This is a genomic window from Streptomyces sp. NPDC088252, from assembly GCF_044740965.1.
Taxonomy (GTDB): Bacteria; Actinomycetota; Actinomycetes; order Streptomycetales; family Streptomycetaceae; genus Streptomyces.
Map to the genome: position 1 here is coordinate 169619 of NZ_JBIURS010000011.1, position 54562 is coordinate 224180.

The 54562-nt window shown below is 71.6% G+C and carries 52 protein-coding genes (1 of these 52 only partly in view); 25 read left to right on the forward strand and 27 right to left on the reverse strand.

Going from position 1 to position 54562, the window contains the following annotated elements; all coding sequences use genetic code 11:
* Window positions 1–244: 244 nt before the first annotated feature.
* Window positions 245–952: a uridine kinase gene (locus ACIOHC_RS23580; protein WP_351082086.1), complete on the reverse strand. Its 708-nt coding sequence runs from the start codon at window positions 950–952 to the stop codon at window positions 245–247.
* Between the two features lie 63 nt (window positions 953–1015).
* On the opposite strand from ACIOHC_RS23580, the gene ACIOHC_RS23585 reads away from it, so the two are divergent.
* Complete coding sequence (locus tag ACIOHC_RS23585; protein ID WP_389638453.1) at window positions 1016–1420, forward strand: hypothetical protein; 405 nt, start codon at window positions 1016–1018, stop codon at window positions 1418–1420.
* Window positions 1421–1489: 69 nt separating this feature from the next.
* On the opposite strand, the gene ACIOHC_RS23590 is transcribed toward ACIOHC_RS23585, so the two are convergent.
* Genes ACIOHC_RS23590 through deoC form a run of 3 tightly spaced genes read right to left on the reverse strand, consistent with a single transcriptional unit; the run spans window position 1490 to window position 4809 of the window.
* On the reverse strand, window positions 1490–2395 hold the full coding sequence (locus tag ACIOHC_RS23590; protein ID WP_351082091.1) for an aldehyde dehydrogenase family protein: 906 nt from the start codon (window positions 2393–2395) through the stop codon (window positions 1490–1492).
* Window positions 2385–3833: an aldehyde dehydrogenase family protein gene (locus ACIOHC_RS23595; RefSeq protein ID WP_401843920.1), complete on the reverse strand. Its 1449-nt coding sequence runs from the start codon at window positions 3831–3833 to the stop codon at window positions 2385–2387. The genes ACIOHC_RS23590 and ACIOHC_RS23595 overlap by 11 nt, the downstream gene beginning before the upstream one ends.
* Window positions 3834–3846: 13 nt before the next feature.
* Window positions 3847–4809 (reverse strand): deoxyribose-phosphate aldolase, encoded by a 963-nt coding sequence (gene deoC, locus ACIOHC_RS23600; RefSeq protein WP_351082176.1) that lies wholly within the window; start codon window positions 4807–4809, stop codon window positions 3847–3849.
* Between the two features lie 124 nt (window positions 4810–4933).
* On the opposite strand from deoC, the gene ACIOHC_RS23605 reads away from it, so the two are divergent.
* Window positions 4934–5605 (forward strand): PH domain-containing protein, encoded by a 672-nt coding sequence (locus ACIOHC_RS23605; RefSeq protein WP_351082093.1) that lies wholly within the window; start codon window positions 4934–4936, stop codon window positions 5603–5605.
* A gap of 41 nt (window positions 5606–5646) precedes the next feature.
* On the opposite strand, the gene ACIOHC_RS23610 is transcribed toward ACIOHC_RS23605, so the two are convergent.
* The 6 genes from ACIOHC_RS23610 to ACIOHC_RS23635 all read right to left on the reverse strand — a co-directional run bounded on the left by ACIOHC_RS23610 (window position 5647) and on the right by ACIOHC_RS23635 (window position 11326).
* Window positions 5647–6684, reverse strand: coding sequence for a DMT family transporter (locus ACIOHC_RS23610; RefSeq protein WP_351082095.1), 1038 nt, complete (start codon window positions 6682–6684; stop codon window positions 5647–5649).
* Window positions 6681–7292: a TetR/AcrR family transcriptional regulator gene (locus ACIOHC_RS23615; protein ID WP_365694119.1), complete on the reverse strand. Its 612-nt coding sequence runs from the start codon at window positions 7290–7292 to the stop codon at window positions 6681–6683. The genes ACIOHC_RS23610 and ACIOHC_RS23615 overlap by 4 nt, the downstream gene beginning before the upstream one ends.
* 173 nt (window positions 7293–7465) lie before the next feature.
* Complete coding sequence (locus ACIOHC_RS23620) at window positions 7466–8128, reverse strand: hypothetical protein (RefSeq protein ID WP_351082100.1); 663 nt, start codon at window positions 8126–8128, stop codon at window positions 7466–7468.
* Between the two features lie 503 nt (window positions 8129–8631).
* Window positions 8632–9126 (reverse strand): hypothetical protein, encoded by a 495-nt coding sequence (locus ACIOHC_RS23625; protein ID WP_351082102.1) that lies wholly within the window; start codon window positions 9124–9126, stop codon window positions 8632–8634.
* The gene (locus tag ACIOHC_RS23630) at window positions 9123–10634 is read right to left on the reverse strand and encodes an ATP-binding protein (protein WP_401843836.1); all 1512 of its coding nucleotides are present in this window, start codon (window positions 10632–10634) and stop codon (window positions 9123–9125) included. Before ACIOHC_RS23630 ends, ACIOHC_RS23625 begins: the two co-directional genes overlap by 4 nt.
* Window positions 10631–11326, reverse strand: coding sequence for a response regulator transcription factor (locus tag ACIOHC_RS23635; RefSeq protein ID WP_365694115.1), 696 nt, complete (start codon window positions 11324–11326; stop codon window positions 10631–10633). Before ACIOHC_RS23635 ends, ACIOHC_RS23630 begins: the two co-directional genes overlap by 4 nt.
* Before the next feature lie 135 nt (window positions 11327–11461).
* On the opposite strand from ACIOHC_RS23635, the gene ACIOHC_RS23640 reads away from it, so the two are divergent.
* The 5 genes from ACIOHC_RS23640 to ACIOHC_RS23660 all read left to right on the forward strand — a co-directional run bounded on the left by ACIOHC_RS23640 (window position 11462) and on the right by ACIOHC_RS23660 (window position 16498).
* Complete coding sequence (locus ACIOHC_RS23640; RefSeq protein ID WP_365694113.1) at window positions 11462–12115, forward strand: hypothetical protein; 654 nt, start codon at window positions 11462–11464, stop codon at window positions 12113–12115.
* The gene (locus tag ACIOHC_RS23645) at window positions 12112–13191 is read left to right on the forward strand and encodes a peptidoglycan-binding domain-containing protein (protein WP_351082110.1); all 1080 of its coding nucleotides are present in this window, start codon (window positions 12112–12114) and stop codon (window positions 13189–13191) included. The genes ACIOHC_RS23640 and ACIOHC_RS23645 overlap by 4 nt, the downstream gene beginning before the upstream one ends.
* Window positions 13188–13907, forward strand: a complete 720-nt coding sequence (locus tag ACIOHC_RS23650) for an ABC transporter ATP-binding protein (protein ID WP_351082112.1) — start codon at window positions 13188–13190, stop codon at window positions 13905–13907. The genes ACIOHC_RS23645 and ACIOHC_RS23650 overlap by 4 nt, the downstream gene beginning before the upstream one ends.
* A complete protein-coding gene (locus ACIOHC_RS23655) occupies window positions 13904–15097 on the forward strand; it encodes an ABC transporter permease (RefSeq protein ID WP_351082114.1) in 1194 nt (397 codons plus the stop codon). The genes ACIOHC_RS23650 and ACIOHC_RS23655 overlap by 4 nt, the downstream gene beginning before the upstream one ends.
* A gap of 192 nt (window positions 15098–15289) precedes the next feature.
* Window positions 15290–16498, forward strand: a complete 1209-nt coding sequence (locus ACIOHC_RS23660; RefSeq protein WP_351082116.1) for a cation diffusion facilitator family transporter — start codon at window positions 15290–15292, stop codon at window positions 16496–16498.
* On the opposite strand, the gene ACIOHC_RS23665 is transcribed toward ACIOHC_RS23660, so the two are convergent.
* From ACIOHC_RS23665 to ACIOHC_RS23680, 4 genes are all read right to left on the reverse strand, one after another.
* Window positions 16488–18287: a hypothetical protein gene (locus ACIOHC_RS23665; RefSeq protein ID WP_401843840.1), complete on the reverse strand. Its 1800-nt coding sequence runs from the start codon at window positions 18285–18287 to the stop codon at window positions 16488–16490. The genes ACIOHC_RS23660 and ACIOHC_RS23665 overlap by 11 nt on opposite strands.
* Before the next feature lie 171 nt (window positions 18288–18458).
* Window positions 18459–20099, reverse strand: a complete 1641-nt coding sequence (locus tag ACIOHC_RS23670; protein WP_351082120.1) for a phospho-sugar mutase — start codon at window positions 20097–20099, stop codon at window positions 18459–18461.
* Window positions 20100–20276: 177 nt separating this feature from the next.
* Window positions 20277–21101 (reverse strand): purine-nucleoside phosphorylase, encoded by an 825-nt coding sequence (locus tag ACIOHC_RS23675; protein WP_351082123.1) that lies wholly within the window; start codon window positions 21099–21101, stop codon window positions 20277–20279.
* A 111-nt stretch (window positions 21102–21212) separates the two neighbouring features.
* Complete coding sequence (locus ACIOHC_RS23680) at window positions 21213–21650, reverse strand: gamma-glutamylcyclotransferase (protein WP_351082125.1); 438 nt, start codon at window positions 21648–21650, stop codon at window positions 21213–21215.
* A 248-nt stretch (window positions 21651–21898) separates the two neighbouring features.
* Here ACIOHC_RS23680 and ACIOHC_RS23685 point away from each other — a divergent pair, with 248 nt between their 5' ends.
* Both ACIOHC_RS23685 and ACIOHC_RS23690 read left to right on the forward strand, forming a co-directional pair.
* On the forward strand, window positions 21899–23338 hold the full coding sequence (locus ACIOHC_RS23685; protein WP_351082178.1) for an NAD(P)H-quinone dehydrogenase: 1440 nt from the start codon (window positions 21899–21901) through the stop codon (window positions 23336–23338).
* A gap of 195 nt (window positions 23339–23533) precedes the next feature.
* On the forward strand, window positions 23534–24499 hold the full coding sequence (locus ACIOHC_RS23690; RefSeq protein ID WP_351082126.1) for a DeoR/GlpR family DNA-binding transcription regulator: 966 nt from the start codon (window positions 23534–23536) through the stop codon (window positions 24497–24499).
* Between the two features lie 195 nt (window positions 24500–24694).
* Here the strand turns inward: ACIOHC_RS23690 and ACIOHC_RS23695 are convergent, their stop codons facing one another.
* Both ACIOHC_RS23695 and ACIOHC_RS23700 read right to left on the reverse strand, forming a co-directional pair.
* Complete coding sequence (locus ACIOHC_RS23695; RefSeq protein ID WP_351082128.1) at window positions 24695–25294, reverse strand: helix-turn-helix domain-containing protein; 600 nt, start codon at window positions 25292–25294, stop codon at window positions 24695–24697.
* A 282-nt stretch (window positions 25295–25576) separates the two neighbouring features.
* On the reverse strand, window positions 25577–27331 hold the full coding sequence (locus ACIOHC_RS23700; RefSeq protein ID WP_351082130.1) for a biotin carboxylase N-terminal domain-containing protein: 1755 nt from the start codon (window positions 27329–27331) through the stop codon (window positions 25577–25579).
* A 410-nt stretch (window positions 27332–27741) separates the two neighbouring features.
* Between ACIOHC_RS23700 and ACIOHC_RS23705 the strand changes: the two genes are divergently transcribed.
* On the forward strand, window positions 27742–28197 hold the full coding sequence (locus ACIOHC_RS23705; protein ID WP_351082132.1) for a hypothetical protein: 456 nt from the start codon (window positions 27742–27744) through the stop codon (window positions 28195–28197).
* A 131-nt stretch (window positions 28198–28328) separates the two neighbouring features.
* On the opposite strand, the gene ACIOHC_RS23710 is transcribed toward ACIOHC_RS23705, so the two are convergent.
* From ACIOHC_RS23710 to ACIOHC_RS23725, 4 genes are all read right to left on the reverse strand, one after another.
* Window positions 28329–28946 carry a nucleoside triphosphate pyrophosphatase gene (locus tag ACIOHC_RS23710; RefSeq protein ID WP_351082134.1) on the reverse strand — a complete coding sequence of 206 codons (618 nt, stop codon included), beginning with the start codon at window positions 28944–28946 and terminating at the stop codon, window positions 28329–28331.
* A 12-nt stretch (window positions 28947–28958) separates the two neighbouring features.
* The gene (gene mmpB / locus ACIOHC_RS23715) at window positions 28959–29087 is read right to left on the reverse strand and encodes a morphogenic membrane protein MmpB (RefSeq protein WP_093900106.1); all 129 of its coding nucleotides are present in this window, start codon (window positions 29085–29087) and stop codon (window positions 28959–28961) included.
* 190 nt (window positions 29088–29277) lie between these two features.
* Entirely contained in the window at window positions 29278–29487 is a 210-nt protein-coding gene (locus tag ACIOHC_RS23720; protein WP_351082136.1) for an acyl-CoA carboxylase epsilon subunit, read from the reverse strand.
* Between the two features lie 14 nt (window positions 29488–29501).
* Window positions 29502–31094 carry an acyl-CoA carboxylase subunit beta gene (locus ACIOHC_RS23725; RefSeq protein WP_351082138.1) on the reverse strand — a complete coding sequence of 531 codons (1593 nt, stop codon included), beginning with the start codon at window positions 31092–31094 and terminating at the stop codon, window positions 29502–29504.
* 134 nt (window positions 31095–31228) lie between these two features.
* On the opposite strand from ACIOHC_RS23725, the gene ACIOHC_RS23730 reads away from it, so the two are divergent.
* The 5 genes from ACIOHC_RS23730 (at window position 31229) to hutH (ending at window position 37641) form a co-directional block, all read left to right on the forward strand.
* Entirely contained in the window at window positions 31229–32134 is a 906-nt protein-coding gene (locus ACIOHC_RS23730) for a biotin--[acetyl-CoA-carboxylase] ligase (RefSeq protein WP_351082140.1), read from the forward strand.
* Between the two features lie 286 nt (window positions 32135–32420).
* Window positions 32421–33590, forward strand: a complete 1170-nt coding sequence (locus ACIOHC_RS23735) for an adenylate/guanylate cyclase domain-containing protein (RefSeq protein ID WP_351082142.1) — start codon at window positions 32421–32423, stop codon at window positions 33588–33590.
* 361 nt (window positions 33591–33951) lie between these two features.
* Entirely contained in the window at window positions 33952–34764 is an 813-nt protein-coding gene (locus ACIOHC_RS23740; RefSeq protein WP_365689411.1) for an enoyl-CoA hydratase-related protein, read from the forward strand.
* Between the two features lie 84 nt (window positions 34765–34848).
* On the forward strand, window positions 34849–36012 hold the full coding sequence (locus ACIOHC_RS23745; protein WP_365689410.1) for a GGDEF domain-containing protein: 1164 nt from the start codon (window positions 34849–34851) through the stop codon (window positions 36010–36012).
* A gap of 78 nt (window positions 36013–36090) precedes the next feature.
* Window positions 36091–37641 carry a histidine ammonia-lyase gene (gene hutH, locus ACIOHC_RS23750; RefSeq protein ID WP_351082148.1) on the forward strand — a complete coding sequence of 517 codons (1551 nt, stop codon included), beginning with the start codon at window positions 36091–36093 and terminating at the stop codon, window positions 37639–37641.
* Window positions 37642–37687: 46 nt separating this feature from the next.
* Here hutH and ACIOHC_RS23755 read toward each other — a convergent pair whose 3' ends face one another.
* Window positions 37688–37975 carry a hypothetical protein gene (locus tag ACIOHC_RS23755; protein ID WP_351082149.1) on the reverse strand — a complete coding sequence of 96 codons (288 nt, stop codon included), beginning with the start codon at window positions 37973–37975 and terminating at the stop codon, window positions 37688–37690.
* A gap of 108 nt (window positions 37976–38083) precedes the next feature.
* Between ACIOHC_RS23755 and ACIOHC_RS23760 the strand changes: the two genes are divergently transcribed.
* The 4 genes from ACIOHC_RS23760 (at window position 38084) to ACIOHC_RS23775 (ending at window position 42395) form a co-directional block, all read left to right on the forward strand.
* Window positions 38084–38479, forward strand: coding sequence for a hypothetical protein (locus tag ACIOHC_RS23760; RefSeq protein ID WP_351082151.1), 396 nt, complete (start codon window positions 38084–38086; stop codon window positions 38477–38479).
* A gap of 291 nt (window positions 38480–38770) precedes the next feature.
* Window positions 38771–40036, forward strand: a complete 1266-nt coding sequence (locus ACIOHC_RS23765) for an Ig-like domain-containing protein (RefSeq protein WP_351082153.1) — start codon at window positions 38771–38773, stop codon at window positions 40034–40036.
* 165 nt (window positions 40037–40201) lie between these two features.
* Window positions 40202–41668 (forward strand): ABC transporter permease, encoded by a 1467-nt coding sequence (locus ACIOHC_RS23770; protein WP_401843850.1) that lies wholly within the window; start codon window positions 40202–40204, stop codon window positions 41666–41668.
* Window positions 41669–41711: 43 nt separating this feature from the next.
* A complete protein-coding gene (locus ACIOHC_RS23775) occupies window positions 41712–42395 on the forward strand; it encodes an ABC transporter ATP-binding protein (protein ID WP_351082158.1) in 684 nt (227 codons plus the stop codon).
* Between the two features lie 144 nt (window positions 42396–42539).
* Here the strand turns inward: ACIOHC_RS23775 and ACIOHC_RS23780 are convergent, their stop codons facing one another.
* Window positions 42540–42983 carry an RDD family protein gene (locus ACIOHC_RS23780; protein ID WP_351082160.1) on the reverse strand — a complete coding sequence of 148 codons (444 nt, stop codon included), beginning with the start codon at window positions 42981–42983 and terminating at the stop codon, window positions 42540–42542.
* Window positions 42984–43455: 472 nt separating this feature from the next.
* Between ACIOHC_RS23780 and ACIOHC_RS23785 the strand changes: the two genes are divergently transcribed.
* The 3 genes from ACIOHC_RS23785 to gdhA all read left to right on the forward strand — a co-directional run bounded on the left by ACIOHC_RS23785 (window position 43456) and on the right by gdhA (window position 47069).
* Window positions 43456–45048 (forward strand): hypothetical protein, encoded by a 1593-nt coding sequence (locus ACIOHC_RS23785; protein WP_401843922.1) that lies wholly within the window; start codon window positions 43456–43458, stop codon window positions 45046–45048.
* Between the two features lie 252 nt (window positions 45049–45300).
* Complete coding sequence (locus ACIOHC_RS23790) at window positions 45301–45471, forward strand: hypothetical protein (RefSeq protein ID WP_351082162.1); 171 nt, start codon at window positions 45301–45303, stop codon at window positions 45469–45471.
* Between the two features lie 218 nt (window positions 45472–45689).
* On the forward strand, window positions 45690–47069 hold the full coding sequence (gdhA, locus tag ACIOHC_RS23795) for an NADP-specific glutamate dehydrogenase (protein ID WP_401843854.1): 1380 nt from the start codon (window positions 45690–45692) through the stop codon (window positions 47067–47069).
* Between the two features lie 59 nt (window positions 47070–47128).
* Here gdhA and ACIOHC_RS23800 read toward each other — a convergent pair whose 3' ends face one another.
* Window positions 47129–47536: a YrdB family protein gene (locus tag ACIOHC_RS23800; RefSeq protein ID WP_351082165.1), complete on the reverse strand. Its 408-nt coding sequence runs from the start codon at window positions 47534–47536 to the stop codon at window positions 47129–47131.
* A gap of 468 nt (window positions 47537–48004) precedes the next feature.
* Between ACIOHC_RS23800 and ACIOHC_RS23805 the strand changes: the two genes are divergently transcribed.
* Both ACIOHC_RS23805 and ACIOHC_RS23810 read left to right on the forward strand, forming a co-directional pair.
* Entirely contained in the window at window positions 48005–48415 is a 411-nt protein-coding gene (locus tag ACIOHC_RS23805) for a hypothetical protein (RefSeq protein ID WP_401843856.1), read from the forward strand.
* Window positions 48416–48802: 387 nt separating this feature from the next.
* A complete protein-coding gene (locus ACIOHC_RS23810) occupies window positions 48803–49090 on the forward strand; it encodes a hypothetical protein (protein ID WP_351082171.1) in 288 nt (95 codons plus the stop codon).
* Between the two features lie 301 nt (window positions 49091–49391).
* On the opposite strand, the gene msrA is transcribed toward ACIOHC_RS23810, so the two are convergent.
* The 4 genes from msrA to ACIOHC_RS23830 form a co-directional block, all read right to left on the reverse strand.
* Window positions 49392–50063 (reverse strand): peptide-methionine (S)-S-oxide reductase MsrA, encoded by a 672-nt coding sequence (msrA, locus tag ACIOHC_RS23815; RefSeq protein WP_351082173.1) that lies wholly within the window; start codon window positions 50061–50063, stop codon window positions 49392–49394.
* A 90-nt stretch (window positions 50064–50153) separates the two neighbouring features.
* Window positions 50154–51251, reverse strand: a complete 1098-nt coding sequence (locus tag ACIOHC_RS23820) for a hypothetical protein (RefSeq protein ID WP_351080394.1) — start codon at window positions 51249–51251, stop codon at window positions 50154–50156.
* Window positions 51252–51288: 37 nt separating this feature from the next.
* Window positions 51289–52878 (reverse strand): M48 family metalloprotease, encoded by a 1590-nt coding sequence (locus ACIOHC_RS23825; RefSeq protein ID WP_401843860.1) that lies wholly within the window; start codon window positions 52876–52878, stop codon window positions 51289–51291.
* Between the two features lie 190 nt (window positions 52879–53068).
* Window positions 53069–54172 carry a hypothetical protein gene (locus ACIOHC_RS23830; protein WP_365689405.1) on the reverse strand — a complete coding sequence of 368 codons (1104 nt, stop codon included), beginning with the start codon at window positions 54170–54172 and terminating at the stop codon, window positions 53069–53071.
* Window positions 54173–54240: 68 nt separating this feature from the next.
* Here ACIOHC_RS23830 and ACIOHC_RS23835 point away from each other — a divergent pair, with 68 nt between their 5' ends.
* Window positions 54241–54562, forward strand: partial view of a cystathionine gamma-synthase gene (locus ACIOHC_RS23835; RefSeq protein WP_351080388.1) — the 5' portion only. 824 nt of this gene lie beyond the right edge of the window; 322 of the gene's 1146 nt are visible here — the first part of the coding sequence; its start codon is at window positions 54241–54243; the stop codon falls past the right edge of the window.

The window sequence follows — 54562 nt, forward strand, 5'->3', positions numbered from 1 at the left end:
GGGCGGGGGGGGGGGGGGGGGGGGGGGGGCGGGGGGGGGGGCCCCCCCCCCCCCGGTCGTCCGCCCCCCGGCCGGCGGGGGGCAGGACGACGGGGTCCGTGGTCACGGCACTAAAGGTTGTCCCGTAATCCGTGGCGGATCAGTGCGCGGCGTCGGATGCGGTGCATCGCAAGGCGGAGGGACGACAACGCGGCGAGGTGCCGCATCTGTCGTCGCGCGCCCGCCAGGGATTGCGGGACAGCCCTCAGACCGTCCCCTGTGCCGCGGACGCCCGTCGGCACCGGCCCGCCGCGGCGGCGGCCAGCCGCCCCAGCGCCTCCTCCTTGCCGCACGGATACGCGCCCAGCGCCGTCTGCCGCGCCACGATCCGCCGCTCCGCCCGCATCAGCCGCCACCCCCGCCGCAGCAGGAACGGCACCGACTTGCGCCCCTCGCGCAGATCCCGCAGCAGCCGTCGGCGGAATGTCGTCGTGGGACGGCCACGCAGGCACAGCGCGTCCGCGAGGACGCCCAGCTCCTGGCACCGTTCGACTATGTCCGCCGCGAAGATCCCCTCGGCCACGAACAGCGGGGTGCGCTGGATGTGGAAGGCCTCCCGGTCGACACGTGAGCTCGTGGCGATGTCGTACACCGGGACCTCGGTGCGTCCCGTGCGGCACAGCTCCGTGATCGCGGCCACCGCCGCATCGGCGTCCCAGGACCGTGCGGAGTCCCAGTCGATGTCCGTGCTGCCGGGAACGAGCGGCAGGGTGGGGTCGTCGCCCTCCTTGTAGAAGTCGTCCAGACGCAGCACCGGCAGGTCGGTGCGGGCGGCCAGGGAGGACTTGCCGGAGCCGGAAGGGCCCGCGAGCAGCACGACGCGGGTCGGGGGAGGTTGGGAATTCACAGGACACGAGTGTGAGGCATTGACCCGCGCAGGGGATCCCCCGGAGGGCGGGTTGGTATCGAGCATCACACCTCAACTACTCTACGTGTCCAGATGGTTACTCGATCTCCTCGATCAGGTGGGAAATCCATGGCACGTCACGCACTTTCCAAGTCCCGGCGCCACGCCCTGCTGCGGGCAGGTCTGGCCGTCACCGCGGTGGGTGCCGCAATCGGCGCAGGGGGTGCGGCGGCCCAGGCGGCGCCGCTGCCCCTCGCTCCGGCCGCGGGCACCGACAGCAGCCTCGGTGGGGTCTCGGAGGCGGCCGGAGGCGCGGTGACCGGGGCGGTCGGGCAGTCGCTCAGGAGCGGCGTCGCACCGGTCACGCACCTCCGGCTCGACCCGCTGGCCGGTACGGGCACGGACCCGCTGGACAACACGGTGGGGACGCAGATCGCCGACTTCGAGCCGCTCTCCACGGCCGCCGTCACCGACCCGGTGACCAGCGGCGGCGCGCTGAAGGACCTCCCGGTGGCAGGAGCGCTGCGCGGCTGAGAAGCGCGTGCACGCGGGCGCGGCCCGCTCCTCCGGGGATTTCGGGGGAGCGGGCCGCGGTCGTACGGCTCAGTACGAGGACCCGGAGACGCCCAGCGCACCCGTGGGGTGCCAGACCGTCTTCGTCTCCAGGAAGGCCGTCAGGCGGTGGGTGCCGGGATCGGCCGACCAGTCGGAGGCGCTGTCCTCGTCCGTGGCCTGCGCGCGGAGCACCCGCTTCAGGTTGTCCGCCGCCGCGATCTCCAGCTCCTTCGCCAGCGCGGCGTCCGCGCCCGTGAGGTCGATGGCGTTCACGTCCTGGTGGGACGCCAGCGGTGTCGCGATCTCAGCCGTCCCCCCGGACAGGATGTTCACCACACCGCCCGGCAGGTCGGAGGTGGCCAGCACCTCGCCCAGGGACAGGGCCGGGAGGGGGGAGTCCGCCGAGGCGATGACGACCGCCGTGTTGCCGGTCGCGATCACCGGGGCGATCACCGAGACCAGCCCCAGGAACGACGACTTCTGGGGCGCCAGGACCGCGACCACTCCGGTCGGCTCGGGTGTGGACAGGTTGAAGAACGGGCCCGCTACCGGGTTGGCCCCGCCCACGACCTGGCCGATCTTGTCGGTCCACCCCGCGTACCAGACCCAGCGGTCGATCGCCGCGTCCACGACGGCCGCTGCCTTGGACTTCGACAGGCCCTCCGCGTCCGCCACTTCGCGTACGAACTGCTCCTTGCGGCCCTCCAGCATCTCCGCGACGCGGTAGAGGATCTGGCCGCGGTTGTACGCCGTCGCGCCCGACCAGCCGCCGAACGCCTTGCGGGCGGCCACGACCGCGTCCCGCGCGTCCTTGCGGGAGGACCGGGGGGCGTTCGCCAGCCACTTGCCCTTGGAGTCCGTCACCTCGTACACCCGGCCGCTCTCGGAGCGGGGGAACTTGCCCCCGACGTACAGCTTGTAGGTCTTGAAGACGCTCAGACGGTTATCGGACATCGAGGTACGCCTCCAGGCCGTGACGGCCGCCTTCACGGCCGAAGCCCGACTCCTTGTAGCCGCCGAAGGGCGAGGTCGGGTCGAACTTGTTGAACGTGTTGGCCCAGACGACACCCGCCCGGAGCTTGTTCGCCACCGCGAGGATGCGGGAGCCCTTCTCCGTCCAGATGCCGGCCGAGAGGCCGTACTGGCTGTTGTTGGCCTTGGCGACGGCCTCGTCGGGCGTGCGGAACGACAGCACGGACAGCACCGGGCCGAAGATCTCGTCGCGGGCGATGGTGTGCGCCTGGGTGACGTTCGTGAACAGCGTCGGGGCGAACCAGTAGCCGGAGGAGGGGAGTTCGCAGGGGGCGGACCAGCGTTCGGCGCCTTCCGCCTCACCCGTCCCGACGAGCGCGGTGATCCGGGCGAGCTGCTCCGCGGAGTTGATCGCGCCGATGTCGGTGTTCTTGTCCAGCGGGTCGCCGAGCCGGAGCGTCGACAGTCGGCGCTTGAGCGCGTCCAGCAGCTCGTCCTGGACCGACTCCTGCACGAGCAGCCGCGAGCCCGCGCAGCAGACCTGGCCCTGGTTGAAGAAGATGCCGGTGACGATGCCCTCGACGGCCTGGTCGATCGGGGCGTCGTCGAAGACGATGTTGGCGCCCTTGCCGCCCAGTTCGAGGGTGACCTTCTTGTCCGTGCCGGCGACCTGGCGCGCGATGGCCTTGCCGACCGCCGTCGACCCGGTGAAGGCGATCTTGTCGACGTCCTCGTGCTCGACGAGCGCGGCGCCCGCGTCCCCGTACCCGGTGAGGATGTTCACGACCCCCTTGGGCAGGCCGGCCTGGCGGCAGATGTCCGCGAAGAACAGCGCGGAGAGCGGGGTCGTCTCGGCGGGCTTGAGGACCACCGTGTTGCCGGTGGCGAGCGCCGGGGCGATCTTCCAGGCAAGCATCAGGAGCGGGAAGTTCCAGGGGATGACCTGGCCCGCGACGCCCAGGGGGCGGGGGTTGGCGCCGAAACCGGCGTGGTCCAGCTTGTCGGCCCAGCCCGCGTAGTAGAAGAAGTGCGCCGCGACCAGGGGGAGGTCCGCGTCGCGGGTCTCCTTGATCGGCTTGCCGTTGTCGAGGGTTTCGAGAACGGCGAGCTCGCGGCTGCGCTCCTGGATGATCCGGGCGATCCGGAACAGGTACTTGGCACGCTCGGAACCGGGCAGCGCCGACCACTTCTCGAACGCCTTGCGGGCCGCCTTCACGGCCCGGTCGACGTCCGCGGCGCCGGCCTGCGCGACCTCGGAGAGCACCTCCTCGCTGCTCGGCGAGAGAGTCTTGAAGACCTTGCCGTCGGCCGCCTCGGTGAACTCACCGTCGATGAACAGGCCGTACGAGGGCGCGATGTCGACGACCGAGCGCGACTCGAGAGCTGGTGCGTACTCGAATGCAGATGTCTGCTTGTCCATGGTCATGGGGTTCTCAGTCCACCGTCACGTAATCGGGGCCGGAGTAGCGGCCGGTGCTGAGCTTCTGGCGCTGCATCAGCAGATCGTTCAGCAGGCTGGAGGCGCCGAAGCGGAACCAGTGGTTGTCCAGCCAGTCCTCGCCCGCGGTCTCGTTCACCAGCACCAGGAACTTGATCGCGTCCTTGGAGGTGCGGATGCCGCCGGCCGGCTTCACGCCGATCTGTACGCCGGTCTGCGCCCGGAAGTCGCGCACGGCCTCCAGCATCAGCAGGGTGTTCGCGGGCGTGGCGTTGGTGGAGACCTTGCCGGTCGACGTCTTGATGAAGTCCGCGCCCGCCAGCATGCCGAGCCAGGAGGCACGGCGGATGTTGTCGTACGTGGACAGCTCGCCGGTCTCGAAGATCACCTTCAGCCGGGCGTCGGCGCCGCCGGGCCGCGCGCACTCCGCCTTCACGGCGAGGATCTCCTCGTAGACCTTGAGGTAGCGGCCGGAGAGGAAGGCGCCCCGGTCGATCACCATGTCGATCTCGTCGGCCCCGGCGGCCACGGCGTCGCGGACATCCGCGAGCTTGACGTCGAGCGCGGCGCGGCCGGCCGGGAAGGCCGTCGCCACGGACGCCACCTTCACGCCGGAACCGGCCAGCGCGGCGACGGCGGTCGCCGCCATGTCGGGGTAGACGCAGACCGCCGCGGTGCGCGGGGTCGTGCGGTCGGTCGGGTCGGGATGGACGGCCTTGGCGGCGAGGGCCCGGACCTTGCCCGGGGTGTCCGCGCCTTCCAGCGTCGTCAGGTCGATCATCGAAATGGCCAGGTCGATGGCGTACGCCTTGGCCGTCGTCTTGATCGAACGGGTTCCGAGGGACGCGGCGCGCGCTTCGAGGCCGACGGCGTCGACGCCGGGCAGCCCGTGCAGGAAGCGGCGCAGCGCACTGTCGGACGCGGTCGCGTCGGAGAATGCGGGAGCTGTGGTGGGCATGGTCACCAGAGGAGCATATCTACGCGCGTAGCGACCTGTACAGGGGGCCCGCTCGTCCGAGCGTAGTGCGGTACGGGGGCGGGCGCTCCGGCACCCCTTGCGCGCGTCAGGCAGAATCGGGCCCATGACGAGCCCCACACCACCCGCCGAGCCGACCTACGCCGACCGGACCTTCCGGTCGCCCGCCGGGATCGTCGGTGGTGTCCTGCTGCTTGTGCTCATCTGCTGGATCGGCGGGGACGCCGCGCTCCGGGGCCACGGGCGGGTGCCGTGGCTGGCGCTGGCCGGGATGCTGACGGCGGTCCCACTGGTCGTGGCGTTCACGCTGCGCCCCGTCGTGTTCGCCGACGACCGGCGGATCAGGATCCGCAACCCGTTCCGGACGATCACCATGCCGTGGACCGAGGTCGCGAATCTGCGGGCCGGGTATTCGAGCGAGCTGTTCACCGAGGGCGGCACCAAGTACCAGATGTGGGCGGTGCCGGTGTCGCTGCGCCAGCGGAAGAAGGCGGCCCGGCAGCAGTCCCGGCAGTCGGTGGAGGACCCGTACGGCCGGACCTCGGTGCACGCCGACGTCCGGGACAGCAAGTCCCGCATGGCGACGGCCGACCGCACCATGGCGGACCTGCGGGAGCTGGTGGAGCGCGCGAAGACGGGCGCGGCTGCGGGCGCGGCGAAGTCCGCGGAATCGCAGGAGACCTCGGCGTCCTCGGTCTCGGTGCGCTGGGCGTACGAGGTGATCGCACCGGCGGTGGTGGGCGCGGTGCTGCTGGTGGTGCTGTTCGCGACCGGCTGAGGCGGTGCCGGAGCGCATCCGTACGGGGCGGCGCCCGGCTTCTACCCCTCGTCGGCCGGCCGGGCCGTCGGCGGCGGCACGGTCCGTAGGCGCCGAGGGGGTCGCGGGCGCCGGGGAATCGGCGACGGCGTTCCCGCCGCGACACGCCGAGGGGCTCGAAGGGGCCGGGAGGGGGCGGTCAGTACGCCGAGGCAGGCGATGACGAGCACGATCCCCATCCAGCCGAGGACGGGCAGGTGCTCGCCCACGACCAGCACCGCGAACACCGCCGCCACGGCGGGCTCCAGCAGGGACAGGGTCGTCGCAGTGCTCACGGGGATGCGGGCCAGGCCGAACCCGAACAGGACGTACCCGGTGAACATCGGCACCAGTGCCATGTAGAGGCCGACGCCCGCGTTCGTCCAGGAGGCGACCAGTGGCGCGCCGGTGGCCGGCAGTACAGGCACGAGCAGCAGCCCGCCCAGCCCGAACACCGCTCCCATGGCCGCGCGGGAGGCGATGCCGCGGGTGATGAGTCGGTGCGCCGCCCACGCGTACACGGCGTAGGTCAGGCCCGCGACCAGCCCGAGCCCCACGCCGGCGACGGTCTGCCGGGCGGACCCCGCACCGGTCACGGAGCCGCCCCGCGCGGCCTCGGCCGCACACAGCAGCACGGTGCCGGCCAGTCCCAGGGCGGCCCCGGCCATCCATCGCCGGGACAGCCGCCGCCGGTCGACGATCCGTTCGATCAAGGCCGATGCCAGCGGGGCCGAGCCGATCGAGACGACCGTTCCCGCCGCGACACCGGCCAGATGCATGGAGGTGTAGAACGCCAGCGGGTACAGCGCCACGCCGGATCCCCCGACGAGCACGATCCGCCACTGCGCCACGAGCCCCGCGCGGACCTGTGCGATGCGGCGCCCGGCCACGAGCGCCTGCAGCAGGCCGCCCAGGCCCATCGCCGCGGCGCCGATCGCCAGGGGCCCCACCTGCGGCGCGAAGGTGGCCGCGGTGCCCGTGGTGCCCCACAGCACCGAGGCCAGCAGTACGGCGAACGCGCCCGCGCCGGGTCCAAGGGCGCGCCCGGCCGGCCGGATCACAGGCCGTCCACCAGACGAGCCGCCATGTCGCGTGCCCGTCGCATGCGCACGCCGTCTCCTTCGAGGCCCGCGCGCACGATGGCCCCTTCGAGCAGGAACGCCAGGTGTTCCGCCGTGGCGCGGGCCCGCTCGTCCTGGCCGGGCAGCAGCTGCCGGAGATGGGTGACGAGCAGGTCCTCGACCTGCTCCTTGTGGTGGCGCACCACTGTCCGGCCTTCGTGTCCGTTGGGCAGCTCGGCAGCGGCGTTGAGCAGCCCGCATCCTCGGAAGCCGTGCTCATAGGCGAGATCGGCGTGGTCCGCGTAGGCGTCGAAGACCGCGAGCACGCCCTCCCTCGGGTTCCGCGTCCCGGCCAGGCGCCGCCGGTAGAGGCCGAGCCACTCCTCGTGCCGGGCCTGGAGATAGGCGGAGACGAGGTCGGCCTTGGAGGCGAAGTTGTTGTAGAGGCTCATCTTCGCCACACCGGCCTCGGCCGTGATCGTGTCGATCCCCGTCGCCGCGACGCCGTCGGCATAGAACCGGCGCGCGGCGGCGTCGAGGATCCGTCCTCGTGCGGCCCCGCGTCGCCGCGTCACCGGCTGCTTGTCGCCGGCCTTCGGATCGGTCATTCCTGCCCCTCTCCAGATTAGGTAGACCAGTCTACCTAATAAGGGGGAGCGATTTGGTCGGGATCCGGCTGTCGAAGCCGCCTGCGGGACAGCTCTTGGGGGGCTGCTCATGCGCGGACCCCGGCCCGATTCCGGCGGGCCGGGGTCCGTGTCATGTCATGTGCGCGGCTCGGTCACCAGTCGTAGTCGTCGTAGTCGTCGTGCCCGATCACCCGGAAGCTCGCCCCCACCCCGTCGGGGACGAAGATGCCTCCTTCGACGCGCCGCGGGAACACGCCATTGGTGGCACCGTGCGGTCCGACGGTGGCGACGGGGGCGCCGTTGTCGCAGGTGGCCCCGCTGAAGACCTCCACCGTCCGCCAGCTGTCGTTGTAGACGTTGAAGCTCGTGGAGCCGAGGCCGCTGGCGGCGGTGATGCAGCCGCCGGGGGTCGCGGAGTACGTGCGCTCGTTGAAGTGGATCCGGCCCTCGCGCTCGCGCCTGTCGCGGCCCTCGCCGTAGCCCCTGCCGCCGCCCCGGCCCTCGCCGTAGCCGCGATCGTCGCCGCCTCTGCCCCCTTCGTCGCCTCTGCCTCCTTCGCCGCCCCGGCCCTCGTCGTCCCCTCTGCCCTCGTCGCCCCTGCCTCCGTTGCCCTTTCCGGTGTCGGCCGCACCGTCGGGGACGGCGGCGGGCGCGGGAGCGGGGACGGCGGCCTGCTGGACGATCGGGGGCGCCGGCGCCGCCGGGGCCACCTGGGCCGGCTCGGAGGTGGCGGCCGAGGTGAGGGTGCTGCCGGTGGCGATCAGGGCCGCGGCGGCCGCGACCGTGCCGACGATCACGGTGGAACGTTTAGCCATGTCACTTCTCCTGTCTCAGAGAGGTCGGCTGCGCAGTCGACCCGTGACTGAACGTACTTTCGCCCCTCATACCTGTCATATCGGGCGTATCGAAAAGCTGATCCTGCGGTGCCGGTCGGGACGACGGCCGCCCGTATGCCATTCAGGTGCAATCCGACGGCCCATCGGAATCCGTTGTGTGCAGGTGAATTGATGCGCCGTTCGCCTGTCCGGGCGACCTCCCGGCATCCGCTCGGCCCGGAAGCGGCGTGTCGTTCATTGACACGGTCCGGGCAGGAGCCGCCGGGCCCCTCTCGCGTCCGGGCTGCCAGCGGGTACGGGCGTCGGCCCGGCCCCGCCGGCCGTGCGCGGGGCCGTGCCTCCGCCGATGCGCTCGGTACTTGATCCGTTCGGGTGGCCGAGGCATCGGCTTCATGCTCATGGCGTGGTACGGGACGGTGTGGATCGTGGGCGGCAGCACGGCCGTTCGACCGGAAACCCGCCGTCAACCCGCCTGCCCCGCCTCACCTGTTGAGGAAGTCCGCACACCGGTAGGGGCCCAGCGCGGCGCCTTCGGACGGTCGCACGGTGACCTCGACGTCGTCGGTCCTGACCTTCCGGTCGAGTACGGACTGGGCGCGTGCCAGCGTGCACACCAGTTGGCCCGTGCCCTGGTCGCGCCCCGTCTGCGGATAGGGGCCGTACAGGCGCAACGTGACCCGGGTGCCCGTTCCGGTCGCCGAGAAGCCGGGGAGCTCGACGAAAGAGGTGAGCCCGTCGCCCTGCGCGGCGGGCGGCGGTCCCTGGAGGAGCAGCTTCACCACCGAGGCGAGGTTCTTGATCTTCACGTCCGGCACGGGCACTCCGCGCAACCCACCGGCGGACGCGTAGTACAGCCGGATTCCGCGCGTCGGCCCGGACGCGGACTCGCCCGCGCCTATCACCCCGGTCGGCTGGACGCCGCAGCCCATGAGGGCGATTCCCAGTGCGGCCACCACGACTCCCTGCCGGACCTTCATTCCGCGTCCTCCTCCGTACGTCGCAGGGGCAGCCGCAGTGTGAACACCGCGCCGCGCCGTGGTCCGTCGGCCACGTCGATCGTGCCGCCGTGCAGCCGCGCGTTCTCCAGCGCGATCGCCGTCCCGAGCCCGCTGCCCTGTCCGCTGTCGTCGGCCGTGCCGCGCGTGCGGGCCTCGTCCGCCTTGTAGAACCGGTCGAAGACCCGCTCCCGGGCCCCCGGCGGCAGCCCGGGTCCGCGGTCGGCGACCTCCAGCGTCACCCACTCCCCGTCCGCCGCGAGAGCCGTCCCGAGGGTCACCGTGATCGGCGGGGCTCCGTGCCGCAGCGCGTTGCCCACCAGATTCGCGACGATCACGTCGATGCGGCGCCGGTCGACCACCGCCCGTACGTCCTCCTGGAGATCTGTCCGCACCCGGTCCGTCCAGCCGCGCAGCGCCAGCGAGGCCCGCACGGTGTCGGCGAGGTCCGTCCCGGTCGCGTTCAGCCGTACCGCCTTGGCGTCGAAGCGGGAGATCTCCATCAGGTCCTCGACCAGCCGGGCCAGCCGTGCCGTCTCCGCGCCGACGGTACGCGCCGCCCGCGCGGCGTCCGGCGGAAGCTGGTCGGCGTCCTCCTCCAGGACGGTGGCCACCATCGTCATCGCCGCGAGGGGCGTGCGCAGTTCGTGCGACACGTCCGCCACGAAGCGGCGTGCCTTCGCCTCCTGCTCGCGCAGTTCCGCGTCGGAGGCCTGGAGCGCGTCGGCGGACTCGTTGAACGTCCGTGCCAGGTCGGCCAGTTCGTCGTGCCCGGTGACGGCGACCCGGCTGCCGAGGTCTCCGGCCGCGAGCTCACGGGTGGCCCGGCCCAGCTTTCGCACCGGACGAAGGACCGTCCCCGCGGCCAGCAGCGCCAGGACGGCGGACAGCAGCACCACCGGCGCGACGCCCGCCCGCACGGAGTCCAGCAGGGCGGCGGTGTCGTCGCGTTCGGCCCGCAGATCGGTGATCGCGAAGACCTCCAGGCCGGAGGTGCGGTGGTCCCCGTCGGCGTACCGCACCGGCATGCCGACGACCAGATAGGGCTCGCCCCGCCACACCACCCGCTGGAACCGGGCCCCGCCCCCGGCGCGCACGGCGGCGCGCAACTCGGCGGTGATCCGTCCCTCCGTGTCGGCGAGCGAGTCGGAGACCGCGACGAGGTCCTGGTAGCGGACGACCACGACGCGGGAGCCGATGCCGTCCGAGACCTTCGCCGCGAACCGGGCCAGCGCCTGCTGGTCGGGCGGTACGTCGAAGTCGGCGGCGACCGCAGTGACCCGCTCCCGGAGGTCGTTCACGGCGGCGTTCTGGGTCCGCTGGAGGACGGCGGTGCGGGCCTCCCGGTAGGCGAGGGCGGTCGCGGTCACCGCACTGACGAGGGCGACGACGACGAAGGTGACGACGAGCCGGGTGCGCAGCCCACCGACCAGCCGCCGGGCGCGCCCCGTCGGCGCGGCGCCGCGCCCGCCTTGGCCCGTACGGTTCACAGCGGCCCGAAGCGGTAGCCGAAGCCCCGCACCGTCTGTATGTACCGCGGCTTCGCGGGCACGTCCTCGATCTTGGCCCGCAGCCGGCCGACCGCCGCGTCCACCAGCCGGGAGTCGCCCAGGAAGGTGTGGTCCCAGATGGATTCGAGGAGCTGCTCGCGGCTGAGGACCCGGCCGGGGGAGGCCGACAGCTCCAGCAGCAGCCGCAGCTCGCTGGGCGGCAGCGCGATGGGGACGCCGCGCTTGGTGACGGTCAGTGCGGCGCGGTCGATCACCAGCCCGGCGAAGCCGGCGTCCGCCTTCCGCGCCTGCCCGGACGGTTCCGCGCGCCGTAGCGCGGCCCGGATGCGGGCCTCCAGCACGGGGGCGGTGACCGGCTTGACCACATAGTCGTCGGCGCCCGCCTCCAGGCCGGTCACGATGTCCGAGTCGTCGCCGCGCGCGGTCAGCATGATGACCGGCATGGCGGTGGTCCTGGCGCGGATGCGGCGGCACACCTCGAAGCCGTCCATGCCGGGCAGCATCAGATCCAGCACGGCCAGCTCGACCTTCCCGCCCCCGGGACCGTCCAGCAGGGCGAGGGCCTGCTCGCCGGTGGCGGCGGTGTCGACGTCGTACCCGTGCCGGCGCAGCACGAGCTCCATTCCGTCCCGTACGGACGCGTCGTCCTCGATGAGCAGTACATGCGGCATGGGGCCGATTATGAGCATGCCCCGACCCTTCCCGCACACCCCGTACGGAGGCGGACGCGCAGGTCGAGGGCATTGTTACGTTCCCATCATGTGCTCATGGACGGGCCATCATCCGCGGCGGCGAGCGTGAAGCGCATGAGCTTCCTCAGGACGAACCCCCGCGCCACCGCCCGGCTGCGCGTGGCCGCTCTCGTGGCCGTGCCCGTACTCGCCCTCTGCGCCGCGTGCGGCGGCGGTGACGACAGCACCGACGGGGCGAAGAAGAACGAGACGATCGCCGACGTGCCGGACGCGCCGACCGCGAGCGCCACGAAGGGCGGGAGCGGGCCGGGCACCGGGTCCGCGGGCAAGAGCGCCTTCTACGACGCGCAGATGAAGTTCGTCCAGTGCATGCGTGCCAAGGGCGGCTACGAGGAGTACCCCGACCCCAAGCTCAGTGGCTACCTCGACTGGACGAAGATCAACGAGCTCGGCTCCCAGCCCGGCCGCAACGCCGGCATCAAGGCCGGAAAGAACAACGTGTGCGTGCCCGAACTGCAGGCCGTCATGGCGGTCGAGCCCAAGCGCGACCAGCAGAAGTCCTACGAGTCGATGCTCGCGCACGCCAAGTGCATGCGGGACCACGGCGTCTCCAGGTTCACCAACCCGACCATGAGCGGCGGCAACGCGATCCCCGGCGGCGACCCGAACCCGGGGTCCCCGTCCATCGACTCGGATTCACCGTCGTACAAGCAGGCCCGCGAGGCGTGCAAGTCGAAGCTGCTCGACGGTCTGGACGGCATGCAGTGAAGCACCGCGGCATTTCTCTCGCGCTCGTCGCGGTGACCGTCGCCGCCGCCGTCACCGGGGGCGTCCTGTTCCTCGGCGACGGCGGCGACACGGGCGCCTCGGGGAAGGGCGGCGACCCGCCGCCCGCCACCGCGACCGTCGTACGCACCGACCTCGTGCAGTCCAAGACGGTCGACGGCAGGCTCGACTTCGCGCAGCGCCGCCCCGTCAAGTCCGCCGTCGAGGGCACGGTGACGGTGGCCGCTTCCGAAGGGAGGACGGTGGCCATGGGGCAGGCGCTGTACGAGCTGAACGACAAGCCCGTCACCCTCCTGTACGGGCCGGTCCCGATGTTCCGCGAGATGAAGGTGGGCGACCGCGGCAGTGACGTACTCCAACTGGAGCGCAATCTGCGCGACTTGGGGTACGGATCGAAGCTGCTCGTCGACATCTGGTACGACGAGGACACCGAGGCCGCCGTCAAACAGTGGCAGAAGTCCCTGAACCGCGAGGCCACCGGCAGGGTCGGCAGGGGTGATGTCGTCTTCCAGCCCGGCCGGGTCAAGGTGGTCGCCGCCGACGCGGCGCTCGCCGACCAGGTCGGACCGGACACCCCGGTCCTGACGATCGCCTCCACCAAGCCCGTCGTACGGGCGGAACTGGACCAGACCGACGGCGCGCTCGTCTCCAGGAACACCAAGGTCGAGGTCACCCTGCCGAGCGGGAGGACCGTGGCCGGCAAGGTCGCCGGGACGGTGCGCCCCGAGGAGCCCGCGTCGGGGGGCGGAGCTGGCGCGCAGGACGGCATCACCGTCGAGGTCGTCCTGGACGGCGGGGTCGGCGCCGCGTCCGGTGAGGACGCCAAGGCGTCGGCGAGCGTGAAGTTCGTCAGCGAGGCGCACAGGGGTGTCCTCGCGGTCCCCGTCGAGGCGGTCGTCGCCCTGCGCGGCGAGAACGGCGGCTACGGCCTCCAGGTCGTGACGGGCACCACCTCAAGGATGGTGCGGGTGGAGACGGGCATGACCGCCGACGGACAGATCGAGGTCAGCGGCCCGGACCTGCGCGAGGGCATGAAGGTCGGAGCGGCGAAGTCATGACGCCGGACCCGGTGATCGAACTGCGGGACGCCACCAAGTCGTACCCCGGCGGCGTCCACGCCCTGCGCGGAGTGAACCTCACCGTCGAAGCGGGCGAACTGCTCGCCGTCGTCGGCCCGTCCGGCTCCGGCAAGTCCACCATGCTCAATGTCATGGGCACCCTCGACAAGCCCACCACGGGCACCGTCGAGGTCGCCGGGTACGACGTGTCCCGGCTCTCCGACTCCCGGCTCTCCGCGCTGCGCGCCCGCCACATCGGCTTCGTGTTCCAGCACTTCCACCTGGCGGCGGGGCGCGACGCGGTGGACAACGTCGCCGACGGGCTGCTGTACGCGGGCGTTCCACCGAGGGAACGGCGTGCGCGTGCGCGGGAAGCGCTCGCCGGGGTGCGGCTGGAACACCGCTGCTCGCACACGCCGAACGAGCTGTCCGGCGGCGAGAAGCAGCGCGTGGCCATCGCCCGCGCCCTGGTGGGGGAGCCCCGGCTGCTGCTGGCGGACGAACCGACCGGGGCACTGGACACCGCGTCCGGGAAGATCGTCATGGAGCTGCTGCACGAGCTGAACGCGTCCGGCACCACCATCTGCGTGATCACCCACGACAACGAGATCGCGGACTCGCTGCCGCGCCGGGTCCGCTTCAAGGACGGCGAGATCGTCTCGGACTCGCGCTCCGGCGCGCGCCCCGCCTCCCGCACGGAAGGGGCCGGCCCATGAGGAACGACCTCAAACCCGCCCGTCTCTCCCCCCGCGACATCCTCCGCGTCGGCGCGGTCGGCCTGCGCGCCCGCCGCGCGCGCGTGGTGCTCTCGGCGCTCGGCATCGCCATCGGCATCGCGACCATGGTCGCGGTCGTCGGTCTGTCCGAGTCGAGCCGCGCGGGCCTGATGGCCCAGCTCGACCGTCTCGGCACCAACCTCCTCACCGCCGAGGCCAGCGAGGACCCCATGGGAAAGCCGGTCAAGCTCCCCAGGAACGCGGTCGCGATGGTCGAACGCGTCGGCCCGGTGCAGCACGCCACGGCCACCGCCGACGTCGACGCCCGGATCCGCCGCAGCGACGTGGTCCCCCAGGAGCGCACCGCCGGCGTCACCGCCCAGGCGGCCCGCATCGACCTGCTGTCCACGCTCGGCGGCGAGGTCGACACGGGCGCCTGGCTGGATCCGGCCGACGAACGCCTCCCCGTGACGGTCCTCGGCGCGGTGGCGGCGCAGCGCCTCGGCATCACCCGCACCGGCGAGACGATCATGATGAACGACACCCGTGTGGTCGTCGTCGGCATCCTCAAGCCGCTCGAACTGGTCCCCACCCTGGACCGGGTGGCCATGGTCGGATTCCCCGCCGCCGAGAGCTACTTCGGCTTCGACGGCCACCCCACCACCGTCTTCGAGCGCTCCACGGACGCCTCGGTGGAGGACGTACGGGCGATCCTGGCCCGCACCATCAGCCCCGGCAACGAGGCGAGCGTCAGGGTCTCCCGCCCCTCGGACGCGCTGGCCGCCAAGGCCGCCACCGACAGGGGCCTGACGACCCTGATGCTGGGCCTGGGCGCGGTGGCCCTCCTGGTGGGCGGGGTGGGCGTCGCCAACACCATGGTCATCTCCGTCCTGGAACGCCGCCAGGAGATCGGCCTGCGCCGCTCACTGGGCGCGACCCGGGGCGCGATCCGGCTCCAGTTCCTCACCGAGTCGCTGCTGCTGTCGGCCCTGGGCGGCGTGACGGGTGCGCTGATGGGCGCGGCAGCGACGTTCGGTTTCGCGCGGGTCCAGGGCTGGACGGCGGTGGTCCCGCCCTGGTCCCTGGCGGGCGGCCTGGCCGCCACCCTCCTGATCGGCGTGATCGCCGGCCTCTATCCGGCGATCCGCGCCTCCCGTCTCCACCCGACGGTGGCTCTGAACGCGACGTGAGGCGGGGGCGTACGGGGCGCCCTCCCGGGGCGGCGTCCCGTACGCCCCACGTGCTCGACGCCAGATGTGCGACCGCTGGTCCGGGGCGGGCGTGCCACACGCTCACGAGCCGCACATGCGAGGACATCGCACCTGGTCACAGGGCGTATGACGGTGGTAGCCGCAATCGATTGCCTGTGCCACGGTGAGGTCATGGAGGGCAAACGGCACACGCGTACACGCGACCACCACCGTCACGAGCCCGGCCGCACCGGCGCCGAGCACCGGCACGGGGCGGGAGGCGCGCTGCCGACGCGGCTGCGGCACCGGCTCGCCCATGTGTTCACGCCGCACGGTCATGAAGCCGGTGACAAGGTCGACGCCGTGATGGAGACCTCCCGCGAGGGGATGCGCACACTGTGGATCTCCCTGGCGGTCCTGGGGGCGACCACCGTGGTCCAGGCCGCGACCGTCGCCCTGTCCGGCTCGGTGGCGCTGCTCGGCGACACGATCCACAATGCCGCCGACGCACTGACCGCCGTCCCGCTGGGCATCGCCTTCGTGCTCGGGCGGCGGGCGGCGAACCGCCGTTACACCTACGGCTACGGCCGCGCCGAGGACCTGGCCGGCGTTCTCGTCGTGGCGACCGTCGCGGCGTCCGCGGCCCTGGCCGCATGGGTGGCCGTCGACCGGCTGCTCGACCCCCGTGACATGACCCATCCGTGGGCGGTCTCCGCGGCTGCCCTGACCGGGTTCGTCGGCAACGAATGGGTCGCCCGCTACCGCATCCGGACCGGCCGGAGGATCGGCTCCGCCGCGCTGGTCGCCGACGGCCTGCACGCCCGTACCGACGGCTTCACCTCGCTCGCCGTCCTCCTGGGGGCCGGCGGCGCCGCGCTCGGATGGCGGGCGGCGGACCCGGTCGTCGGTCTGCTGATCACTCTCGCCATCCTGCTGGTGCTCAAGGACGCCGCCCGCGAGGTCTACCGGCGTCTGATGGACTCGGTCGACCCCGCCTCGGTCGAGGCCGCGGAGCGCGCGCTGCGCGGTGTGGAGGGGGTCCTGGACATCGGACAGGTGCGGATGCGGTGGATCGGCCATGTCCTGCGCGCCGAGGCCGACATCGTGGTCGATCCGCGCCTGACGGTCGTCCAGGCGCATGAGTTGGCCGTCGACGCCGAGCATGCCCTGATCCACGCGATTCCGCGGCTGACCGCCGCGACCGTCCATACCGACCACGCCCCCATCGGCAGCAGGGACCCGCACGCGGCCCTCGTCCACCACGTCGAGCGGCCGGGGCCACCGCCGGTGACGGCTGAAACGATCGGCCGACGAGGCCTTCGGCCGTGGTCGCCCCCGGCCCCCGGCCGGGGCCCGGCCGCGGGTGGCCACGGCGGGGCCCCGGAGCCGATCAGGCCGTGATGGGCTTGGTGCGGGAGCAGTTCGTGAAGTCCTTCCACGGCCGTGTGCCGTCCGGCCCCGGCGCGCTCGCGTAGGTCGGGTTGCCGGTCAGGGTCTGCTGACGGTGCTCGTGGGTGATGTCGATACCGAAGAGCTTGAAGCCGAGACTGAACCGGCCCGCGGAGAGACCGAATCCGATGCCCAGTGAGGCGTTCCACCAGTCGGTGTCGACCTCGTAGTCCAGCCGCTGCAGCCGACCCTTGTCGTGCAGCAGTCGCCGTATCGCGGACGCGTCCCGCGTCAGCGGCTCGGCCATGGAGGAGGGCGACGGCATCGCCTCGTCGGCCGGGTTGCTGCCGCGTCCGCGCAGCCAGTCCTCGGCCGTGGTGCTGTCCTTCTGGTCGGAGAGGTCCAGTTCGGCGACCTCGGTGTGCAGATCCGACTCCGTTTCGCCGCCGCCTGCGCCGATGTCGATGGTCACCGGGCCCGCGTTGGCGCCTCCGCCGACGGACACCCCCTCGTCGCCGCCGCTCTCCTGGCTCGTGGTGATCTTCATCTTCTGCGGGTGGTGCGCCTCACCCGCCTCCTCCTCGCGGTCGTACGCCTCGGCGTCGTAGGTGACGGCGACCTGCTGCATCCGCGATCCGCTCGCCTGGCCGCCGGGACCGACCGAGCCGTTGAGCGAGAAGGTGTAGACGAACGTGATCCTGCCGGTGTCCGGGCCGGTCTTGTGGCGCATGACGACCACATCGTTGCTGAGCGCGCCCGACACGCCCTCGGCGGAGACGTTGCCCACGCTCTTGGTCTCCGGCACGTCCTTGATGATGCTGTTGGACTGGGCGTTCTTGATGAGCTTGTCGAGGGCCTCGCCCTTGACGCCCGGGTTGTTCTTCGTCACCTCGTGGGCGATGGTCTGCCGCAGAGCCGCGACCTCCTTGTCGTTCTTTGCGTACTTGCCGCCGAAGCCGACGCTGCCCGAGGCCTCGGTGGTGGTCTTGGTGATGTCGATGTCCGGAGCGCGCTCCGGATCCACGTCGGGCTTGTCCTTGTCGGCCCAGTAGCTGCAGATCATGCCCAGTTCGGAGGCGCGGGGGCCGGTCTTGTCACGGCATTTCTCCGCCTTCTTGAGGTACTCGGAGAACTGCTTCGCCTCGTCGAGGTTGGCCGCGAGGTCGGCGTTCGGGTCGTCCGTCCTGTGCGCGTCGAACATCCACTGCCCGCCGCTGCCGCTGCCGCGCATGTAGCTGCCGCTGAGCGAAGCGCCGCCGCCCCACTTCTTCAGGCCGGGAATGCTCGCACCGATCGAGCCCGAGACGCCGCCACCGGTGGTGCTCATCCGCTCCAGGGTGACCGAGCCGTCGGACCACTGCGAGAGTTTGACCTGCTCGGAATGGCTGATCTTGATGAACAGGATCTGGACGACGACCGTGTCCTTGGTGTCGTCCACGGCCAGCAGGCACCGGGCGGGTTGGAACGGATCCTTCTCGTCCGGGTCGTCCGGAGCGGGGGACGCCGACGGAGCCGGAGCAGTGATCGGTTCCCCGGGTTCGGACTCCGGCGCCCCCGGCTCCTGCGGACCGGGCGTCTCCTGCCCGTCGACGGCAACGTTGTCAGAATCGCAGGAACCACCGCCTCCGGCGACCTGCACCAGTCGGCACAGGGCTGTCGCGAAGCCGTCGTTCAGCCCGGTCGGGATGGTCGTGGTCGCGATGGCGCCGACCAGCAGCGCCACCAGGGTGATGAGACCGAGGTATTCGACGCCGGTCTGCCCCCGGTCCGTCCTTCTTCGATGCCCGCTCTTCGTCCGCATGCCTGTGAGCCCCCTGCGCGACCCGCTCGACCGACCCCCGTCTGCCGGGGGCAGCGTAGAAGCGGAAGAAACGATCCGGAGAGGGCCACAGGACCCAGTTCCGGGCCCATGGGCCGGCTGGGCCCGGAACCTCGGGCAGGTCCCGGGCCCGCACGACGAGGTGGCGCGGTGTCAGATCCCGGCTGCCGCCGCCAGGTCCCGCTTGATCCCGGCGAGCAGCTGAGCACCCTTCGCACGGGCCGCGGGCAGCTCTGCCGCCGAACCGACCGGCACCACGACCTCCAGATAGCACTTGAGCTTCGGCTCGGTGCCACTCGGGCGGACGATCACCCGGGCGCCCTGGAGCCGGTAGCGCAGCCCGTCGGTGGGCGGCAGCTGCTCGGTGCCCCGGGACAGATCCTCGGCCGAGGTGACGGCGAGTCCGGCGAGCGAGGCCGGAGGCTGTTCGCGCAGCCGCCGCATGGCGTCCGCGATGACCGACAGGTCCTCCACCCGGACCGACAACTGGTCGGTGGCGTGCAGCCCGTGGGCGACCGCGAGGTCGTCGAGGAGATCGAGGAGCGTACGCCCCCGCTCCTTGAGCACGGAGGCGAGTTCGGCGACGAGCAGCGCGGCCGTGATGCCGTCCTTGTCGCGCACGCCGTCCGGGTCGACGCAGTAGCCGAGCGCCTCCTCGTACCCGTACCGCAGACCGTCCACGCGGGCGATCCACTTGAAGCCGGTGAGCGTCTCCTCGTACCCGAGGCCCGCCTTCCCGGCGATCCGGCCGAGCAGCGAGGAGGACACGATCGACTCGGCGAGGACACCGGTCACGCCGCGGTCCACCAGATGGGCGGCGAGCAGCGCGCCGACCTCGTCGCCGCGGAGCATCCGCCAGCCACCGTCGGCGTCCGGGTCCGGGACGGCGACGGCGCAGCGGTCGGCGTCCGGGTCGTTGGCGATGACGATGTCGGGGTCCGTACGGCGCGCGGTGGCGAAGGCGAGGTCCATCGCGCCGGGCTCCTCCGGGTTGGGGAAGGCGACGGTGGGGAACGCGGGGTCGGGCTCGGCCTGCTCGGCGACGAGCACCGGGGCGGGGAATCCGGCGCGGTCGAAGGCGGCCGTCAGCACGGACGTACCCACTCCGTGCATCGCCGTGTACACGACGCGGGCGGTACGCGGCGATCCGGCGGCGAGCACGGTGTCCGTACGGGCCAGGTAGGCGTCCAGGACCTCTTCGCCGAGGACCTCCCAGCCGTCGTCGGGGCGCGGCACGCCGCCGAGCGGGCCGACCGCGGCGATGGCGGCGGCGATCTCGCCGTCCGCCGGGGGGACGATCTGCGAGCCGTCGCCGAGATAGACCTTGTAGCCGTTGTCGCGGGGCGGATTGTGGCTGGCGGTCACCTCGACGCCCGCGACGGCGCCCAGGTGCCGTATGGCGTACGCCAGCACGGGCGTGGGCAGCGGACGGGGGAGCACCGCCGCGCGCAGGCCCGCGCCGGTCATCACGGCCGCCGTGTCGCGGGCGAAGTCGGCCGACTTGTAGCGGGCGTCGTACCCGATGACGACCAGTCCGCCGGTCTCCCCCTCGGCCTTGAGATAGGAGGCGAGCCCGGCCGCGGCACGGATGACGACCGCGCGGTTCATCCGCATCGGCCCGGCGCCCAGCTCGCCGCGGAGTCCGGCCGTGCCGAACTGCAGCGTGCCGGCGAACCGTGCGGCGAGCTCGTCGAGGTCCTCGGCGGCGATGAGCTTGGCGAGCTCGTCGCGGGTCTCGGGATCGGGGTCCTCCGCGAGCCATGTCCTGGCCTGCGCGATGAGGTCCTGCTGCACGGTGTCCGCCTTTCTGCGGGATGGGACGGGGCTCGTCACAGTCGAGCCCTTCCGTCGTTCGAGGAGCGGGCGTCCGGGGCGGCGCCCCCGGTCACGGGAAGGGGGCGGGCGGGGACGGGCCGCCGCGGGCGCGCCGCACCCGCATCGCATCCCGCCCCCCGGCACCGCCGGATCCGCTCAGATCCGTTCGAGCACCCGTGCCAGCAACGTCCCCATCCGCGTGGCCGAGTCGCGCCCGGCCTGCAGCACCTCTTCATGGTTGAGCGGCTCGCCGCTCAGTCCCGCCGCCAGGTTGGTGACCAGGGAGATGCCCAGCACCTCGGCCCCCGCCTCCCGTGCGGCGATCGCCTCCAGCACGGTGGACATGCCGACCAGGTCGCCGCCCATGACGCGGACCATGTTGATCTCGGCCGGGGTCTCGTAGTGCGGGCCGGGGAACTGCACGTAGACACCCTCTTCGAGGGTCTCGTCGACCTCCTTGCACAGCGCGCGCAGCCGCGGCGAGTACAGATCGGTCAGGTCGACGAAGTTGGCACCGATGATGGGGGACGCCGCGGTCAGGTTGATGTGGTCGCTGATCAGGACCGGCTGGCCGGGGCGCATGCCCTCGCGCAGACCGCCGCAGCCGTTCGTCAGGACGACGGTCTTGCAGCCCGCGGCGACGGCGGTACGCACCCCGTGGGCGACGGCGGCGACGCCGCGGCCCTCGTAGAAGTGCGTCCGGCCGAGGAAGACCAGGGCACGCTTCTCGCCGATCCGGTACGAGCGGATCGTGCCGCCGTGCCCCCGCACGGCGGGCGCCGGGAAGCCGGGCAGGTCGGTCACCGGGAACTCGGCCTCCGGGGTGCCGAGCGCATCGCCCGCGGGTGCCCAGCCGGAACCCATCACGAGCGCGACGTCGTGGGTCTCGGCGCCGGTCAGCTCGCGCAGGCGGGCGGCGGCGTCGGCGGCGGCGGCGTACGGGTCGCCCTGGATGTTGTCCGGAATAACTGATGCGTTCACGCGGATGAGGGTAACCGGTGATTCCCTACGCGCGTAGATGCCCATGCGCAGTGACTGCATCCGCTTCGTCGTACATTCACACAAAAGCGCTGGTCCGCCGGGTCGGCGGCGTCAGCAGGGTCGCTTGCGCAGTTCCATCACATAGTCGTGCGGCGCGCCCGCGGACTCCGCGGCATCCGCGATCTCGCCCAGATAGCGGGCGGACGGCAGCCCGCCCTCGTACCCGTTCAGCACATACATCCAGGCCGGCTCCTCACCGTCCAGGGTGTGCACGCGTACCCGCATCCGCCGGTATATGTCCAGACCGACGCCCTCCCACCGGTCCATGGAGTCCTCGTCCATCGGCGCGATGTCGTACAGCGCCACGAAGACCTGGGAACGGGGGGCCTCCACGACCGTGGCGAGCGCGCCTTCCCAGCCCATCTGCTCCCCGCCGAAGGTCAGCCGCCAGCCGTTGAGCCAGCCGGTGCCGCGCAGCGGGGAATGCGGTGCGCGGCGCGTCATCAGCCGCGCGTCGAGGTTGCCGGCGTACGCGGCGTAGAGCGACATGGGTTCGAGGGTACGGGAGGTGGTGGGGAGAACGTCGATTCCTGTGAGGAAGACCCCGTACGGGGTTCCGTTTCCCGTTCCGGACCCCCGTCGCGCATGTCTTGGCGCACGTATGGAGGGCCCCGGGGCGAAGCACCTTGGCGCGTGCGGGACAATGAAGTACGTACTGCATTCCCCGGGGCGACCCCCCGGACCCCCGGCCGGGGCAGCGGACGGCCGCGGGATGACACATGCGAGGCGGACTTTTCGTGACCCGGATCGTGATCATCGGCGGCGGACCCGGCGGGTACGAGGCGGCGTTGGTGGGCGCCCAGCTCGGCGCGGAGGTGACCGTCGTCGACTGCGACGGCCTCGGCGGCGCGTCCGTGCTCACCGACTGCGTGCCCTCGAAGACCCTGATCGCGACGGCCGAGGTGATGACCACGTTCGACTCTTCGTACGAGGAGTTGGGCATCATCGTCGCGGACGACACCCCGCACATCGAGCAGGCGGCCCGCGTCGTCGGCGTCGACCTCGGCAAGGTCAACCGGCGGGTGAAGCGCCTGGCGCTCGCCCAGTCCCACGACATCACCGCCTCCGTCACCCGCGCGGGGGCGCGCGTGATGCGGGGCCGGGGCCGCCTCGAAGGCCTGCAGGCCGCCGACGGCTCCCGCCAGGTCGTCGTGACCGCGGCCGACGGTACGGAGGAGACCCTCACCGCCGACGCCGTGCTGATCGCGACCGGTGGCCACCCCCGGGAGATTCCGGATGCGCTTCCCGACGGCGAGCGCATCCTGAACTGGACCCAGGTCTACGACCTCGACGAGCTTCCCGAGGAGCTCATCGTGGTCGGCTCCGGTGTGACGGGCGCCGAGTTCGCGGGCGCCTACCAGGCGCTCGGCTCGCGCGTCACCCTCGTCTCGTCCCGCGACCGGGTGCTGCCGGGGGAGGACCCGGACGCGGCCGCCGTGCTGGAGGACGTCTTCCGTCGACGCGGCATGAACGTCATGGCCCGCTCCCGTGCCCAGGCGGCCAAGCGGGTCGGCGACCGGGTCGAGGTCACCCTCGCCGACGGCCGGGTCATCTCCGGTTCGCACTGCCTGATGGCGGTCGGCGCGATCCCGAACAGCGCGGGCATGGGCCTGGAGGAGGCCGGGGTCCGGCTCAAGGAGTCCGGCCACATCTGGACCGACAAGGTCTCCCGCACCAGCGCCCCCGGCGTCTACGCGGCCGGTGACGTCACCGGGATCTTCGCCCTCGCCTCGGTCGCGGCCATGCAGGGCCGGATCGCGATGTACCACTTCCTGGGCGACGCGGTGGCACCGCTGAATCTGAAGACGGTCTCCTCGAACGTCTTCACCGACCCCGAGATCGCCACCGTCGGCTACACCCAGGCCGATGTCGACGCAGGCCGGATAGACGCCCGGGCGGTCAAGCTGCCGCTGCTGCGCAACCCGCGCGCCAAGATGCAGGGCATCCGTGACGGCTTCGTCAAGATCTTCTGCCGGCCGGGCACCGGCATCGTCGTCGGCGGCTGCGTCGTCGCACCGCGGGCGAGCGAGCTGATTCACCCGATCTCGATCGCGGTCGACAACAATTTGACGGTCGAACAGATCGCAAACGCTTTCACCGTGTACCCGTCCCTGTCGGGATCGATCGCGGAAGTGGCCCGTCAGTTGCACACCCGCAAGCTCGCGGGCGAGGCCTGAGGGGCCTCGGAGCCCGGCAACTCCCGGCAACTCCCGGCAACTCCTGGTACGTCGGGTGGCCGGGTGACCGCCGGGTGATCAGTGCGAACAACAAGGGGGTCGTCCTTACCACTTGGCGGCCCCTTCTACGCACAACTTCTCTTATTCGGCGCAAACTGCTGAAAACACTCGGGCGGTCACGTTACTGTCAGTTTCGTGTTCGCTGCAGAACGTCGTCAGTTGATCCTCGAAATGGTGCGTGCCAACGGGGCGGTATCGCTCCGTGAGCTCGCCCGCGTCGTCCAGACCTCCGAAGTGACCGTACGGCGGGACGTGCGGGCACTGGAGGCAGAAGGACTCCTCGACCGCCGGCACGGCGGTGCGGTTTTGCCGGGCGGTTTTACGCGGGAGTCCGGCTTTCCGCAGAAATCCCATCTCGCGACCGCGGAGAAGACGGCCATCGCCGACCTGGCCGCCGGTCTCGTCGAAGAGGGCGAGGCCATCGTCGTCGGTGCCGGTACGACCACGCAGGAGCTGGCCCGCCGGCTCGCGCGGATCCCCGGTCTGACCGTCGTCACCAACTCCCTGCTGGTCGCCCAGGCGTTGGCCCATGCCAACCGGGTGGAAGTGGTGATGACCGGCGGAACGCTGCGCGGTTCCAACTACGCCTTGGTGGGCAGCGGTGCCGAGCAGTCCCTCCAGGGGCTGCGGGTCTCGCGCGCGTTCCTCTCCGGGAGCGGGCTCACGGCGGAGCGCGGCCTCTCCACGTCCAACATGCTCTCGGCGAGCGTGGACCGGGCCCTGGTACAGGCGGCGGCGGAGGTGGTGGTCCTGGCGGACCACACCAAACTCGGCTCCGACACCATGTTCCAGACGGTTCCGACGGATCTGATCACCCGCCTGGTGACGGACGAGCCGCCCGGCCACGACGACCGTGCCGCCACCGAACTGCAGGCCCTGGCTGATCAGGGGGTGCAGATCGCGGTGGCCGGCGCGGGCAGCGGTCCCGCACCGGCCGAAGCCGTTCCCCCGGGCCGTCAGGCCCGCCGCGACATGCCGCTGCCCGGTCAGCGTCGTACGCGCGCAGGCGGGCCCGGCCCGCAGTCATTGCGCAGCGCGGCGGGCCTGGCGGAACAGAGCCAGGGGGACCGGGCGAGAGTGGCGGATCTGCGACGCCGGTAGAGGGCGGTGCGGGTGTGGTTCGCCCGCGGCGGGCGCGTTCCGCACCGCGCCCGTCGGAATCAAGCCGTTCCGGTGATCGACGACCGGGGGAGCCGAAGGCGGCAGGGGAGCCGCCACCGGTCACGGCAGAGGCGGGCGGGGGGACGAGCCCGGCACCGCGGCACCGCGACGCCGTGGCCATCCGCCCCCGCCTGCTCAATTCGCCTCCGCGTTCGGCCCCTTCAGCCCCTGCAAGGTCAGCATCAGCAGCCGGCTCGCCAACTCCGGGTCGTCCGGCGACTGTTCGGCAGCCAGCGCGATCGCGTTCGTCAGCTGCATCAGGTCGTCTATGGACACATCCGCCCGTACGGCCCCGCTCGCCTGAGCCCGCCCCAGCAGCACCGCGCCCGCCTCGCGCAGCGGCACATTGCACTGCGACAGCGCAGAAGTCTCGTCCCGTGACGTCGACATGAGCGCCTGGGCGAGCCCGCGGTACTCGCCCGCGTGGGTGATGATCGCGCCCAGCCACTCCACCAGGCCCCGGCACGGCTGCCGGGCCCCCGCGAGCTCCCGGGAACGGTTGATCAGGGAGGTCAGCGCCTCCTGGAAGACGGCGTTCATCAGCGCGTGCCGGTTCGGGAAGTGCCGGTACAGCGTGCCGATCCCCACGCCCGCGCGTCGCGCGATGTCCTCCAGGGACGCATCGGTGCCGTGTTCCGCGAAGGCGGTACGGGCCTCGCCCAGCAGCCGGTCGTAATTGCGGCGCGCGTCGGCGCGCATGGGCCGGGCCGATGTCTGTGCCGTGCTCATCGCCATTGCGCAGTCCTCCCTTTTTCCGCCCCGGGGTCCAGGATGCCATTGCGCGTCCGGAGGGAGTTTCCGCACCGCCCGGGGCCGGCTTTCCGGCGCTGCCCCGACCCTGATCCCACTGCTCGCCGCGAGGGGCGCCCGCTGCGCCGTCCGCCGAGTCCTCCGCCGGGTTCTCCGCCGCGTTCTCCGCCGAGGAGTGACACGACGTCGATGCCGAACGGCCGGGGCCCCTGCACAGTCGAACGACTGTGCAGGGGCCCCGGTGCGACGACGGGCCGACCCCGTCGCTCAGTCCTTGATCTCGCAGATCACGGCGCCGGACGAGATCGAGCTGCCGACCTCGGCGACGAGTCCCTTGATGGTGCCGGCGCGGTGCGCGTTGAGCGGCTGCTCCATCTTCATGGCCTCCAGGACGACGACCAGATCGCCCTCCTGGACCACCTGGCCCTCCTCGACGGCGACCTTGACGATGGTGCCCTGCATCGGGGACGCCAGTGTGTCGCCGGAGACCGCGGAGCCGGACTTCTTCGCCGCCCGGCGCTTGGGCTTGGCGCCCGCCGCGAGTCCGGTACGGGCCAGGCTCATCCCCAGCGACGAGGGCAGCGAGACCTCAAGACGCTTGCCGCCGACCTCGACGACGACGGTCTCGCGGCCGGCCTCCTCCTCCGCCTCCCCATCGGCGGCGGCGGTGAAGGGCTTGATGTCGTTGACGAACTCGGTCTCGATCCACCGGGTGTGGACCCGGAACGGGTCACTGGTGAACGCCGGGTCGGCCACGACGGCGCGGTGGAACGGAATGGCGGTGGCCATGCCCTCGACATTGAACTCGGCCAGCGCACGCGCCGCCCGCTGCAGCGCCTGCTCACGGGTCGCGCCGGTCACGACGAGCTTCGCCAGGAGCGAGTCCCAGGCGGGCCCGATGACGGAACCGGACTCCACGCCCGCGTCGAGGCGGACACCGGGGCCGGTCGGCGGGGAGAAGACGGTGACGGTGCCCGGGGCGGGCAGGAAGCCGCGGCCCGGGTCCTCGCCGTTGATCCGGAACTCGAAGGAGTGCCCGCGCACGGCCGGGTCGTCGTAGCCGAGCTCCTCGCCGTCGGCGATGCGGAACATCTCGCGGACGAGGTCGAGGCCGGTGACCTCCTCGGTGACCGGGTGCTCTACCTGGAGCCGGGTGTTGACCTCCAGGAACGAGATGGTGCCGTCCGTGCCGACGAGGAACTCCACGGTGCCCGCACCGACGTATCCGGCCTCCTTGAGGATGGCCTTCGACGCCGCGTACAGCTCCGCGTTCTGTGCCTTCGAGAGGAACGGCGCGGGGGCCTCCTCGACCAGCTTCTGGTGGCGGCGCTGGAGCGAGCAGTCACGGGTGGAGACGACGACGACGTTGCCGTGGGTGTCGGCCAGGCACTGCGTCTCGACGTGGCGCGGCTTGTCGAGGTAGCGCTCCACGAAGCACTCGCCACGGCCGAACGCCGCCACGGCCTCACGGACCGCGGAGTCGTACAGCTCCGGGATCTCCTCCAGCGTGCGCGCCACCTTCAGACCGCGACCGCCACCACCGAAGGCGGCCTTGATCGCGATCGGCAGCCCGTGCTCCTTCGCGAAGGCCACGACCTCGGCGGAGCCCGAGACCGGGTCGGGGGTGCCGGCCACCAGCGGGGCACCGGCACGCTGGGCGATGTGCCGGGCGGCGACCTTGTCGCCGAGGTCCCGGATCGCCTGCGGCGGCGGGCCGATCCAGGTCAGCCCCGCGTCCAGCACGGCCTGGGCGAACTCGGCGTTCTCCGACAGGAAGCCGTAGCCCGGGTGGATCGCGTCCGCCCCGGAGTCCTTGGCAGCCTGGAGCACCTTGGCGATGTCCAGATAGCTGGCGGCCGGGGTGTCACCGCCCAGGGCGAATGCCTCGTCGGCCGCGCGTACATGCAGAGCGTCGCGGTCCGGGTCGGCGTAGACGGCCACGCTCCCGATCCCGGCATCCCGGCATGCCCGAGCAACACGGACAGCAATTTCGCCACGGTTGGCGATGAGCACCTTGCGCACGATGGCTCCCTCCTTGAAACAAGCTGAGTTTAGGGACTACCGACACGGCCCTACGACCCGTCCCCATTGGTGAGCTTGCCCACACGGAGTGTGATTCGAGGCTTGCTCAAGTCGCGAAATCCCTTGTGGCACCACGGTACGCCCGGATTCATGACCGCACAGTAGCCACGAGGTGTGGTCCAGGTCTCTGTTCATGCAAGCAGCCCCGTCCGGCGTTTCTTTGTCGAGTCCCCACTAATGGGCGAACGATTCTTTGCCCGTCGCGCGGCGGTCACGACGAGGGGGCGCAGGGGAAGCGCACGCGTGCGCGTCAGGAGTGCAGGGCGGAAGCGAAGGATGCCCGGACCCTTGTCCCGGGCGTTACCCGTTAGTAAGGTCCGCGCTATCGCACGTACTGCAGGTAACAGGGGGTGAGCGCCGTGGTGCGCAGACCGGTGGCGTTCGTGGCGGCGATCGTGCTGTTCGCGGAGGCCGTGGGCATCGTGGTCGTCAACGGCATCCTGGCGACGGTCGTCAGGAACCAGGACATGTCGCTGGCCGGGCTGGAACCCTCCGCCATGGTCAACGGCACCTGGGCGATGGGCGGCGTCTTCGGGCTGTACCTGCTGCTGTGCGGGCTGGTCCTCCTGCTGACCGGCATCCGCGACCGGGCTCCCGGCCGCATCGGCCGCATCGCCCTCATCACCTGCGCGGTGGTGCACGGGGTGCTGGGCGCGCTGACGGTGGGGCTGGTCGGCTGGGCCGCGTTCGCGTCCCTGATGGTGGTGCTCGGGCTGATCGTGCTGGCGCTGGTGGCGTACGGCCCCGAGCCCGGGAGCGGCCGGACCGCCGAGGACGCCGAGCCGAACGCTCCGGCTCCCGTCTGACCCGAATGGCCGAACCGGACGGCTCGGTCCCGGGGGTCCGGCTCGGTCGGTCCCACCCGAACGGCCGGACCGGACGGCTCGGCGAAGTGGCCGCTCCGGCTCAGAGCCTGTCGGGTGACCCCGGCAGACTCTCAGCCGCGGACCCACAGCTCGGTGACGGAGATCCCCAGCTCGCCCAGCAGCCGGCGCAGCAGTGGCAGCGAGAGTCCGATGACATTGCCGTGGTCGCCCTCGATGGAGTCGACGAACGGTGCCGAGCGGCCGTCCAGCGTGAAGGCGCCCGCGACGTGGAGCGGCTCGCCCGTGGCCACGTAGGCGGCGATCTCGGCGTCCGTCGGTTCGCCGAAGCGGACGGTCGTGGACGCGGTCGCCGAGGCCGTGCGTCCGGTCGCGGTGTCGATCACGCTGTGGCCGGTTTGCAGCACTCCGGCCCGGCCGCGCATGGACTTCCAGCGGGCGATGGCCTCCTCGCCGTCGGCCGGCTTGCCGAGCGCCTCGCCGTCGAGTTCGAGGACCGAGTCGCACCCGATGACCAGGGCGCCCGCCGCCTCGGGCCGGCCGGCCACCGCGGCGGCCTTGGCCTCGGCGAGCACGAGCGCCAGCTCGGCCGGTGTCGGGGCGCTCAGCGCGTCCTCGTCCACCCCGCTGACGATCACCTCGGGTGCGAATCCGGCCTGCCGCAGAAGGCCGAGACGGGCGGGGGAGGCGGAGGCGAGCACGAGACGGCGCTGATCAGTCATACGCGCCATCGTAGAAGCCCCTCACCGTGTCCCGAGCACGAACATCGCGACCACCATCGCGAGCGCGAGCACCAGCCCCGCGCGCCGCATCATGTCCTGGGCGTCGCGCAGTTCCTTCGGCGGCTTGTTCTCCGGGTCGGACCACAGCATGGGACCGATCCTGCTGCGGGGCCGGACGGCGCGCCTGAGTACGGGTACTCAGGCGCCCTGGTGCGTACGGGCCAGATCGCGCCGTACGCACCGAGGTCCGGACCCGAAAGGGCCCGGACCTCGGAGAACACGGGCGGACGGGTGACGGCCCGGTGTGCGGGGGAGCGGGGACCGGGCCGTCGTCCCGCGACTACCCGGGCCAGTACGTCCGCGCCCAGGCCCGCGGCCCCGGCAGATGGCGTTCGCGCCGGGCGATGCGCCCCGGGTCGGACCACTGACCGGACGGCGCCGGAGCGCCGGGCGGCACCTCGGACAGCGGTGCCGCGGCGCGTGCCCGGACCACCGCCAGCGCGGCAGCCAGCTCCTCCGGGGTCGGGTTGCCCCGTACGACCTTGATCATGGTCAGGACCCTTTCTAGAGGGGGATGTTGCCGTGCTTCTTCGGGGGCAGCGACTCCCGCTTGGTGCGCAGCTGGCGCAGCGCCTTGACGATGTGGGCGCGGGTGGTGGACGGCATGATCACCGCGTCGACGTAGCCGCGTTCGGCCGCCACGTACGGGTTGAGCAGCGTGTCCTCGTAGTCGGCGATCAGCTTGGCACGGGTGGCGTCCGCCTCGTCGGGGTCCGTGACGGCGGCGATGGTGCGGCGGTGCAGGATGTTCACCGCGCCCTGCGCGCCCATCACGGCGATCTGCGCGGTCGGCCAGGCGAGGTTGATGTCGGCGCCCAGGTGCTTGGAGCCCATGACGTCGTACGCGCCGCCGAACGCCTTGCGGGTGATCACCGTGATCAGCGGGACGGTCGCCTCCGCGTACGCGTAGATCAGCTTGGCGCCGCGGCGGATGATGCCGCCGTACTCCTGGTCGACGCCGGGCAGGAAGCCGGGGACGTCGACGAAGGTCAGGACGGGCACGTTGAAGGCGTCGCAGGTGCGGACGAACCGCGCCGCCTTCTCGCTCGCGTTGATGTCCAGGCAGCCGGCGAACTGCATCGGCTGGTTGGCGACGATGCCGACCGGATAGCCCTCGACGCGCCCGAAGCCGGTGAGGATGTTCGGGGCGAACAGGGCCTGGGTCTCCAGGAACTCGCCGTCGTCCAGCACGTGCTCGATGGCGGAGTGCATGTCGTACGGCTGGTTCGCGGAGTCCGGGATGAGGGTGTCGAGCTCGCGGTCCTCGTCGGTCGTGGCGAGGTCCGCCTCCTCCGGGAAGGCCGGCGCTTCGGAGAGGTTGTTCGAAGGGAGGTACGACAGCAGCGACTTGACGTACTCGATGGCGTCCTTCTCGTCGCCCGCCATGTGATGCGCCACCCCGGAGGTGGTGTTGTGGGTGCGGGCGCCGCCGAGTTCCTCGAATCCGACGTCCTCGCCGGTGACGGTCTTGATGACGTCGGGGCCGGTGATGAACATGTGCGAGGTCTGGTCGACCATGACGGTGAAGTCGGTGATCGCGGGGGAGTAGACCGCGCCGCCCGCGCAGGGTCCGACGATCAGCGAGATCTGCGGGACGACGCCCGAGGCGTGCACATTGCGGCGGAAGATCTCGGCGAACAGGCCGAGCGCTGCCACGCCTTCCTGGATGCGGGCGCCGCCGCCGTCGTTGATGCCGATGACCGGGCAGCCGGTCTTCAGCGCGAGGTCCATCACCTTGACGATCTTCTCACCGTAGACCTCTCCCAGTGAGCCGCCGAAGATGGTGAAGTCCTGCGAGTACACGCAGACGGGGCGGCCGTCCACCGTGCCGTGGCCGGTGACGACACCGTCCCCGTACGGGCGGTTCTTCTCGATGCCGAAGTTGGTGGAGCGGTGCCGGGCGAACTCGTCGAGCTCCACGAAGGAACCCTCGTCCAGCAGGAGGTCGATCCGCTCGCGGGCGGTCAGCTTGCCCTTCGCGTGCTGCTTCTCGACCGCGCGCGCGGAGCCCGCGTGCGTCGCTTCGTCGATTCGGTGCTGCAGGTCCGCGATCTTGCCCGCGGTGGTGTGGATGTCGATCTCTTCCGGCTCGGACATCGGGTGGCGGCTCCCTGCCTGGTCACGGGGGACGACTGTGCTGCTGATCAGGTACTGAACACCTACTGATCCGTAGGGTATCGGCGCGGATACGGTTCGGCAGTGCGTCGTTTACCACACCTAGTCTGGCTTGCATGACACCTTCGGATGCGCCTCACAGCCGCTGGTCGGACCTGGACCGACCGCCCCTCAACGTCCCCGCGCTGCGCCGCGGGCTGCTGCGGCCGGGCGGCCTGTGGACCTCGCTCGACGTCGTGGAGACCACCGGGTCCACCAACTCCGACCTCGCCGCACGCGCGGCGTCGGGCCTTGTCGAGGGGGCCGTGCTGGTCGCCGAGGAGCAGACCGCGGGCCGCGGGCGCCTCGACCGCACCTGGACGGCCCCGGCCCGTTCGGGCCTGTTCCTCTCCGTCTTCCTGACGCCCGGCGACGTCCCCGTCCGGCGGTGGGGCTGGCTGCCGTTGCTCACCGGCGTCGCGACGGCTGCGGGCCTGGCCCGCGCGGCGGGCGTCGACACGGCCCTGAAGTGGCCGAACGATCTTCTCGTGACGGTCCCCAGGAGCTCCGACAGGCTCCGTGCGGGTCAGACCCCGCCGGGCGAGGAGCGCAAGGCGGGCGGCATCCTGGCCGAGCGCGCCGGGGACGGCGTCGTCGTCGGCATCGGCCTCAACGTGTCCCTGCGCGCCGACGAACTTCCCGCCGCCACGGCCGGCTCGCTGGCCCTGGCCGGGGCGGTCTCCACCGACCGGGAGACGCTGCTGCGGGGCGTTCTGCGCTCACTGGAGCACTGGTACGGCCAGTGGCGCGCGGCGGAGGGCGACGCGGCGGCGAGCGGACTGCAGGAGGCGTACGCGGCGGGCTGCGCGACCCTCGGCCGCAGGGTCCGGGCCCAACTGCCCGGCGACCGCACGCTCACCGGCGAGGCCGTGGCGATCGACGGCGACGGCCGCCTGATCCTGTCCACCGACGACGGTCTCCAGGAGCCCGTGTCGGCGGGTGACATCGTGCACCTGCGGGGCGTCGGCGGCGGCCTGGTCTGAGGTCGAGGCGGGGGTGGGCCGTCGCGAAGAGGCCCGCGTCGCGTCTGCCTCAGCCCGGTGGTGCCTGTCCCGCCGAGCCCCACGGCCCGCCCGAACACGTACCCGGGGCTTGAAAACCATGCCCTCCTGGCAACCACCCACCGCCCGTGACCACCCGCGCCCCCCGGCCCCAGGAACATTCCGGGAAGACTCAGGGACGTGAGCCACGGCACACCTGCCGTATCGTTGAGGCGATCCACCGACAGATCGGCAGGGCAGTGCGCAGGGAACGGGCAGGAGGCGGCTGGTGACCGTCGACGACACGACCTCCGGTGCGGGCGCGGAGCCCCCGTCGGAACCCTCGGTCCACCCGACACCGCATCACGAAGTCGACCATACGGCGGAACCGACCGACGATCCCCTCGCGATCCGGCTGGAACAGCTGATCCTGGGCGCCGACCGTCGCTACACGCCGTTCCAGGCGGCCCGTACCGCCGGTGTCTCGATGGACCTGGCCTCCCGGTTCTGGCGGGCCATGGGCTTCGCCGACATCGGGCAGGCCAGGGCGCTCACCGAGGCCGATGTGCTGGCGCTGCGCCGGCTCGCGGGACTGGTCGAGGCGGGGCTGCTCAGCGAGCCGATGGCCATCCAGGTGGCCCGGTCCACCGGGCAGACCACCGCCCGGCTGGCGGAATGGCAGATCGATTCCTTCCTGGAGGGGCTGACCGAACCGCCCGAGCCCGGAATGACCCGCACCGAGGTCACGTACCCGCTGGTCGAGCTGCTCCTGCCGGAGCTGGAGGAGTTCCTGGTGTACGTGTGGCGGCGCCAGCTCGCCGCCGCCACCGGCCGGGTCGTGCAGGCCGCCGACGACGAGGAGATGGTCGACCGGCGCCTGGCCGTCGGCTTCGCCGACCTCGTCGGATTCACCCGGCTGACCCGGCGGCTGGAGGAGGAGGAGCTCGGCGAGCTGGTCGAGGCGTTCGAGACCACCTCGGCCGACCTGGTCGCCGCCCACGGCGGCCGGCTCATCAAGACCCTCGGCGACGAGGTCCTCTTCGCCGCCGACGACGCGGGCACCGCGGCCGAGATCGCGCTGCGCCTGATCGAGGCGATGACCCAGGACGAGACCATGCCGGCGCTGCGGGTCGGCATCGCGTTCGGCACGGTCACCACCCGAATGGGCGATGTCTTCGGTACGACGGTGAACCTCGCGAGCCGGCTGACCTCGATAGCCCCGAAGGACGCCGTGCTGGTGGACGGGGCGTTCGCGGAGGAGCTGACCCGTACCGGCGACGCGCCGGCCTCCGAGGCACAGGCGGCGGAGGAGGCCGCAGCGGCCGAGAAGGAGCGCCGGGACGGCATGGAGCCGTCCCTGCCCAAGTACCGCTACGGGCTGCAGCCGATGTGGCAGCGCCCGGTGCGCGGCCTCGGCGTGGTGGAGCCCTGGCTGCTGGCACGCCGGGGCACGTCCTAGCGCTGTGACCGGAAGGGTTCACCGGCTCGCGAGGCCCGACACGGGACCTCGCCTTGTCGCATCACACGAGTGCGTCCGGCACGAGGGCGACCCTCCGCCGTGCGACGCATCGCACCGGACGCCGCGAGCTTCCCGGCAGACCCTTCCGGCCACGGCACCAGGTGCATTGATCACGAGCGTTGTCGACACGTGGGTCCTCCGTCCGGATCGGGCCGGACCGGCGCGCGGGGCGCGGGGCCGGGGCGCGCGAGCCCGGCGTGATCCGAACGAGAGGCCCCGGGTCCGAACGCGCCCGGACCGCTGTCCGGGGAGCCCCATAGGATCCCTCCGGTAACGATCGTTAACCGGAGGGGTGCCAGTCATGACCGTCACGTCCGAGCAGCGGTTCGGGGAATTCGTCGTCGTACGGGTCCACGAGGGGCAGGAGCACGTCGCCGAGCTGGTCCTCGACCGGCCGGGAGCGATGAACGCGGTGTCCACGGACATGGCCCGCTCGATCGCCGCGGCCTGCGCCGCGCTCGCCGCCGACCCGGGCGTACGGGTCACCGTCCTCACCTCCAGCCATGAACGGGCCTTCTGCGTGGGCGCGGACCTGAAGGAGCGCAACTCCTTCACCGACGCCGAGCTGCTGCGTCAGCGCCCGACGGCCCGCGCCGCGTACACCGGCGTACTGGAACTGCCGATGCCGACCGTCGCGGCCGTGCACGGCTTCGCGCTCGGCGGCGGGTTCGAGCTGGCCCTGTCCTGCGACCTGATCGTCGCCGACCGCACGGCCGTGGTGGGGCTGCCCGAGGTGTCGGTCGGTGTCATCCCGGGCGGCGGCGGCACGCAGTTGCTGCCGCGGCGGATCGGCGCGGCGCGCGCCGCCGAGCTGGTCTTCACGGCGCGGCGGGTGGAGGCGGCCGAGGCGCGTGAGACGGGGCTGGTCGACGAACTGGTGGAAGCGGGGCGGGACCGGGAGACCGCGCTGGCGCTCGCGGGGCGGATCGCCGCCAACTCCCCGGTGGGGCTGCGGGCCGCCAAGCGGGCGCTGCGCCTGGGGCACGGCCTCGATCTGCGCGCCGGTCTCGAAGTCGAGGACGCCGCCTGGCGGTCGGTGGCCTTCTCCGGCGACCGCGCCGAGGGAGTGGCCGCGTTCAACGAGAAGAGGAAGCCGAACTGGCCCGGCGAATGACGTGAGTGTTCAAAGGGACACGCAGTGAACACTCTCGGCATCCCAAACTGATCAAATCACCACAAAACTACATAAGCTGTAGCGATGGGTGGTGATGATGCGCGCCTGCGGGCCGTGGTTTCGCTTGCGCAGACGATGGCGGCGGCACACACCCCGCGGGGGTCGTGGCGAGCGGCTGCGCTGGGGGCGTGCGAGGCGTTGGGCGGCAGCTTCGCCGCGCTCTCCGTCTGGGAGCGGGGGCGCGGGCGGCTGCGCGTTCTGGTGAACGCGGGCGAACGGGCCGAGGGGGAGGAGGAGTTCCCCGAGGAGGAGGCGTATCCGGTGCACCGGTTCCCGGAGATCACCGAGTTCCTGCACGAGCGGTGGGCCGGTGGCGGTGAGCCGGACGCCTGGGTCGAGACCGCCGACGGTGCGGTGGGCGGGACGCCGTGCGTGGGGGTGCGGGGGTACGGGCGCGGATACTGCCAACAGCGGGTGGCGGCCCTGCGCCGACGCGGGCGCGGCTGCTGCGTGGTCGCGCCGATCGTGCTGCACGGGCGGGCCTGGGGTGAGCTGTATGTGGCCCGCCCCGTGGGGCAGCCGGTGTTCGGCCGGGAGGACGCGGACTTCGCGACCGTGCTGGCCGCGGTCGTCGCCGCCGGGATCTCCCAGACCGAACGGCTCGAAGAGGTCCGCAAGCTCGCCTTCACCGATCCGCTGACCGGGCTGGCCAACCGCCGTGCCGTCGATGTGCGGCTCGACGAGGCGGTGGAGCGGCACCGCGCGGACGGGGCGGTGGTCAGTCTGGTCGTCTGCGACCTCAATGGTCTGAAGCGGGTCAACGACACCCACGGCCATGCCGTCGGGGACCGCCTGCTGGAACGTTTCGGCTCGGTGCTGTCCCGCTGCGGCGCCATGCTGCCCGGTGCGCTCGCGGCCCGGCTCGGCGGCGATGAGTTCTGTCTGCTCGCGGTGGGCCCAGAAGTGGACGAGGTGATCCGGGTGGCCGCCGAACTCTGTGAACGGGCGGCCGAGTTGGAGCTCGGTGACGGGGTGGCGTGCGGGATCGCGTCGACCGGTGATCCGATCGGCCCCGTGGTGTCGGCGCGACGGCTCTTCCGGCTGGCGGACGCGGCCCAGTACCGGGCGAAGGCGGCCCGTTCCACGGAGCCGGTGGTGGCGGGGCGCGACGGGGAGGTGATCCGGCTGGCCGACGCGCCGCCCAGGTCCCCGCACGATCGCCGCCACCTGCGCGGCAGCCGCCCCTGACCGTGTGACCGGACGGGTAAGGGGTCAACCGTGCGACCACTAGTGACATGAAGGGATTCAATCCGTACGCTTCTGAATATGGATATGCATACAGTCGTGGTGGGGACGTCCGGTACCACCGCCGAGGACGTCATCGCCGTGGCCCGCGGCAACGCCCGCGTCGAGCTCTCCGCGGACGCCGTGGGCGCGCTCGCCGCAGCCCGCGAGATCGTGGACGCGCTCGCCGCCAAGCCGGAGCCGGTCTACGGCGTCTCCACCGGCTTCGGGGCGCTGGCCAGCCGGCACATCAGCCATGAGCTCCGCGCACAGCTCCAGCGCAACATCGTCCGCTCGCACGCCGCCGGCATGGGCCCGCGGGTCGAGCGCGAGGTCGTCCGCGCTCTGATGTTCCTGCGGCTGAAGACGGTCGCCTCCGGGCACACCGGCGTGCGCCCCGAGGTCGCGCAGACCATGGCCGATGTCCTCAACGCGGGCATCACCCCCGTCGTCCACGAGTACGGCTCGCTCGGCTGCTCCGGCGACCTGGCCCCGCTCTCCCACTGCGCGCTGACGCTGATGGGCGAGGGCGACGCGGAGGGTCCCGACGGCACCGTGCGCCCCGCCGGCGAGCTGCTCGCCGCCCACGGCATCACCCCGGTCGAGCTGCGCGAGAAGGAGGGCCTCGCCCTCCTCAACGGCACCGACGGCATGCTGGGCATGCTCGTCATGGCCCTCGCCGACCTGAAGAACCTCTACACCTCGGCCGACATCACCGCCGCCCTCTCCCTGGAGGCGCTGCTCGGCACGGACAAGGTCCTCGCCCCCGAACTGCACGCCATCCGCCCGCACCCGGGCCAGGGCGCCAGCGCCGACAACATGCTGCGGGTGCTCGCCGGTTCCGGCCTCACGGGCCACCATCAGGACGACGCGCCCCGCGTCCAGGACGCCTACTCCGTGCGCTGCGCCCCCCAGGTCAACGGCGCCGGACGCGACACCCTCGACTACGCCGGGATCGTCGCCGACCGTGAACTGGCCTCCGCCGTCGACAACCCCGTCGTGCTCCCCGACGGCCGGGTCGAGTCCAACGGCAACTTCCATGGCGCCCCCGTCGCGTACGTCCTCGACTTCCTGGCGATCGTCGCGGCCGACCTCGGTTCGATCACCGAGCGCCGCACCGACCGGCTGCTGGACAAGAACCGTTCGCACGGGCTGCCGCCGTTCCTCGCCGACGACGCCGGGGTGGACTCGGGCCTGATGATCGCCCAGTACACCCAGGCCGCCCTGGTCAGCGAGATGAAGCGGCTCGCCGTCCCCGCCTCGGCCGACTCGATCCCGTCCTCCGCGATGCAGGAGGACCACGTCTCCATGGGCTGGTCGGCGGCGCGCAAGCTCCGTACCGCCGTCGACGACCTCGCCCGGATCGTCGCCGTGGAGCTGTACGCGGCGACCCGTGCCATCGAACTGCGCGCCGCGCAGGGCCTCACGCCCGCCCCGGCCTCGCAGGCGGCCATCGAGGCGTTGCGCGCGGCGGGTGTCCAGGGGCCGGGGCCGGACCGCTTCCTGTCGCCGGACCTGGCCGCGGCGGACGCGTTCGTCCGTGCCGGAAGGCTGGTCGCGGCGGTCGAGCCGGTGACCGGACCGCTGGCCTAGAGGAGCACCGCACCGGCCTGGAAGAACGCTGAAGATCCTGGCCTGTTCAGGCGGAGAGGGCGTCGGCGCGGCGGACCGAGTAGGTGACGAATGCCGCGCCGATGCCCAGGAACGCCGTGCCGCCGATCAGATACGGGCTGGTGTCGACCCCGGCGCCGGTGTCGGCGAGCCTCGGGCCCGTCGCGGTGTCCTCGGCGGCGGTCGCCTGTCGGCTCCGGGCGTCCGGAGCGCCGGCCGATTCGTCCGTCGCGTTGGCGGACGGGACGAACCACAGGGCGGCCAGCAACGTGCCCGCGGCGGTGGCGGTCAGGAGCGGGCGGCGAGCAGCGGCCACGGAATCGATCCCCCTTGTCACAGCCGTGAGTTAGGCCTGTACACCGATGCTAGTGAAAGCAGCGGGTCGTGGGAAAGTCGCGGGGGCGGGGAGCTTACGCTCCGGCACATGAGCACTTCTGGGACATCACAATTTGTTCGGCTTCGCGTCGAAATGGTGTTGGAGATCACGGACCCCGACGCCCTCAGCGGCACCGCACTGGAGTCCATCGCCGCCGAGTACGGGGAGCCCGGCGGCGAGGCCGCCGAGGAGCGCGTACGGGCCGAGGAGGCCGTACGGGAGGACGGCGCGGAGGCACTGGCCTCCCTCGTCGATCCGTTCGACCTGGTCAGCGAGGTGCCGGGGGTCGAACTCGCCCAGGCGTCCTGGAGCAGCGAATCCGTCGACTACGACCCGGACGACCCGGACGGCTGGGACCTCGACGAGGACGAGGACGGCGGCGAAGAGGACGACGAGACCGACGACGTCGACGAGGCGGACGACGGCGTCCCGCACAATGGGTGAGGACGACGGCGGACACAACGGTGTGAGCGGCGGCACGGAGCAACGGGTCCGGCAGGTGTGAAGCACCGGCCCCGGCCCGCTTTCCGTGGGCCGGGGCCGTCGTGCGCACCGGTCTCGCACATATGTGATCGGAAGCGGGAACCACCGCCGCCACGGACGCGTCGGTGAGTGTTGTTCCCCACATCTCTCTTGGATGTGGAACGAAGGACCCTTTCCATGGGTTCTAGGAACATTGACGGGTTTCGCCGGGCGACGGCGGCTCCGCTCGGGGTTTTGGGGGATTCGGCAACGATGGAGAAGCGTGTGATGACGGGAAGCAAGCGGCGCAGGGGCCTGATGGCCGCGTCCGCACTGCTCGGCGGCGTTCTGGTGCTCACGGCCTGCAACGACGGTGACGCGAGCGGCAGCTCCGAGGGCTCGAAGAACTCGCAGGCGGCCGAGGTCGACAAGGCGGCCGCCCAGGACGCGTCCGAGGCGCAGATAGCCATCTCGCCGAAGAACGGCGCGACCAACGCGAGCATCAACAACGACGCGAAGGTCACCGTCGCCAAGGGCACGCTGTCCCAGGTCGCCATGACCACGTCGGACGGTGCGGCCGTCAAGGGCACGCTCGCCGCCGACGGCAGGAGCTGGAAGCCGGACGTCCAGCTGGAGCGCTCGACCACGTACAAGATCAGCGCGACGGCCAAGGACTCCAAGGGCCGCGAGGCGCACGAGAACTCCTCGTTCACCACCGTGTCGCCCGCCAACAGCTTCATAGGCAACTTCACCCCCGAGGACGGCTCCACGGTCGGCGTCGGCATGCCGGTCTCGATCAACTTCAACAAGCCGATCACGGACAAGAAGGCCGTCCAGGCCGGGATCACCGTGACGTCCAGCAGCGGCCAGCAGGTCGTCGGACACTGGTTCAACGCACAGCGCCTCGACCTGCGTCCGGAGAACTACTGGCAGGGCGGCTCCACCGTCACGCTGAAGCTGGCGCTGGACGGTGTCGAGGGCTCGAAGGGCGTCTTCGGTGTGCAGCAGAAGACCGTCACCTTCAAGGTCGGCCGCAACCAGGTCTCGACGGTCGACGCCAACACGAAGATGATGACCGTCACCCGCGACGGCAAGACGATCAAGACCATCCCGATCTCCTCCGGCTCCTCCGCCAACCCCACGTACAACGGGCAGATGGTGATCTCCGAGAAGTTCAAGGAGACCCGGATGAACGGCGCGACGGTCGGCTTCACCGACGGCGACGGCAAGGGCGAGTACGACATCAAGGACGTGCCGCACGCCATGCGGCTCTCCACCTCGGGCACCTTCATCCACGGCAACTACTGGGGCGCGCGGTCGATCTTCGGCAGCGCCAACACCAGCCACGGCTGTGTCGGTCTCGCCGACGTGAAGGGCGCGAGCGACGCAAGCCAGCCCGCCGCGTGGTTCTACGACAACTCCCTCGTCGGCGACGTGGTCATCGTCAAGAACTCCCCGGACCGGAACATCACCCCGGACAACGGTCTCAACGGCTGGAACATGAGCTGGGCGGAGTGGACGGCGGGCTCCCAGGCCTGACCCGCACGCACCACCCCACCCGCAGTCCCGAATCCCGTACGGAGGCGGCGGCACCCGGATCCCCTCGGATCCGCGGCGCCGCCGCCTTCGGCGTATGCAGGTGTTCTCATCCGGCTCTCATCGTGGCCTTAACCCACCATCACCACCGGCTCGTAGCTTCGCGCCATGTTCTTCACCTACCTCCGGCGCGAACTGCGCCGCCGCAGAAAGGCGGCGCTGGTCGTCGCCTCGGGACTCGCCCTGGGCATCGCGCTGGTCATCGTCGTCAGCTCGGTCTCCTCCGGCATGAGCAAGGCCCAGGACAAGGTCCTGCAATCGCTGTACGGCCTCGGTACGGACATGACGGTCACCAAGGCCGCCGTCGCTCCCGGTTCGAGCAGCGGACGTCCGAAGTTCGAGTTCGACGCCAAGGGCAACGACGACGACTCGACACAGAGCAGCGACCGGGTCCTGGTACAGGGTTTCCAGACGCTGGCCGCCTCCACCGTCGACGCGATCGGCGGACAGAACGGTGTCGCGGACGCCGTCGGCGGACTCAGCCTGAACGTCATGAAGATCGACGGCCAGTTCAGGCGCGGCGAGTTCAAGCAGCAGGGCGGCACGGGAGGCCAGGACGACCGGGGCGGTCCCGGTGGGCAGGGCGGCAGCACGCAGCCGCGGGGCGAGGTCAGGGGCGGTGGTGCCTCCTTCGACGTCAACTCCTACTCCGTGTACGGCACCGACGTCACGAAGCAGGCACTCGGCCCGCTGACCTCCTCGAAGATCACCAAGGGCCGTACGTTCAAGACGTCCGAGACCGACGCGAAGGTCGCCGTCGTCGACTCCGCGTACGCCAAGGAGAAGAAGCTCGACGTCGGCAAGACCGTGACCGTCCACGGGACCGAGTTCACGATCGTCGGGGTCTCGACCGCCGACAGCGGTGACGCGGCCGCCAACCTCTACATCCCGCTGAAGCAGGCGCAGACCCTCGCCGACTCGAAGAACAAGGTCACCACGGTCTATGTGAAGGCCACGGACTCGCAGCAGATCGACCAGGTCAAGTCCACCATCCAGAAGAACGTCCCGGACACGACCGTCACCACCTCCGCCGATCTCGCCGACACCGTCTCCGGCTCCCTCTCCACCGCGTCCGACCTGGCCGCCGGCGTCGGCAAGTGGCTGTCGATCGCGGTTCTGGCCGCCGCCTTCCTGGTGTCCGGACTGCTCACCTCCTCGGCGGTCAGCCGCCGGGTACGGGAGTTCGGCACCCTGAAGGCGCTCGGCTGGAAGAGCGGCCGGGTCACCCGCCAGGTCGTCGGCGAGGCCCTCGTCAACGGACTGCTGGGCGGGGTGCTCGGCATCGCCGTCGGGCTCGCCGGCGCGTACGTCGTGACCGCCATCAGCCCCACCCTCACCGCACAGCTCGGCTCCTCCGGCGGCGGAACGGGCGGCATGGGCGGCCGGTTCATGGGCGGTCCGGGCGGCCGCGGCGCGGCCAAGACGCTCGACGTCGCGCTGACCGCGCCCGTCTCGCTCTCCATCATCCTGATCGCCGTCGCACTGGCCGTGGCGGGCGGGCTGATCGCTGGTGCGTTCGGCGGCTGGCGGGCCTCCCGGCTGCGCCCCGCCGACGCCCTGCGCCGCGTCGAATAGCCCGCCCGGCGCCCCACCCCCCTTTTCCAGCAGGAGTTGACCCATGTACACGCTCAGAGACGTCACCAAGCGCTACACGCGCGGCAAGACCACCGTCCACGCGCTCGCCGGTGTGGACCTGACCATCGAGGACGGCGGACGGCTGGTCATCCAGGGCCCCACCGGCGGCGGCAAATCCACGCTGCTGCAGATGCTCGGCGGTCTCGACCGCCCCACGAGCGGCAGCGTCGAACTCGACGGTGTGGACCTCGCCAAGCTCGGCGAGGCCAAGCTCACCGGGGTGCGCGCGCAGAACATCGGCTTCGTCTTCCAGAGCTTCAACCTCATCCCGACGCTCACCGCCCAGGAGAACGTCGAGACCGCGCTCGTACCGCTGGGCGGCAAGGCGTCCGAGCGGCGCAGGCGGGCCGCCGAGGCACTGGACTCGGTCGGACTCGGTGAACGGCTCGGACATCTGCCCGGTGAGATGTCCGGCGGCCAGCAGCAGCGGGTGGCGATCGCCCGAGCGCTGGTGAAGAGGCCGAAGGTGCTGCTCGCCGACGAACCCACCGGCAACCTCGACGAGTCGATGCGCGACGAGGTCATGGAGGTGCTGGAGACCATGTGGAAGGAGCACGGACTGACCTTCATCATGGTCACGCACGACAGCGCCATCGCGCGGCGGGCGCCACGGCTGGCGACCATCCGCACGGGCAAGGTCACCATCACGGAGAACGCGGCGGCCTGAGAGGGGAGTTGCGGGGGGCCGGCCGGTCCGGGCCGGTGAGGTCGGAGTCCTGACCGGCCATGGGCTGTGGTCGGTTCGGTTTCAGTGGTGGTGGCGGCGGTTCCGGTCGGGCTCACCGGTGGGCGGCGGCGGTTCCGGTCGGGCTCACCGGTGGGCGGCGGCGTTCCGGTGGGCGACGAGGTCGCTGCGGCGGACCTGGCGCAGTCCCGTCGGATCGGTGTGCCCGCTGCTCCAGAGGGCGCTGAGCGGAAGGGGACCGGGGCCCGTGAGGAACGCGCGCAGCGCGTACCACGGTTGCAACGGCAGCCGGCCCAGTCCGTACAGCCAGCGCCGCAGCAGCCGGCCGGGCCCCGGGCGTCCGGCGTCGGGCAGTCCGATCACCCGTATCCCCATGATCAGCTTGCCCGCGCCGCCTCCGGCGAGCGCGGTGAGGACCACGTGATTGAGGAACGAGAACGCGAGCGTCGGGGCGAGGAGCAGACCGACGGCCTCGGCAATGTCGGCCGTGACCACGTACGGCCGGGCGAGTAAGCCGCCGGTGACCAGACAGAGGTAGCCGTCGAGGCCGATGGCGAGATAGCGGCGCATGTCGCCCACCCGCGGTGGGACGCGCGGCGCGGCGCGCTGCCCGGGGGCGGGCTGCAGCGCCGGGCGCGCGTACGGCCCCGCAGGCCGTGGGTGCCCGTGTTCCAGCGGTGGGCGGCCGGGCGGTGCGGTCGTCGGGCGGGAACAGCTCGGGGTACGTCTGCGCCCCCGTGGCGTCGTCATGACGGCATCATGTCCGATCGCGCGGTCCCGCGTGCCCCGGATGCGCACTCACGTCCCTGCCCGCACAGGGGTGGGTTTTCCGCCCCGTCGGATCCGGGGCACGGGCAGCGAATTGATGGATTCTGCTACGTGGACAACGCTCGACTCGCCCCGGAACAGCGGGAATCGGGCTGACGTCGGCCGATCGACCGGGTCAACGCACCTTATGGAGCTAGCGTGTTCACCGCCGCTCTTGCTCGACCACTGAACGGAACAGCTCGTGCAACCCTCCGTCGAGACGCCCGGATCGCCGATGCGACGTACGCGCCCCGACGGTTCCCGGCGGATCGATGCCGTCTGGCAGAGCCATCGCGTGCCGCTCCTCGCCACGGCCCTCTCCGTGCCGCTCCACGTGCTCTGGGCGGCCTTCCTCGCCACCGGTGGCGGAGACCTCGCGGCGCAGGTGGCCTGGACCGATTTCGTGGCGCGGCATCCCGGCACCCCGTACAACCTCTCCTGGTACGGCGGTGTCCACGTCGGCAACTACAGCGTCATCGCACCGCAACTGATGGCGGTGCTCGGCGTGCGGACCGTCACGGTGCTCTCGGGGGTGGCCGCCTCCTGGCCGGCAGCGAGCCTGTTCGTCCGCAGCGGGATGCGCGGCCCCCTGTGGCCCGCTCTGCTGGCAACGCTGACCCTCTGGTGCAATGTGGCGTCGGGCCGTTCCACCTTCGCCCTGGGGGTGGCCCTCGCGCTGGTCTCCGTTCTGGTCCTCGTGGGCGGCTCGCGCCGCCTGGTCCTCTCCGGTGTCTTCGGTGCGCTGGCGACCATGGCCAGTCCGGTCGCCGGACTCTTCCTGCTGGTCGCGGGCGCGGGCTGGCTGCTGGAGCGGGACCGGCGACGGGCCGCCGTGCTGTGCGCCCCGCCCGCGGCCGTGATCGGACTGACCACTCTGCTGTTTCCGTTCAGCGGCGAGATGCCGATGGCGACGAGCGATGTCTGGAAGCCGGTCCTGTTCGGTGTGCTGCTCCTGGCGCTGGCGCCGCGGGAGTGGCGCGTGCTGCGGTTCGGTGCGGGGGTCTACGCGGTCGGGGTCGTGCTGACCGTTCTCATTCCGTCGCCGGTCGGTTCCAACGTCGTCCGCCTCGCCGAGCTGTTCGGACCGCCGGTCCTGCTCGCCGCGCTGTCGGCCCACGAGGTGCGGTTCTGGCGGAAGGTCGCCTTCGGTGCGGCCCTGGCGCTGTCCCTCCAGTGGGTCACGCAGCATGCCGTCCATGTGCTGCGGATGTCGACTCCCGTGCCGGCCTGGGCCACGGAGACCGAGGGCGTGGTGGCCGCCCTCGACCGTCTCGGGGCCGATCGCACACGAGTCGAAGTGGTGCCGACCGTCGATCACCGGGAGACGAGCGCCCTCGGCCCCCACGTCGACCTGGCCCGTGGCTGGAATCGCCAGCTCGACGTGGAGCGCGGGGCGCTCTTCTACGAAGGCTCCTTCTCCGCCGAGAAGTACCGCGGCTGGCTTCACCGCTGGGCGGTGGGATACGTCGTGCTGCCGGAGGGCACCCCGGACTGGGCCGCGAAGGACGAGGCCGCGCTCGTGCGCGACGAGCCGGGCTGGCTGAGGCCCGTGTGGCGGGACCCCCATTGGCGCGTCTACCGGGTCGAGGACGCGACGCCCGTGGTGTCGGGCGCCGGCTCGTCCGTCGTCCGCGGCGACGGCGCCGGACTCGTCGTACGGACCCGCACGCCCGGATCGGTGATCCTGCGCGTCGCCTACTCCCCCTGGCTGCGGGCCGACACCGGCTGCGTGGAGCGGGCGGGCGAGTGGACCCGGCTGAAGGTGCCGGCGGCCGGTGAGTACCGGATCGACTCCTCGTACGGACTTCCCTGGCAGGGAAAGTGCTGAGCCGCTACGCGGGCACCCGCCGCCGGCGCCGGCCGCTGAGATGAGCGCGCGGACCGCCTGCGCCCGCGGACGGCGACCGGGAGCGTCGCTGCCGACGCGGGCGGTCGGTCCGGACAAGCGGGCTCCAGGTCTTCGGACCGACGGTGCAGCTGGCTACACCACGGTTCCGGGAGGCCGGCCCCTCGTGGCGACCGGCGTGCGCCGGAAGGATGGAGCCATCACCGGACACCACCCCGACCACGGAGGATCACCATGAAAGCACTGCTCTGGATCGTGTTCTGCGCGGCCATCGCCGCGAACGTCTGCCTGAACTTCCTCGTGGGCGACGGCGGCCTGCAGATCGCGCTGAGCGTCGTCTCCGGTGTGGTCGCCCTCACGTCCGGCGTGGGCCTGTGGATGCTGCGCCGCCCGGCCGACGCATGAGCTCGGGCACGGTCGGGGGCCCACTATGCGGATACCGTGGCGCATCTTTCCGGGTCACTGGGACAATCGGTATGCCACAACGGTTCTGTACGTCGCTTTCGTGAGCCGCAGAGCGCGCGATACCGGGCGACGCCCTCAATGGGGAGGGGGACCGCTGGTGCCCCTCGGGACGGGGGCACCTTCGCGCGCACTGCCGACCCACGGAAGGTCTTGATCAGATGCCGGTCACCCCTGACTCCGCGACCTCGCACGCCACCGAGAGCCGCGTCATCGAGCCGCTGTACGCGGAGATACTCCGCCGGAACCAGGGCGAGAAGGAATTCCACCAGGCGGTACGAGAGGTCCTGGAGACCCTCGGCCCGGTCCTCGCGCAGCGGCCCGAGTTCGTGGACGCCCGGATCATCGAGCGCGTCTGCGAGCCGGAGCGCCAGCTCATCTTCCGCGTGCCGTGGTCCGACGACTCCGGCGACATCCATGTGAACCGCGGCTTCCGTGTCGAGTTCAGCAGCTCGCTCGGTCCGTACAAGGGCGGACTGCGCTTCCACCCCTCGGTCAACCTCGGCATCGTGAAGTTCCTCGGCTTCGAGCAGATCTTCAAGAACGCGCTCACCGGCATGCCCATCGGCGGAGGCAAGGGCGGCGCCGACTTCGACCCGAAGGGCCGTTCCGACGCCGAGATCATGCGGTTCTGCCAGTCGTTCATGACCGAGCTGCACCGGCACCTCGGGGAGTACACCGACGTCCCCGCCGGTGACATCGGCGTCGGCGGCCGGGAGATCGGCTACCTGTTCGGCCAGTACAAGCGGATCACCAACCGTTACGAGTCCGGGGTCCTCACCGGGAAGGGCCTGGGCTGGGGCGGTGCCCAGGCGCGCACCGAGGCGACCGGGTACGGCTGCGTCCTCTTCACCGCCGAGATGCTCCGCAGCCGGGGCGAGTCCCTCGACGGGCAGCGCATCGCCGTCTCGGGCTCGGGCAATGTCGCGATCTACGCGATCGAGAAGGCCCAGCAGCTCGGCGCGACGGTGGTGACCTGCTCCGACTCCAACGGCTACGTCGTGGACGAGAAGGGCATCGACCTCGCCCTGCTCAAGGAGATCAAGGAGGCCGGCCGCGGCCGGATCTCCGAGTACGCGGAGCGGCGCGGCGAACACGTCAGGTACGTCGCCGGCACCGGGGTCTGGAACGTCCCGTGCGACGTGGCCCTGCCCTGCGCCACCCAGAACGAACTCCACGAGGCCGACGCGCTGGCCCTCGTGCGCAACGGTGTGAAGGCCGTCGCCGAGGGCGCCAACATGCCCACCACACCGGAGGCCGTACGCGTCCTCCAGGAAGCGGGCGTCGCCTTCGCCCCCGGCAAGGCGGCCAACGCGGGCGGCGTCGCCACCAGCGCCCTGGAGATGCAGCAGAACGCCTCACGCGACTCCTGGACGTTCGCCCACACCGAGGAGCGCCTCGCGGAGATCATGCGCCACATCCACGACTCCTGCTACACCACGGCGGAGCGCTACGGCAGCCCCGGCAACTACGTGGCCGGCGCCAACATCGCCGGCTTCGAACTCGTGGCGGACGCGATGCTCGCGCAGGGCCTCATCTGATCCGGCCGATCCGACGCCACACCGGCCCGGCCGCCCTCCGCGGCCGGGCCGCTGTCACGTCAGGCAGCCGGCGCTCCGCGCCGCGGTGTGCGGCGCCGAAGAGCCTCCGCCAGAGCCGTGTTCACGACCACGACGACGCCGAAGAACACCGCCGCCACCGGATGCCCCACCGCGTGGACCGCGCACACACCAGCGCCGAGCACCACCGCCTTGACCAGCAGAACCCCCGCGAGAGGCGGCCGGAAGCGGGCGCGAGGGGCGGCGAACATCCCCCAGAGCACGATGGCCACCGCCGGGGTTCCCAGCCCCAGTACCAGCTGAGCAGCCGCACCGTCCCCGGTGGTGAGACCCCACCGGGCCAGAGCAGCCAGCGCCACCAACTCGACGACGAACGCGAGAAGTTCGTCGGCCATGAACCAGGGCCCGCCGGTTCGGGCCGCAGGAGCGCTGCGGCCTTCGCTCGTCATGGGTCGGACGGCCCTCTCTATGCGGTGGTCAACGCTGCCGGAAGCGGTTCCCGGCGCGAGTGTGGTGGCTCATCTTCTCCGATGCCCGGACCCGTCGATCGCACAGAATGAAGAAATCGGCGAGGTGCCGGTGTAAGGCCGGGCGTAGGCATGGCAGCCGCCACTGACCCTGTCGCGTCAGTCCTCGGTCGGCGCGTCGGCCACACCGGTCGGGCAGGAGACGCCTACCGGACTCGTCCCGCTCAGCCTTCCCGAGCTCAGACGCCTGATCATCCGCCTGGTAAGCCTCTTCCGACCCACGGTCGAGCACGTCCCGCGCTGGTCGACCTGGCGCCGACGCAGACGACACCGAGCCCGCCACCGTCACTACGAACGACGAGGCCACATGAACTGCGACCTCGTCACCTCAAGCGCCGTTGCGGTGCTGATTAGAGAGCGCAGCCCACCTTCAAGAACAACTACATGTACATGGCCGGGTACACCGACGAGGACGTCTTCGACGTGCAGCTGGCGCAGCGTATGCCGCTGGGAGAGTTCGTCGCGGAGATCACCTGTCCGGTCTTCATGGGGATCGGTGAATTCGTCGAGCTCACCCAGCTCGAGCAGGCACTTGCCACCTATGAGCGGGTCCGTGCACCGAAGGAGATGCGCGTCTACGAAAACGAGTTCCATCCGCTGGGCGGCACCGCTGCGGAAGTCTTCCGTTTTGGAGCAGAGTGGCTGGAGCGGGCGCTCGCGGGCGAGCTGAGCGCGCCGGGCCGGGACGTGCGGCACTACGTCCACAACGACGGTCGCACCACCGATGGGACCGCGAACCCGAGCTGGTGGCTGGAGACCACGCCGCGGCAGATCGCCGAGGCGGCTGCCGCTCGCGCCTGACGGCTCCGACCGGAGCGCCCCGGTCGGAGCGCCCCGGTTCCCCCGAGGTCTCACGGCCGACGGCCGCGATGCTCGCGTGGGCGAACCGATCGCGGTCCCGCCGAAGCAGGCATGGGAGCGGATCCCGGGCCGGAGCCCACGGCGCTGGGCCCGTGTCGCGATCCGGACGGTGTGAGAAGGCGGTTTCGGACGCTGGGTGCGTGGCATTTCTGATTCTGGTCCTGCCGGTACGCCGGCGGGAGTCGTCCACCGCCCCGTTCGAACAGAGCTGGCGAGTGGGAGATTTCGCCGACTGGCAGAATGCCGGCTCCTGGAGGAAGCGGTCGGCTCGGTGAACCGCCCGCGCCCTCCCTCTCGACTGCTACCACATGCACAGGAGAACAGACCGTGATCGACAAGGACGTTGAGCAGACCGACGAGCGGGGTTATGACACAAGGCCCTGGTGGGCGGAGCTCGGGACACTGGGGGCTGTCGCCCTGATCGGGTTCGGGGGTCTCGCGGCAGCGTGGGTCTTCCTCCGGCTGCCCGGTGCCCCGGAGAACCTGGCGACCGGCTACTACGGGGCCGTCAAGGTCGTCACGATCGGCCTTGTGATCGCGGGAAGCGCCCTGCTGGGCCGCCGTCGCGCCCGGGCCGCAGCCACCGAGGAACGGAACGAGCCGGAGCGCGCCTGACACCACCTGCCTGTAGGTTGCGGTGGTGAGGGGGCACGCGCATGAGCTGTGCCGCTATCGGCTTGCCGGTCGGCCGCAGACCAAACGCCCGGGGCTATCGGCGCGTGGCCGTCCTGCGGCTCGGAGAACACTGTCGCCGAAGTCGTCGCGCAGGTCTTTGACCATGCCGTGCACCGCGGTGGACGCTCCAGCCACTCACCGAGGCCGAGCAGCGACAGACGGCTGCCGACTGCCGTGAGGTGTACGAGTCCTTCCTGGCCCAGTACGCGCCGCTGATTGAGGGCTGCGCCGGGCCTGTGGATCACTCGTCTCCAGGAGCCTCGGCGATGCCGATCGGACAGGACACGCCCGTGCCACCGATGCCGCAGTAGCCGTTAATGTTGCGATCGAGGTACTGCTGGTGGTAGGCCTCCGCAGGCCAGAACGTGCGGCCCTCGGCCGGGAGGATCTCCGTGGTGATCGCGCCGAAGCCGGAGCCCGTGAGGACCTTCTGGTACGTCTCGCGGGAGGCCGCCACGGCCGCCGCCTGCTCGGGGGAGTGGGTGTAGATCGCCGAGCGGTACTGCGTGCCCACGTCATTGCCCTGGCGGAAGCCCTGGGTCGGGTCGTGGGACTCCCAGAACAGCTTCAGCAGCTCGGCGTAGGAGACGGTCCTCGGGTCGAAGACGACCCGGACCGCCTCCGTGTGGCCGGTCAGGCCCGAGCAGACCTCTTCGTACGCGGGGTTCTCCGTGTAGCCGCCCTGGTAGCCGACGAGCGTCGTCCAGACGCCGTCCGTCTGCCAGAACGTGCGCTCGGCGCCCCAGAAGCAGCCCAGCGCGAAGTCCGCGACCTCCAGACCCTCCGGGTACGGGCCCAGCAGCGGGTTGCCGAGGACCGTGTGGCGGGACGGGACGGTGAATTCGGGGGTGGGGCGGCCCTTCAGGGCCTCCTCGGGGGTGGGGAGCTGCGGGGTACGGCGGTGCAGGAACATACGGGGGCTCCTCCGGGGGCTGCGGTTTACGGTCCGTACAACGCGGTGCGGGCGCCGGAGATTCCGGCGCCCGCACCCCGTACGTGACGGTCAGTCGCCGTGCGCCTCCACGACCCGCCAGGCGCTGTAGCCGCGGCATTGGACGTAGTACTTCTTCGGATCCCTGAAGTACGACCACGGGGCGTCGGCATCGAAATGGCCGTCGATCGCCCGGAACTGCTCCACCGCCTCCTCGTACCGGTCCTGCCAGTACAGCGTCCAGGCGAGCAGGTGGCGGGCCCGGAGGATCCGCCGGTCTCCGGGGTCGGCCGCCACGGCGGCGGCCACGTCGACGAGGCAGAGGTCCGCCGCGGCGATCAGCGCCGGGCTCTTGTAGTACACATCCTCATCCGTGTTCCGGTCGGCCCGCTCCTGCTTGAACGCGGCGTACAGCGGGAGCAGCGAGAGCAGCCGGCCGGGGGCGCCCTGCCGCGCCGCCTCGCGTGCGAAACACTCGGCCTGCGCGTGCGAGCCGGGCCACTTGTGGCACCAGTACCGGAGCACCGCGTCGTGGGCCGCGAGGTGGGGCGCGTCGCGCTCGACGACCTCCGCCCACAAGGCACGGCACTCGGCGGGCGTGTAGCCGAGGCCCAGGGCGCAGGGGATCTCGGCGACGTACGGACACGGGTCGTCGCCCGCCAGCGCCTGGGCCTCGTGGCATGCCTCGCGGGCCCTGACCATCACCTGGTGGAAGACGTAGGACTGCTCCCACGTGGGGCGCCGCGTCGGCTTCGTACCGTGGACCTGTGCGGCGACGCCGGTCAACGCACCGGCGTGCACGAGAGCCGCACCCGCGTCCTTCGGCCGCACGGCGCGCCAGGCCAGCAGCCAGGCGTCGTCGGCCGCGGCCTCGTCCTGGAGGACGGCGGCGCGCCGGTAGCGCTCGTGCCAGTCCCGACCCGCTTCGTCGAGGAAGGCGGCGCCCGCCCGCCAGTCGCCGGAGCGGACGGCGGCGCGTATCTCCTCGTCGCGCGGGTCGGGGGAGCAGGCGTCCGCGGTGTCGAGCTCGTCGGCCGGTACCAGGCCGAGTCGCGCGGCGGCCTCCGGCGGGCCGGGAGTGCTCTGCGCGGTCTGCGGCGGCTTCTTCCGGGTCTTCGTCCAGAGGTACCCGCACAGAGCGGCGGCCGACAGGAGCAGCAGAGGCGTCATGGAAAGTTCCGGTCCGGTTCGCAAGCGGGTACGGCGGTCACGGGGTGAGCAGTTCGCGCAGCGGCTTCGTGTCCGGGACGTCCGCCACCGCCGCGTCCAGCGCCGCCGGGAGCATCTCCTCGTGACCCCGCGGCAGCTGAAGTGATGTGTCGTCGTCGACCCAGGACAGTCGCCAGCGGGCCCGTCCCTGCCGTACGTACTCGCTCTCGACCAGGTCCGTCAGCCCGCCGCGCAGCTTGGGCCTGGCGAACTCGCGGGCCGCGCGTCCGGTCGCCGCTCGGGCCTCGTCGGACTTGGGGAGGTGGTCGGCGATCTGCCACTGTGCGCCCGCGTCGAGCGCGTCCAGCGCGTCGGTCACCGAGCCGTCGCCGCCGGTCACCTCGGCGACCGCCGCCCTGAACTTCCGCGCCCGCCGGTTTCCGTACGTCGTCATCGACTCGTGCACCAGGTCCGGCCAGTCGACCCGGCGCAGCCGCAGCATCTGAGGTGTCAGCACCCGCTCCTCGACAGCGGCCAGTGTGCGCCCGGTGTCGACGAGCAGGCCCAGGGCCGGTTCCACGGGTTCCGACGCGCGCCCGTCGTCCGGCAGCGCCTCGATCCGGGCGATGCGTTCCGTGACCCACGGATGCGCGTAAGGGGCGGACGGCTCGAACGGCAGGGAGTCGCGCATCTCGTCCAGCTCGTCCCCGCGCGCGGCCAGCACATGCCGCAGGCCGCCGAGGACCTGGCCGGGCGGGGGCAGCATCCCGGCCCCCACACCGAGCGTGGCGTAGGTGTCCATGTAGTCCTCGTGAATGTCGACGAGGACCTGGATTTCGCGCAGTGCGGACGCGGTCGCGGCACGGCCCGTGATCCGCACCGCGGAGGCGTCGGCCGCGAACTGCGCGCAGCGGGTGTCGGACAGCGTGACGCGCCGGGAGAAATTCGCGTACCGCCGGTACAGCGCCGTCATCCTACGGAGCGAGGCACCGGCGTCGCTCGGATCGACCTCCTTGGCCTTCCTGCCCTTGGCGAGCGCCTTGGCGGCCTTCTTCTGCTGGCGTGCCCGCTCCATGGCGACGGCCTTGCCCACCCACTCCTGGAAGTGGGTGATGGTGCGGGCGATCTGGATCCGGCCGCGCGTGTTGATTGCGGTGAGGCGGGTGTCGGAGTTGGCGAAACGGCTCATCTCGTGCGCGAGCACGGAACGCAGCTGGGCCTCGGACATGCCGATCATCAGCGGCAGCCCGACGTGGAGCCGGCGTCGGCCGGCGACCAGGCCGAGGAACCTGGTGTCCTCGACGGCCGAGGCGTTCACCTGGTCGGTGAGCACGATCTCGTCGGGTGCGCGGGTGCCGACCCGGTCGGCGAGGTCGCGGACCATGGCCCAGAGCCGGGGTTGCCGGGTCTCGTCGACGTGCAGTCCAGGCACATGGTCGTCCTTCGGTATGCGCAGCACGAACATGCCTCGCACGATCGGGAGCACCGGCAAGGAGGTGCGCGCGAGAACCATCGCGGCGACGGGGAGCCACGTCCAGCGGAACGCGGCCCAGTCGAGGACGCAGAGGACGGCGAGCAGGAGGATGCCCAGCAGGTAGAAGCCGGCGAACAGAGCAACGGCACGCACGGCACGCAGAGTTGGGCTCATCGGACGGATTCCCCCCACGGGAAGGGGACGGGAAGCGGTGGCGGTGGTGCGCGTGGGGAATCGGAGTATGTCGTCCGGCGGACGGGCGCGGCAACGCGATAACGGGGGCAGCTGACGACCGGGGGCCGCGCGGGCCGCGCCGCCCCCGGTCGTCACTCGGGGAACGGGTGCCGGGCGCCGGGGCGCACGGCTACCGGGGCAGCGTCGCCGGGCTGCCGCCGTTCGCCTCGTAGCCGGCCACCGCCAGCGCCCGGTAGACCGCGTACGCGGCGGCCGGGTCGGGGTTCTGGGTCCACGGCAGCGCACCCACGTGACCGTCGACGTGGACGAGCTGGTTCATCGCCTCCGACCAGCGCTCCATCCGGACGAGGAAGAGGACCAGCAGGTGCCGGACATGGGCGAGCATCGGATCGTCCGGACGGGCCGCGTGCACCGCGAACAGGGCGCCTTCGACCGCCTTGGTCACCACCGCGCTCCGGTAGAAACCCTGCACGAGATTGACCTCGGGCAGATGCTCGTACACCGCGAACAGCGGCAGCGCGGCCAGCAGTGAGCCCTGCGGGGCGCGGGCGGCGGCCGTCGTGGCGAAGCGGTCGGCCTCCTCGCGCGAGCCGTGCCACTTCTCGCACCAGTAGTGCAGCGCGGCGATGTGGGCGCCCATGTGGGCCGGGGCCCGGTCGATGATCTTCGCCCAGAGCCGGTCGAACTCCTCGTGGGAGTACCCGAGTCCGCGGCCGACGGCCAGTTCGACGAGGTACGGGACCGGGTCACCGGGCGCCAGCAGTGCTGCCTCGCCGCAGACGGTACGGGCCTCCTCCAGGATGATCCGGAAGTCGTCCGTCCCCGCGGTCGACGAGCGCCATGCCTGCTGCACCAGGAACTCGGCGTGCACCGCCGCGCCGCCCGCGTCCTTCGGCGCCTCGGCCCGCCACTTCCGCAGCCACGCGCCGCCCACACCGGGCTGCTGCGCCAGTTCCAGCGAGGCGGCGCCGGCGAACGCCTGCACCCGCTGCCACCGCACCTCGCCCTCCTTGGGCGTGCCGGCCAGCAGCTGCGAAGCCGCCCGCCAGTCCTGGGAGCGCTGCACGACGTCCAGCACATCGAGGAGATCCTGGTCCGGGCCCGGCAGCCGGACGTCCAGTTCCTCCTCGCGCGCGAAGCCGTAGGTGTCCGGGTCGGCGGCGTCCGGCGAACCGGGCGCGACCTGCCGGATACCGCCGCGGCGGCGCAACACGAACGGGCCGATGACCGCGGCGAGCATGCACAGCGCGATCAGGAACCAGAGAATCTCCATGCCCCCATTGTCACCGGACGGCCCGGTAGCCCGGTGGGCGCCCTCGCGACGAACTACGCTCGGGCCCCATGAGCGACCAGCACAGCTTCGAGACTCTCGCGATCCACGCGGGAAACACCGCCGATCCCCTCACCGGCGCCGTTGTTCCGCCCATCTACCAGGTGTCCACGTACAAGCAGGACGGCGTGGGCGGACTGCGCGGCGGCTACGAGTACAGCCGCAGCGCCAATCCGACCCGTACCGCCCTGGAGGACAATCTCGCGGCCCTGGAGGGCGGCCGCCGCGGACTCGCCTTCGCCTCCGGCCTCGCCGCCGAGGACTGCCTGCTCCGTACGCTGCTCACCCCCGGCGACCACGTGGTCATCCCGAACGACGCCTACGGCGGCACGT

Excerpts from the sequence above, each read along its gene's own strand:
- ACIOHC_RS23660 (WP_351082116.1), top strand. The coding sequence starts at position 15,290 with ATGGAGGGCAAACGGCACACGCGTACACGCGACCACCACCGTCACGAG.
- ACIOHC_RS23770 (WP_401843850.1), top strand. The coding sequence starts at position 40,202 with ATGTTCTTCACCTACCTCCGGCGCGAACTGCGCCGCCGCAGAAAGGCG.
- ACIOHC_RS23590 (WP_351082091.1), bottom strand. The coding sequence starts at position 2,395 with ATGTCCGATAACCGTCTGAGCGTCTTCAAGACCTACAAGCTGTACGTC.
- ACIOHC_RS23635 (WP_365694115.1), bottom strand. The coding sequence starts at position 11,326 with ATGCCGCATGTACTGCTCATCGAGGACGACGCGTCCGTACGGGACGGA.
- ACIOHC_RS23605 (WP_351082093.1), top strand. The coding sequence starts at position 4,934 with ATGACGAGCCCCACACCACCCGCCGAGCCGACCTACGCCGACCGGACC.
- ACIOHC_RS23805 (WP_401843856.1), top strand. The coding sequence starts at position 48,005 with ATGGCCGGGTACACCGACGAGGACGTCTTCGACGTGCAGCTGGCGCAG.
- ACIOHC_RS23775 (WP_351082158.1), top strand. The coding sequence starts at position 41,712 with ATGTACACGCTCAGAGACGTCACCAAGCGCTACACGCGCGGCAAGACC.
- ACIOHC_RS23615 (WP_365694119.1), bottom strand. The coding sequence starts at position 7,292 with ATGACCGATCCGAAGGCCGGCGACAAGCAGCCGGTGACGCGGCGACGC.
- ACIOHC_RS23745 (WP_365689410.1), top strand. The coding sequence starts at position 34,849 with ATGGGTGGTGATGATGCGCGCCTGCGGGCCGTGGTTTCGCTTGCGCAG.
- deoC (WP_351082176.1), bottom strand. The coding sequence starts at position 4,809 with ATGCCCACCACAGCTCCCGCATTCTCCGACGCGACCGCGTCCGACAGT.
- ACIOHC_RS23785 (WP_401843922.1), top strand. The coding sequence starts at position 43,456 with ATGCGACGTACGCGCCCCGACGGTTCCCGGCGGATCGATGCCGTCTGG.
- ACIOHC_RS23595 (WP_401843920.1), bottom strand. The coding sequence starts at position 3,833 with ATGGACAAGCAGACATCTGCATTCGAGTACGCACCAGCTCTCGAGTCG.
- ACIOHC_RS23695 (WP_351082128.1), bottom strand. The coding sequence starts at position 25,294 with ATGGCGATGAGCACGGCACAGACATCGGCCCGGCCCATGCGCGCCGAC.
- ACIOHC_RS23730 (WP_351082140.1), top strand. The coding sequence starts at position 31,229 with ATGACACCTTCGGATGCGCCTCACAGCCGCTGGTCGGACCTGGACCGA.
- msrA (WP_351082173.1), bottom strand. The coding sequence starts at position 50,063 with ATGTTCCTGCACCGCCGTACCCCGCAGCTCCCCACCCCCGAGGAGGCC.
- ACIOHC_RS23725 (WP_351082138.1), bottom strand. The coding sequence starts at position 31,094 with ATGTCCGAGCCGGAAGAGATCGACATCCACACCACCGCGGGCAAGATC.
- ACIOHC_RS23790 (WP_351082162.1), top strand. The coding sequence starts at position 45,301 with ATGAAAGCACTGCTCTGGATCGTGTTCTGCGCGGCCATCGCCGCGAAC.
- ACIOHC_RS23825 (WP_401843860.1), bottom strand. The coding sequence starts at position 52,878 with ATGAGCCCAACTCTGCGTGCCGTGCGTGCCGTTGCTCTGTTCGCCGGC.
- ACIOHC_RS23830 (WP_365689405.1), bottom strand. The coding sequence starts at position 54,172 with ATGGAGATTCTCTGGTTCCTGATCGCGCTGTGCATGCTCGCCGCGGTC.
- ACIOHC_RS23710 (WP_351082134.1), bottom strand. The coding sequence starts at position 28,946 with ATGGCGCGTATGACTGATCAGCGCCGTCTCGTGCTCGCCTCCGCCTCC.
- ACIOHC_RS23650 (WP_351082112.1), top strand. The coding sequence starts at position 13,188 with ATGACGCCGGACCCGGTGATCGAACTGCGGGACGCCACCAAGTCGTAC.
- ACIOHC_RS23680 (WP_351082125.1), bottom strand. The coding sequence starts at position 21,650 with ATGTCGCTCTACGCCGCGTACGCCGGCAACCTCGACGCGCGGCTGATG.
- ACIOHC_RS23655 (WP_351082114.1), top strand. The coding sequence starts at position 13,904 with ATGAGGAACGACCTCAAACCCGCCCGTCTCTCCCCCCGCGACATCCTC.
- ACIOHC_RS23765 (WP_351082153.1), top strand. The coding sequence starts at position 38,771 with ATGGAGAAGCGTGTGATGACGGGAAGCAAGCGGCGCAGGGGCCTGATG.
- gdhA (WP_401843854.1), top strand. The coding sequence starts at position 45,690 with ATGCCGGTCACCCCTGACTCCGCGACCTCGCACGCCACCGAGAGCCGC.
- ACIOHC_RS23625 (WP_351082102.1), bottom strand. The coding sequence starts at position 9,126 with ATGAAGGTCCGGCAGGGAGTCGTGGTGGCCGCACTGGGAATCGCCCTC.
- ACIOHC_RS23820 (WP_351080394.1), bottom strand. The coding sequence starts at position 51,251 with ATGACGCCTCTGCTGCTCCTGTCGGCCGCCGCTCTGTGCGGGTACCTC.
- ACIOHC_RS23720 (WP_351082136.1), bottom strand. The coding sequence starts at position 29,487 with ATGATCAAGGTCGTACGGGGCAACCCGACCCCGGAGGAGCTGGCTGCC.
- hutH (WP_351082148.1), top strand. The coding sequence starts at position 36,091 with ATGGATATGCATACAGTCGTGGTGGGGACGTCCGGTACCACCGCCGAG.
- ACIOHC_RS23640 (WP_365694113.1), top strand. The coding sequence starts at position 11,462 with ATGAGCTTCCTCAGGACGAACCCCCGCGCCACCGCCCGGCTGCGCGTG.
- ACIOHC_RS23780 (WP_351082160.1), bottom strand. The coding sequence starts at position 42,983 with ATGCGCCGCTATCTCGCCATCGGCCTCGACGGCTACCTCTGTCTGGTC.
- ACIOHC_RS23665 (WP_401843840.1), bottom strand. The coding sequence starts at position 18,287 with ATGCGGACGAAGAGCGGGCATCGAAGAAGGACGGACCGGGGGCAGACC.
- ACIOHC_RS23585 (WP_389638453.1), top strand. The coding sequence starts at position 1,016 with ATGGCACGTCACGCACTTTCCAAGTCCCGGCGCCACGCCCTGCTGCGG.
- ACIOHC_RS23620 (WP_351082100.1), bottom strand. The coding sequence starts at position 8,128 with ATGGCTAAACGTTCCACCGTGATCGTCGGCACGGTCGCGGCCGCCGCG.
- ACIOHC_RS23580 (WP_351082086.1), bottom strand. The coding sequence starts at position 952 with ATGCTCGATACCAACCCGCCCTCCGGGGGATCCCCTGCGCGGGTCAAT.
- mmpB (WP_093900106.1), bottom strand. The coding sequence starts at position 29,087 with ATGCTGTGGTCCGACCCGGAGAACAAGCCGCCGAAGGAACTGCGCGAC.
- ACIOHC_RS23740 (WP_365689411.1), top strand. The coding sequence starts at position 33,952 with ATGACCGTCACGTCCGAGCAGCGGTTCGGGGAATTCGTCGTCGTACGG.
- ACIOHC_RS23800 (WP_351082165.1), bottom strand. The coding sequence starts at position 47,536 with ATGACGAGCGAAGGCCGCAGCGCTCCTGCGGCCCGAACCGGCGGGCCC.
- ACIOHC_RS23760 (WP_351082151.1), top strand. The coding sequence starts at position 38,084 with ATGAGCACTTCTGGGACATCACAATTTGTTCGGCTTCGCGTCGAAATG.